The organism is Stenotrophomonas sp. SMYL89 (genome assembly GCF_036319985.1).
Taxonomy (GTDB): Bacteria; Pseudomonadota; Gammaproteobacteria; order Xanthomonadales; family Xanthomonadaceae; genus Stenotrophomonas; species Stenotrophomonas maltophilia_Q.
In genome coordinates, this window is record NZ_JAWIRW010000010.1 from 40,000 (window position 1) to 97,670 (window position 57,671).

The window sequence follows — 57,671 nt, forward strand, 5'->3', positions numbered from 1 at the left end:
CCCCCCCCCCCCCCCCCCCCCCCCCCCCCCCCCCCCCCCCCCCCCCCCCCCCCCCCCCCCCCCCCCCCCCCCCCCCCCCCCCCCCCCCCCCCCCCCCCCACCCCGGACAGATCGCGCGCGTGCCAGCCGCGAAGGGGATACGGGGTAGAGCAGAAGCAAGCGCAAAAGCATCCACGCATGTAGTGGATCCACGGGATGCAGTTGTTGCCTTTGACGTTGAGTCCGCCTTCAAGCGAGCCGAGCACCGCAGGTCCGGCGAGGGCGAAGAGGGGCGGGTGTCTGAGCGCAGCGAGTTCCCGCGCCGTCCCTCGACGGGCCGAGGAGCGCAGGGAACCGGTGCGTAGCACCGGCTCGCGGCCGGCGGAGCGTTTCTTTTGGTTACTTTTCTTTCCGCGGAAAGAAAAGTAACGCCCGACCAAGAGTCAGTTGTACGCCAGGCCAGCCGCAAGGCAGAGATCAACCCAGCATCTCCAGCCCACGCACTTCGGTGATGCCCAACCCCGGCACGTCGCTGATGCTGATCTCCGATTCGTTGAAATGCACGCCCCCGCTGACCGGGTCGAACTGGCCCAGCGACGGGCCGTCCAGGTCGACCTTGGTGATCACATCGCTCTTGGCCACCGCCAGGTGCACGGCGGCGGCAACGCTGATGCTGGATTCGATCATGCAGCCGATCATGCACGGCACACCGTAGATGCCGGCGATGTCGGCGATGCGGATCGCGTTGGACAAGCCGCCGGTCTTCATCAGCTTGATGTTGATGATGTCGGCCGCGCGCTGCTGGATCAGGTCCATCACCTGGCTCGGGCTGAACACGCTCTCGTCGGCCATCACCGGCGTGTTGACGCGGTCGGTGACGTACTTCAGACCGCTGATGTCGGCCGCCTTTACCGGTTGCTCCAGCAGCTCCAGCACCACGCCGGCCTCTTCCAGCGTGCGCATCGCATGCACCGCCTGCTTGGCGGTCCAGCCCTGGTTGGCGTCCAGGCGCAGCAGGGCGCGGCCTTCCACCGCCGCATGGATCGCCTTGACCCGCTCGATGTCCAGGCCGATGTCCTTGCCGACCTTGATCTTCAGCGACTCGAAGCCGCGGTCGATCGCCGACAGTGAATCGGCCACCATCTTGTCGATGTAGTCCACGCTGATGGTGATGTCGGTGGTGATCACCGGGTCGCCGCCACCGAGCATCTGGTACAGCGGCGCACCGTGCAGCTGCGCCCACAGGTCGTACAGCGCGATCTCCACCGCGGCCTTGGCACTGGTGTTGCGCTCCATCGCGGTCTGCACCAGCCCGCACAGACGATTGAGGTTGACCACGTCCTGGCCGATCAGGCGCGGCGCGATGAAGTGGCGGATCGCTTCGATGATCGAGCCGTGCGTATCACCGGTGATCACTGCGGTGGCGGGGGCTTCGCCGTAGCCGGTGTGGCCGGTGTCGGTGCGGATCAGTACGACCACGTCTTCCACGGTCTCCACCGTGCGCAGGGCGGTCTTGAACGGCGTCTTCAGCGGCACGCGCAGCATGCCCAGTTCGATGGCAGTGATCTTCATTCAGGAGTCTTGGCGCGCAGGCGCTGGATGTTGGTGATGCGGTCGATGTAGCGGACGGTATCGCTGGCCATCATCGGCTCCAGCGGCGTGACCGAAACACCATTGAGGTGGGCCTGTACGCGCTTGCCGTCAGCACCGAACCAACTGCCGCCCGCGGTATCGTGGATGACCCAGGTGCGGCCGTCGACGTGGCCGATAGCCATCATCACGTGCCCAGGGATATAGACCAGGTCGCCCACCTGCAGATCGGTGACCGCACGTTCGCGCGCGGCCTTGCCGACTCTGTCGGTGAAGGGCAGGCGGTCCAGCGCAGGGCTGATCGCCTGTGCGCTGGTATTGCGCGGCAGCAGCACGCCGAAGCTGCGGTAGATCTCGGAAACGAAGCCGCTGCAGTCGCGCGTGTCGTAGTCGTGGCCCCAACCGTAGCGCTCGCCCAGGAACTTGAAGGCCTGCTGCAGCAGCAGGCGCGGAGTCAGTGGCAGGTAGTCGGCGGCGGTGTCCTGCGAGCGCGGCAGCAGCGCCGGCACCAGTTTCAGGCGGCCATCGGTTTCGCGCACCGGCAGCTGCACAACCCACGAGGCATGCGCCTGCTGGCCGTTCACCGGTTCGGCGGCGGGCCAGTCGGCCAGCACCGGCAGGCGCACGCCCATGTCCAGCTGCAGGCGCGAGACGCGCGGTTCCTCCGGGGTGTAGGCGGTCTGTGCGGTGGCGCCGGTGACGATGCGATACGGGCCCTTCGTGCCGTAGCCGAGCACCGTGCCCTTGTCGCCGCTGGCGATGGCGTCGGCTTCGATCCACGCGCTGTAGCGCTCGCTGTGCACGAACAGCCAGCGGCCATCGGCGCTGCGATGGACCACGGCAACCTTGTCACCGGGGAACAGTGCCGATTCCTGGAAGCGGTCGATGTCGGTGTCACCGGCAGTGCTGAAGACGCGCTCGCGGGTGGGGAAGGTGCGCAGCGCGGCACGCTTCACCACCAGCCCGTAGGCCGGTGTCACCTGCGCGGGAATCGCATCGAGGCCGAGGTTGGCCTGGATGCCGCTGCGTAGCGCCGGGGCGATGGCCTTGCCCTTCTCGTTGAACAGTGCACGCTCGGGCCAGCGTGACAATGCGCTGATGCTGGCGCGTACCTGCGCGGCATCGAGCTGTGCGGGCAGCGAAGCGATGTCCTGGATGTGGCTGTCCTGCGCCCGCATCCGCGCGTTCTGCGCGTCGATCTGCGCGCGGTCCAGGATCGGCGCATCGGCATTGTCCAGGCGTGCGGCCCAGTACTGCGGTGTCAGGTAGGCCTCGTGCAGGCCAACCACATAGGGCAGCGGCGCGCCGGGGTCAGGTGGCGGTGCAGCCTGTGCGAAGGCCGGTGCGGCCAGCAGGCACAGGGCCAGGGTCAACCGGCGCGACCACTGCCGGTCCGGTGCGCGGGAAGCCAGGATCATGCGCTGCATACCCTCCTCGAATGCCAGTTGGAATATTTATTCCTTTCTCTGGCGAAAGCAAGAATAAATTATTGACCGGTGTTCCGGCCCGTGTTACACAGCCATTACCACCCGCGCTGGGGAAGTGTCGCTGTGGATCCTGCCGTTCGCAAACCGCGTCTGCCTGCTGCTGCCGGCCTGTGTGCCGCGCTGCTGCTGTGGGCGTCGGCCGCGCAGGCGGCGGATGCGCGCAGCAGCCAGCAGCGGGCGCGCCAGACGCAGGTGATCGACCTGATCGACAGCGGTCGTTTCAGCGATGCCGAAGCGCTGCTGGCAACGGCAGGCAATACTGCCGAAGGCGCCTTCCAGCGCGAGCGCATGCGCCGTATCCGCCTGGATTTCAGCCTTGACCAGCAGGCCGCGAAGGCCGCCGTGCGCCGCTGGATCCCCGACCTGAGCGACGAGGAATTCGCGCGCTGGGACCAGCTCGGCCTGATCGAACACCTCGATATCGATGGCACGCGCCGGTACTTCAAGCGTGCACCGTCGAACCTGTTCCTGCTCAGCGACGAAGCGCGTGCACGTCGCCGCGCAGATGCGCCTATGCCGGCGCCAGGCCCGAACGAAGTGCTCAACGCAAACCACGCGCGCGTGGTTGCCGCCGCCGAACAGAGCGGCCAGGCCTGGGTGCTGCCACAGCGCATCGAATTCACCCAGACGCTGACGGTGAAGGCCGATGCCGTGCCGGCCGGCGAAACCGTGCGCGCATGGATTCCCTATCCGCGCGAGATCCCGGGGCAGCAGGAGCAGGTGCAGTGGCTGGGCAGCGCCCCGGGCAAGGCGCGGGTGGCACCGGCCAGTACCCTGCAGCGCACCGCCTACCTGGAAGCCAAAGCCGTAGCCGGCAAGCCGACCCGGTTCGAGATCCGCTACGCGGCGACGATCTTCGCGCGGCACACCGCGATCGATCCGGCGAAGGTGCAGGCCACGCCGAATGATCCTGCGTTGAAGCCCTACCTGGCCCAACAGCTGCCGCATGTGCGCTTCACCCCGGCGCTGAAGCTGTTCTCCGACCAGGTGCTGCAGGGCGAAACACGCCCCCATGAAGTGGTGCGCAGGCTGTTCGCTGCTGTCGACCGTATTCCGTGGGCCGGTGCACGCGAATACTCCACGCTCAGCAACATCAGCGATTACGCCTTGCGCACTGGCCATGCCGACTGCGGGCAGCAGACCCTGCTGCTGATCGCGCTGATGCGCATGAACGGCATTCCCGCGCGCTGGCAGTCGGGCATGGTGTTCTCCGGCGATGGCAGTGGTTACAACAATCTGCACGACTGGGGGCAGGTCTACCTGGCGCCGTACGGCTGGCTGCCAATGGACGTGACCACCGGCGCGCTGGCCAGCGATGTAACGGCATTGCGCGACTTCTACCTGGGTGGCCTCGATGGTTACCGCATCGCCTTCAACGACGATTTCGGCCAGCCCTTGGTGCCGGCCAAGCAGCACTTCCGCTCGGAAACGGTCGACTCGCAGCGCGGCGAGGCCGAGTGGGCAGGCGGCAACCTGTACTTCGACCAATGGAGCTACGACTTCCAGTGGCGGGTACTGCCAGCCGGGCAACGCTAGCGCGACACATCGCATTCCACACCATTCAATTCTTGCAGGAGAGAGCAGGGGATGAAGGCTTACAGCATCAAGCGGGCGGCATTGTGCGTCGCCCTCGGGGCGTGTCTGGGCGTAGTGCTGCCCGGCATCGCGATGGCACAGAACGTAAGCGGCGCGGTCGCCGGCCGTGCAACCGCCGGTGACCAGGTCACCGTGGTCAGCAGCAGCACTGGCCTGACCCGTACCGTCACCGTTGGCGCCGATGGCAGCTACCGCCTCGGCCAGCTGCCGGTGGGTGACTACCAGCTGCAGCTCAGCCGCGATGGCCAGAAGCTGGGCGATCAGGTATCGGTAAGCGTTGCCGTCGGCGGTACAACCACGGTCAACCTGGCCAGCGGCGGCGGTGTCACCAACCTGGATGCACTGCAGGTGGTTGGCACGCGCGTGATCAACCGCGTGGATGTCTACTCCACCGAAACCTCGTTCAACATCAACCGCCAGGAGATCTCGCGGCTGCCGGTGGCGCAGGACCTGTCTGCGGTCGCGCTGATGGCGCCGGGCGTGGTCGGCGGCAACTCCTCATTCGGTGGCCTGTCGTTCGCCGGTTCATCGGTGGCCGAGAATGCGGTCTTCATCAACGGCCTTAATGTCACCGACATGTATACCCGTCGTGGCTTCAGCACCGCGCCGTTCGCGTTCTTCAATGAATTCCAGGTCAAGACCGGCGGTTACTCGGTGGAGTTCGGCCGCTCCACCGGTGGCGTGATCAACGCCGTGACCCGCTCGGGCAGCAATGAATTCGAGGGCGGTGTTGAAGTCACCGCCGAGCCGAGTGCGTGGCGCGCCAGTGGCGGCGATCATTTCCACCGCGACGGCACTCCGCATTCCTACGGCAGCCGCGACAACAATTCCTTCCTGAAGACCAACGTCTGGGGCTCGGGACCCATCATCAAGGACAAGCTGTTCCTGTTCGCGATGTACGAGGACCGCAGCGACAAGGGCCACAACACCTCGTCCGATGGCAGTACCTGGTTCAAGAACGATTCCGGCAACGGCTTCTGGGGCACCAAGCTGGACTGGAACATCAACGACAACCACAGCCTGGCGCTGCTGGCGTTCTCCGACGAGGGCGATGTCACCAATGCGTCGTACGGCTACAACTGGAAGGCCGACCAGCTCGGTGCGTGGGGTGGCGACTCGGTCACCGAGACCGGCGGCCGCAACTGGTCGGCCACCTACACCGGCCACTTCGGCCAGAACTTCACCGCGCGTGCCATGGTCGGCCAGAACAAGCAGCGCGCCTTCACCAACTCGTCGCTGGACCAGGCCTGCAGCCCCGTGTTCACCGACAGCACCTACGGCCCGCGGCTGGGCAAGCTGCAGGGGCTGCGCGCCGGTTGCCACCCGACCGGCGCGGCCGTGGCCGAGCGCGATGACACCCGCGATGTCGCGCGCCTGGACTTCGAATGGCAGCTCGGCGACCACCTGCTGCGCTTCGGTGTCGACCGCGAACTGATGACCACCAAGCAGTCCACCCGTTATCCAGGGCCGACCGAGCTGAGCTACACCGCCTACGTGGCGCGGCCCGGCGATGAAGTGTGGGATGGCGCCAACGCCTACGTACCGGCCGGCGTCACCGAGATGCTGCGTGCTCGCAACCGCCGCTCGGGCGGCACCTTCGAGACCGAGGCCAATGCCTTCTATCTGGAAGACATCTGGAACATCACCCCGAACCTGATGCTGAACCTTGGCGTGCGCTGGGACCGCTTCGAGAACCGCACCGCTGCAGGCAAGGCGTTCATCAAGATGGACGACCTGATCGCGCCACGCGTCGGCTTCTCCTGGGACATGCGCGGCGATGGCAGCACCAAGCTGTTCGGCAACGCCGGCCGCTACTACCTGCCGGTCACCAACAACATCAACGTGAACTTCGCCGGTGGCCTGACCGACGAATACAGCTATTACGTGCTGAACGGCTGGGAACGGAAAACCTCGCCGACCGGTTCGCCGTACATGGCACCCATCGTCGGCCAGCAGATCGGGCCGACCGACACCCGCATGAACACCGGCGGCGCCGACCTGCGCCAGAGCGTGGACCGTGACCTGAAGGCGGTTTACCAGGACGAGTACATCCTGGGCTTCCAGAACATGATCAACCAGGCCTGGTCGTGGGGCGTCAATGCCACCTACCGGCGCATGACCCGCGCGCTGGATGACATCCGCATCAACTACACCCCATGCGGCCCGACCCCCAGCACGCTGTGGCCGATCGCCAACCCGGGCGAGAGCCTGACGATCTGGGGCGACAAGAGCATCGGTTGCGCCAACGAAGGCTGGATCACCATCGATACCGCCAACAGCGGCTACCGCAAGGGCGGCAGCGGCGAGGTGATCGGCTACTCCAAGCCCAAGCGCACCTACAAGGCGCTGGAGTTCCAGATCGACCGTGCCTGGGACGAGAAGTGGATGTTCAACGCGTCCTACCTGTGGTCGAAGAGCGAAGGCAACTTCGAAGGCCCGGTGAACTCCGATACCAATTACGGTGATACCGGCATGGTGCAGTTCTGGGACCACCCGGCCACCAATGAACGTTATGGCGTGCTGTTCAACGACTTCCGTCATCAGTTCAAGCTGCGTGCCGCGTATGCGCTGAACAAGCAGTGGTCGTTCGGCACCACGCTGCAGGTGCAGTCCGGTGGCCCGATCACCGCCTACGGCGTGATGTGGCCGAACGACTCCATCGCCGGTGGCAGCACCTCCAGCGAGGGCAGTGGCGGTGGCACCGGCTGGCTGTGCGTGGCCAACTGTGCGGGTCCCTACAACCAACGGCAGTTCGAATACAGCCCACGCGGTGCGTTTGGCCGCCTGCCGTGGACCTGGACCATGGGGGCCAATGTGACCTGGCGGTTGCCGGTGGAGGGCATCGACCTCAGCGCCCGCTTGTCGGTGTACAACCTCACCAACAACCAGAAGACCATCAACGTGCACCAGCGCTATGAAGCACAACCCGGCCAGTACCGTGAGGCGACATTTGCGACCGGCACGCGCTGGCAGGCCCCGCGTTATACCCAGCTGGTGGTGACCTGGAACTTCTGAGGCCACGATCCGCGCCGTCCACCGTGACGGCGCAGGCAATGGAGGGACTGCCCGCATGCACCACCTGCTGATCCTCGCGGCGGCACTGGCTGCACCGTCCGCGTCGTCGGCCGACAGCGCCGCAATCGAGGCCGACATCGCGGCCGTGGTCCAGGCCGAGCATCTGCCCGGGCTGGCGCTGGCGGTGGTCGAGGAGGGGCGGGTGGTCCATCGCCATGCAGGGGGCGCGCGCGGCGATGGCGGCCGCATCGACGAGGACACGCTGTTCAAGATCGCGTCCAACAGCAAGGCGATGACCGCTGCGCTGCTGGCGCGGTTGGTGCAGCAGGGCAGGCTGCACTGGGATGATCCGGTGCAGCGGCATCTGCCGGGCTTCCGCATGCACGATGCGTGGGTGGGCCAGCAGATGCAGGTGCGCGACCTGTTGATCCACAACAGCGGCCTCGGCCTGGGCGCCGGTGATCTGATGCTGTGGCCGGAGCCGAACGCCTTCACCCGTGCCGACATCATCGCCGGGCTGGCGCACCTGAAGCCGGTCAGCAGCTTCCGCAGCCGCTATGCGTACGACAACCTGATGTACGTGGTGGCCGGCGAAGTGGCGGCGGCGGCGGGTGGCAAGCCGTACGACCAGTTGATGCGCGAGCAGGTGTTCGAACCACTGGGCATGACGCGCTGCCAGGTGGGGGCGTGGTCGGTGAAGCGCGTGGGCAACGTGGCACAGCCGCATGCCTGGCGTGGTGAACGCAACGAGGTGGTGAACGCCGATGCTGCGATCAGCCCGGACCTGCCCTCGATGGCGGCGGGTGGCATCCGTTGTTCGCTGCGCGACATGACACGCTGGATGCAGGTGCTGCTCGATCCCGCCCTGGTACCTGACTGGCTGGACAGCACGCAACGCCGCACGCTGTGGACCCTGCACATGCCGATGCCACTGGGCGAGCGCCAGCGGCGCTGGGACAACGCGCATTTCTACGGTTATGGGTATGGCTGGCGGGTGTCGGACATGGACGGGCAGTGGAAGGTGGCGCATACCGGCACGCTGTCAGGCATGTATTCATCGCTGGCGCTGCTGCCCGACCGCAGGGTGGGCGTGGTGATGCTGATCAACGGCGAAGGCGAGGACGCACGCACGGCGCTGATGCAGGCGATGCTGAAGCGCTTCACCGCACCAGACGATACGCGCCCGGCGATGGAGTACCTGGCCGAACTGAAGGCTGACCGAGCGGCGCAGGCAGCGTCTGGCCACCAACGGCCGGCGACCGCAGCCGCGCAGCCGGCACGCGGCGATGACCTGCCGCGTTGGCAGGGTCGCTACAGCGATCCCTGGCTGGGGCCCGCATCGTTGTGCCCGGACAGGGACGGCCTGCGCTTCAGCGTGGACAGATCGCCACGGCTGCAGGGTGCCGTGCTGCAACTACAGGAGCGTTGGCTGCTGCGCTGGGATACGCTGGGCGAAGACGCGCAGGCGTGGCTGCAGCCAGGCGAAGGCCCGGCACCGACACTGGACCTGCGTGCCATCGATCCGGACATCGACTTCAGCTATGACTTCCAGGACCTGCATTTCACTCGTACTGGCGACTGCCCTGGCAGCGACCGCCAACGCCGCTGAACCACCGCGTGTTTCACCCGCCACCGGCGCGGCCGACGCCGGGCTGGTGGAGATCCGGTCGGTGGCGCCACGTATCGACATGGATATCCGCTACGCCGGTGCCAACAACTTCACCGGCGCGCGTGTTCCGGGCTACGAGGCTCCTTCCTGTTACCTGCTGGCCCCGGTGGCGAAAGCGCTGGCGCGGGTGGAACAGGATCTGCGTGCGCAGGGTTTTGGCCTGCGCCTCTACGACTGCTACCGGCCAGTACGCTCGGTGCAGGCCTTCATGGCCTGGGTGAACGACCCGGGCGAACTCTCGCGCAAGGCGTTGCAGTACCCGGACCTGGACAAGCCGCGCCTGCTGGCCGATGGCTACATCGCAGAGCGTTCTGGCCACAGCCGTGGCGCCACGGTGGATCTTGGGTTGCTGGATTGCAGCAGCGGCAGCTGCACGCCGTTGGACATGGGTACCGACTTCGACTTCTTCGGGCCACGTGCGCACACGCAGGCGAGCGGACTGAGCGAGGTGCAGCAGGCAAACCGCCAGCAGTTGGTACGGGCAATGGCGCGCCGCGGCTTCGTGAATTACCCCCAGGAGTGGTGGCACTACACCCTGCAACCCGAACCGGATCCGGGCACCGCGTACGACGTCCCGGTACGGTAGGGGTATCGGCAGGGCTGCGCCCTGCACCCGCTACAAGCCAGAGCAACAGCAACAGCACGCATTCCGTGGGATGGCGGGGTGGGTCGCTGCTGTTGGTAGGTGTCGACCTTGGTCGACACGGTAGATCCACGCCATGCGTGGATGCTCTTCGTTCAATTCTCGAAATATTCGATTTCGATTGAGATTCATCCACGCATGGCGTGGATCTACCACCAACCGTCATCAGGAATCTGTCGGAGGTGGGGCGGTGTGGGTGGGCAGGACCGTTGGCGCCATGGATGGCGCCATCGAGCCCCCAGGGATGGGTTTACGGCGTGTCCTGCCCACCCACATCGTCCCGCCAAACCATCAACAGTCCAGAGCCGCTTTGGCTTTGGCCGTTGCCTGAAGCCTCTGCGGGTGCAGGGTGCAACCCTGCCGATACCCTTACACTGACCGCCTTCCCACCGTTGCCCACCCGATGAACCTTCCCCTGCACTTCGGCCTGCTCGGCACCCTGGAAGCCGGCGCCATCGCCCTGCTGGTCGGCCTGCAGGTGTACTTCCTGTGGTCGCGGTTGTGCCGGCTGCTGCACTGGTCGATGGGTCATGCCATCGGCTGGGCCTGTGTCATCTCGGTGGTGGCCTCCGCCGGCATCGATGCGTGGAAGCTGTTCTACATGGGCATCGTGCGGCTGGAGTCACCGCTGTACGCGCGCATCTTCCTGTCCACCATCCATGATCCGAACGAACTTGGCAGCCGCGTGGTGCTGGAAATCGCCGGCGCGCTCGCCGGTGTTGCGCTGGGATGGGTGATGTTCAGTTCGCGGTCATCGGCCCAGACCGCGAATTGACGCAGGTTTTTCGTTCGCTGCCGGTTAAATCCTGGCGCGCTGAATGCGCAGCTTATGAGCCACTCACTTCGCGCTAACCACCGTACTAAAGCATGTGCGGTGGCGAGTGGTTAATCGCGTGTGTTGATGCCGGTCGCAGCGCAAAATCGATTCAGAAAGGCGGTGGCAGGGTAGGTGCCGTGCGGAGACAAGACGCCGCGCAACACCACCCAATCGGTAGGAGACACCCCTGATGACTATTCGCAACCGCAAGCCCCTGATCGCCCTGATCGTCGCCGCCGGCAGCGTGCTGGCCATTCCGGCGATGGCGCAGTCGGCCAAGCAGCAGGCGGCGCATGCGCAGAACGAGGCCGCGCAGGCCCAGCAGGCGGCTGCACAGGCCGGCCAGGCCGCTGACCAGGCGACCAATGCGGCCGCAGCGGCATCGGCACAGGCCAATGGCGGTGGCCAGACCTGGGCCAGCATCGATACCGATGGCAACGGCACCATCAGCAAATCCGAGGCGCAGGTGAACGCGGGCCTGGCCCAGGTGTTCGACCAGGCCGATACCAACAAGGACGGCGAGCTGAGCGCCGATGAGTACAAGGCCTACGTGGCCGCCCAGCAGGCCGGTGCCGGTGGCGCAGCGCAGGGTGCACAGGGCAAGTAAGACCTGCATCGGGGCGTATGGGAACCCGGGCGGCTTCGGCCGCCCGGGTTTTTTCGTCACCATGGCCCCTGTATCCTTGCGCGATGAACACCCCCACGCCTGCGCCGTCGCGCGCCATCGGCCTGGTCGGTTTTGACGGTGACGATACGCTGTGGAAGAGCGAGGACTACTACCGCAAGGCCGAGCAGGATTACCTTGACCTGCTGTCGCGCTACGTCGACGTGCATGACACCCATACCGCGCGCCACCTGCTGGAAGTGCAGCAGCGCCACCTGGGCACCTTCGGCTACGGCGTGAAGAGCATGACGCTGTCGATGATCGAAGCGGCCATCGACATCACCGGCCAGCGCATTGACGCGAAGGACATCCAGCGCATCCTGGACATCGGCCACGACACCCTGCGCCACCCGGTCGAACTGATCGACGGTGTGCGCGAAGCGGTGGCGGCCATCGCCGAGCACTACCCGGTGGTGCTGATCACCAAGGGCGACCTGTTCCACCAGGAAGCGAAGATCAAGGTCGCCAACCTGGCCGAGCTGTTCCCGCGCATCGAGATCGTCTCGGAGAAAGATCCGGAAACCTATGCCCGCGTGCTGGCCGAATTCGATCTGCCGATGCAGCGCTTCGTGATGGTCGGCAACTCGCTGCGTTCGGACATCGAGCCGGTGGTCACCCTCGGTGGCTGGGGCGTGCATACCCCGTATGCAGTGACCTGGGCACACGAGACCCAGCACGGTGTGGCCGACGACGAACCGCGCATGGTGACCGCCGACACCGCCCACGATTGGCCGGCTGCACTGGCGGCGATCGAGGCCAAGGCCGCCGCGGCGGCCTGACAGGGCCCGGCGGCTGCGGCAGAATCGGGCCATGAACCTCCGACTGCGCGTGTTGCTGTTGTCCCTGCTGCTGGCGCCGGCCACCGTGCTGGCCCAGCAGACCGCCGAGCGTTCGGCAGCCTACGAGGTGGAGACCGGTGACAGCTGGGTCGATGCCCAGCTGCAGGACATCAACCACTACGCCGAGCGCTACCCCGACGCCTTCCTCGACGAAGTGTCGCGCTATGCCGACGTGCCGCGCGGCTACATCAGCGCGCTGTTCACCACCCATGGATGGCAGGCCGGGGACATCTATTTCGCCTGCTTCTGGGCCAAGGCCAGCGGCCAGACCTGCCGCGACAGCGTGCGCGCCTTCAGCCAGGACCCGGAGGGCGGCTGGGAAGCCGTGGTGAAGCGGATGCCCGCCAAGCCCGACAACCTGCATTACCGCGCCGTGCGCCATGCCATCGTGGCCAGCTACCAGCACTGGGACCGGCCGATCACCCTGGATGCCACCCTCAAGCGCCAGTTGAAGCGGTAGCGCCGGCCGCTGGCTGATTCTGGTGGGTGCGAACCTTGGTTCGCACGCCTTTTGCTCCGTCGCCCCCCCCATCAGGGCGCACCCAGGGTGCCCCCCCCCCAAGCCCCCCCCCCCCCCCCCGCCCCGCCCCCCCCCGCCCCCCCCCCCACCAGACCTGCCCGGGCCCGGCGCCATGTTGCTCTGCATATCGCCGCCGCCACGCACTCCGGCGACAATACGGGTCCGAGCTGTTCCCCGTTCCCGTAATCGAGTGACTGATGAGCGCCTCTTTCGTTTCGCCTGATGTGATCCGCCGCCTGTTCGCGCAGGCCATGTCCCGCATGTACCGCACCGAAGTGCCGCTGTACGGCACGCTGGTGGAACTGGTGGAGCGGATCAACGCGCAGGTGCTTGCCCAGGATCCGGCGCTGGCCGCGCAGCTGCAGCGCAACGACGAGCGTGCACGCCTGGATGAAGAGCGCCATGGCGCGATCCGCGTCGGCACCGTGCAGGAGCTGGCCACGCTGCGCCGCCTGTTCGCGGTGATGGGCATGTACCCGGTGGGCTACTACGACCTGTCGGTGGCTGGCGTGCCGGTGCACTCCACCGCGTTCCGCCCGCTCACTGGCACCGCGCTGGCGCAGAACCCGTTCCGCGTGTTCACCTCGCTGCTGCGCCTGGAGCTGATCGAAGACGAAGCGCTGCGTGCCGAATCGGCGAAGATCCTTGCGCGACGCCGTATCTTCACCGACGGCGCGCTGGCGCTGATCGACCAGGCCGAGCGTGACGGCGGCCTGTCGCAGGCCGATGCAGAGCGCTTCGTCGACGAGGCGCTGGAAACCTTCCGCTGGCACGGCGATGCCACCGTCGACCTGCCGACTTACCACGCGCTGCACAACGCGCATCGCCTGGTGGCCGACGTGGTCAGCTTCCGTGGCCCGCACATCAACCACCTGACCCCACGCACGCTGGACATCGATGCCGCGCAGGCGGCGATGATCGAGCACGGCATGGCGGCCAAGGCGGTGATCGAAGGCCCGCCGCGCCGCGCCTGCCCGATCCTGCTGCGCCAGACCAGCTTCAAGGCACTGGAAGAGGCCGTGCATTTCCCGGGCGGCGAAGGCGGGGATGCCGGCACCCATACCGCGCGCTTCGGCGAGATCGAACAGCGCGGCCTTGCGCTCACCCCGAAGGGCCGCGCGCTGTACGACCAGCTGCTGTCGCAGGCACGCGATGCCGGTGGCGAAGGCAGCACTGGCGGCGACTACGGCCAGCGCCTGCAGGCGGTGTTCGCCAGCTTCCCGGATGACCATGACACGCTGCGCCAGGAAGGCCTGGGCTATTACCGCTACCAGCTGACCGACGCCGGCCGCGCCGCGCCCGAGCGCGTGGCCGATCTGCCGGCTGAAGTGCTGGTGGCCGCCGGACTGGCCACGGCCGATCCGATCGTCTACGAGGATTTCCTGCCGGTCAGTGCCGCAGGCATCTTCCAGTCGAACCTGGGCGGTGAAGAACAGCGCGCCTATGCCGCACACGCCAACCGCGAGGCCTTCGAGCAGGCGCTGGGCGTGGCGGTGAATGACGAGTTCGAGATCTACGAGCGGCTGCAGGCCGAATCGTTGGCGGCGCTGCGCGGGTAAACGACTTGCCGTGGAGCCGAGCGTGGGCTCGGCTCTACAGGGATTCTGTGGAGCGGGCCCTTGTAGAGCCGAGCCATGCTCGGCTGCACAGGGAAGGAGAGTCGAGCATGGCTCGACTCTACAGCCGCGGGCGTCAGCCCTTCATCGTGCCGGTATCCAGCCAGCGCTGGTGCCACGACAGCGCTTCCGGCAGCAGGTGCGGGGTGTGCTTGCCGTAGCTTTCGCGGCTGGCACGGTCGAAGTAATCCTGCAGCTGCGGGCGGAAATCCGGGTGCGCGCAGTTGTCGATCAGCACCTGCGCGCGCTTGCGCGGGGTCAGGCCACGCAGATCGGCCAGGCCCTGTTCGGTCACGATCACCGACACGTCGTGCTCGGTATGGTCCACATGGCTGGCCATCGGCACGATCGCCGAGATGGTGCCGTTCTTGGCGGTGGACGGGCTCAGGAACGCCGACAGGAAACCGTTGCGGGCAAAGTCCCCCGAACCGCCGATGCCATTCATGATCCGCGTGCCCATCACGTGCGTCGAATTGACGTTGCCGTAGATGTCCACTTCGATCATGCCGTTCATGCCGATGCAGCCCAGGCGACGCACCAGTTCCGGGTGGTTGGAGATTTCCTGCGTGCGCATGATGATGCGTTCGCGGTAGAAATCGATGTTCTCCTTGAACGTCTCGTTGGCCTGCGGGCTCAGCGCGAAGCCGGTGCACGAGGCATAGCTCAGCACGCCGTCGCGCAGCAGGTCGAGCATGCCGTCCTGGATCACTTCGGTGAACGCGGCCAGGTCGCGGAAACCGCTCTTGGCCAGGCCGGCCAACACCGCATTCGGAATGTTGCCCACGCCCGACTGCAGCGGCAGCAGGTTCGGCGGCAGGCGGCCCTTCTTCACCTCGTGCTTGAGGAACTCGATCAGGTGCGAGGCGATCTGCTCGCTGGTCGCATCGATCGGGCTGAACGGGCTGTTGCGGTCCGGGCCGTTGGTGCGCACCACCGCCACGATCTTGTCCGGGTCGCAGCGCAGCGCGGTGTCGCCAATGCGGTCGTTGGCGTTCACCAGCGGAATCGGCTTGCGGTGCGGCGGCAGCGCGGTGCCGTAGTAGATGTCGTGCATGCCGTCGACGCCGGCCGGCTGCCATTCGTTGACCTCGACGATCACCTTCTTGGCCAGGTCCAGCCAGGTCTTGTTGTTGCCGACCGAGGTGGACGGCACCAGCGAACCGTCCTCGCGGATGGCCGAGACTTCGATCACGGCGGTATCGATCTCGCCGTAGAAGCCGAACCACACGTGCTGGGCCACGTGGCTGAGGTGGATGTCGATGTAATCCAGTTTGCCCTCGTTGATGCGGTTGCGCGCATCCGGGTCGCTCTGGAACGGCATGCGCATGGCGATGCCATCGGCCTTGGCCAGCGCGCCATCAAGCTCCGGAGCGGTGGAGGCGCCTGTCATCAGCTTGATCTGGAAGGGGTTGCCCTGGGCATGCACCGCTTCGATGCGGCGGGCCAGTTCGACGGGAACGGCCTTGGGATACCCGGAGCCGGTAAAGCCGCTCATGGCCACGGTTTCACCGGGCTGGATCAGCGAGGCTGCGGCCTCGGCGGAGACCACGCGGTCACGGAGACGCGCGTTGGCGATGCGATCAACAGACATGACGACACGTGTTGCTGGGGGGAATCCCGATTATCGGCCATCCTCATCCGTACGGGGGGTTCTACCTTCGTGGAATGGCTTTTCCCCGGAGGGCTCACCCATACCCGCCGGTTTTGTTTTGCAGTGCAGCGTGCAAAGTGCTTTCGCAGCCCGCACGATGGCCCTGCATCCCGACGTGGGGGAGGGAGCAGAGCCCGCTGGCAGTTCGCTGCAAGCGGGCTTTTTTATTGCCTGTCGTCCAGTATGAATACGCGGCACCCCTTCGGGGTCGGATCCTTTTGCCAAGGGCAAAAGGCTCTGACCCCACCAGCGGCATCAACCGGCGGCATCTCGGGGGCAGAGCCCTTCGCCGTTGGCAAAGGGATCCGACCCCGCGAGAATCACGGCATGACCCTTGCCCCTGCCGAACTGTCCGCCGCCCTCCAGCCCGTTGTCGACCGCGCCTTGTCGCGATTGGCCCAGGCGCTGCCCGAGCCCTCCCCGGCCGACCTGCTGCCGCTGCTGACCCGGCTGGCGGTGGCCAGCGACTTCGCCCTGGATACCCTGGTGCGGCAACCGGCGCTGCTGGCGCAGCTGGCCGCCCCGGGTTGCCCGCCGATCCCGGCGCCGGTGCTTGACCCGCTGCAGCCCAGTGATTGGCCGGCACAGCTGCGGCGCTGGCGTGCGGCGATGTCCACGCGGCTGATCTGGCGCGACCTGGCTGGGCTGGACGACGTGGCGCAGACCCTGGCCGGCGCCACCACCCTGGCCGAGGACTGCCTGCGGCTGGCGCTGGACGCGCTGCAGCAGGAGTTCGCCCAGCGCCACGGTGTGGTTCGCGATGGCGAAGGCGCCCCGCAGCAGCTGGTGGTGTTCGGCCTCGGCAAGCTCGGTGGCGGCGAGCTCAACTTCAGTTCCGATATCGACCTGGTCTACGCCTACCCGCACGGCGGCGAATCCGATGGCCCACGCGCGCTGGCCGCCGAAGAGTATTTCGCCCGCCTCGGCCAGCGCCTGGCCAAGCTGCTGGACGAAACCACGGTCGATGGCTTCAGCCACCGGGTGGACCTGCGGTTGCGCCCGTTCGGCAGCGCCGGCCGCGTCGCGCTGTCGTTCGCGGCAATGGACCAGTACTTCCAGCGTGAGGGCCGCGACTGGGAGCGCTACGCATGGCTGAAGGCGCGCGCGGTAGCCGGCGACATCGCCGCCGGTGAGGCGTGGCTGCAGACGCTGCGCCCGTTCGTCTACCGCCGCTACCTCGATTTCACCGCACTTGATGGCCTGCGCGAGATGAAGGCGGCGATCACCGCCGAAGTCGCGCGCCGCGAGCTGCACGAAGACATCAAGCGCGGCGCCGGTGGCATCCGCGAGATCGAGTTCCTGTGCCAGGCGCTGCAGCTGATCCGCGGTGGTCGCGAACCGGCCCTGCGCGAACGCCGACTGCTGGTGGCACTGGATGCGCTGGTCGCCGCCGGTCAGATCGCGCCGGAGGATGGCGCGGCGCTGCGCGAGGCCTACCTGTTCCTGCGCCGGCTGGAAAACCGCCTGCAGATGCTGCGCGACGCACAGACCCACGTGCTGCCCAGCGATGCATTGGACCGTGAGCGCATCGCCGTCGGCCTCGGCTATCCGGACTGGGACGTACTGCGCGCGGCACTGGCCGTGCAGCAGGCGCGGGTCAGTACCGAATTCGCCGCGCTGCTGGCGCCGCGCAAAGGCCAGGCCGCACCCGACGCACTGGCCAACTACTGGCGCAGCTTGCCCGACGGCAGCAACGCACCGCTGCTGGCCGAAGCCGGCTTCCTCGATGCCAACGGCGCCGACCAGTCATTGCGTGATTTCGCCCAGGGCACCGGCGTGAAGTCCTTGTCCGATGCCGCGCGCGCACGCCTGGACCGTGTGCTGCCGGCGCTGCTGCATGCCGCCACGCGTTCACCGCAACCGGATGCCGCGCTCAAGCGCGTGCTTGGCCTGCTGCAGGCGGTGCTGCGCCGGACCAGTTATCTCGCGCTGCTGGACGAACAACCGAGTGCATTGGCGCGCCTGGTCGATGTGCTGGCGCGCAGTGCGCTGCTTGCCGAACGCTTGGCCGCGTATCCATTGCTGTTGGACGAACTGCTGGACGTGCGCGTGTCCGGGCCGATGCCGGATGCCGCCGGCATGCTGGCCGAGTGCCAGCAGGTGCTGGCGGTGGAGGATCCCGAATCCGCACTGCGCTGGCTCAACGAGACGCGGTTGGCGCTGAGCTTCCGCATGGCGATGGCCACATTGGACGGGCGCCAGGGGGCGGTGGACAGCACGCGGCAACTGGCCGAGCTGGCACAGGCGGTGGTGGTCACCGTGCTGGCGATGGCCGAAGCGGACATGCGTGCCGCACACGGCGAGATTCCCGGTGGCCGCTTCGCGATCATCGGCTACGGCAGCCTGGGTGGGCTGGAGCTGGGTTTCGGTTCCGACTTGGACCTGGTGTTCCTGCACGACAACCCGGCCGGCGTGGACGCCAGCGATGGTGCGCGGCCGTTGGAGCCGGGTCGCTGGTATGCGCGCCTGGCGCAGAAGGTGATGGCGCTACTCGGTGCGGTCACTGCTGCGGGCCGCTTGTACGACATCGACGTGCGCCTGCGCCCGGACGGTGGCAAGGGTTCGCTGGTGTCTTCGTTGGCCAGCTACACCGAGTACCAGCGCGAACGCGCATGGACCTGGGAACACCAGGCCTTGGTGCGCGCACGCGGCGTGGCCGGTGATGCCAGCCTGCTGGCCGACTTCGAACAGGTGCGTGCGCAGACGCTGGGTCGTGAGCGCGATCCGGCGACGCTGTATGCCGATGTGCTGAAGATGCGCGGCCGCATGCGCACCGAACTGGACCGCAGCGATGCCGCGCGGCTGGACCTGAAGCAGGGTGCCGGCGGCGTAGTGGACCTCGAGTTCCTGCTGCAGACCGGCGTGCTGGCGCGCAGCGCGCAGCATGCGGCGCTGTTGGAACCGCGCGATACACCGTCGTTGATCGATGCGCTGGCGGTTGCCGGCTTCCTGCCCGATGCCACCGCGCAGGGGCTGCATGGCGCGCATGCCACGCTGCTGGACGTAGGCCTGGCCTGCACGCTGGATCGGCGCCCGCGATTGGCACCGACCACGCCTGCGATTGAAGACGCGTGCGCAGTGATTACGGCAGCGTGCAGAGCCGCGGCGTTGCCGTTCGGGTGATGCACGGTCGTGCGGGAATGCGCTCTTGGTAGGTGCCAACCTTGGTTGGCACAACCCATCAGCGTTCATGACCCCGGCAACAGCGTGCCAACCAAGGTTGGCACCTACCAAGGCATGTGGGGGTCAGCTGGTGGCGCGCAGCGGTGCCATCTTCCACAGCAGCGCGCGGAACGGCGCCAGCAGGCACACGCCGATGGCCAGCTTCACGGCCAGGTCACCCGCCGCCCAGCTCACCCACGGCAACGCCGAACCGGCAAACGCGATCGACCAGAAAATGGTGGTATCCACCGTCGCGCTGCAGGTGGTGGCCACCATCGGTGCGCGCCACCAGCTGCCACGGCGCAGGCGGTCGAACACGGTGATATCCAGCAGCTGCGCCACGATGAAGGCCGAGCACGAGGCAATGGCGATACGCGGCGTGGCCACCCAGATCGACAGCAGCACCGCCACCAGGAAGCCGATCCACGCCACGCGGCGCGCCGGGCCCGGGCCGAAGCGGCGGTTGATCAGGTTGCTGACCAGGAACGCCACCGGATAGCTGAAGGCACCCCAGGTCAGCCAATCGTTGATCGGGTACTGCACCAGTACGTTGGACAGCAGCACCACCGCGCCCATCGCCAGTACCGCCAGCACCAGGGCGCGCGGGGTCAGCGGGGCAAACAGAGGGGCAGGACGCACGGACATGGCGAGCCAGGGGGACAAAGGGAATCACCCATTATCCGCCCGGCCCGCGCCAAATCCAAAAACGCTCGTTCAGCTTTACAGCGCTTCGCTCATCACATCGCCAGCGGCATAGGCGGTGGGCACATAGGCCAACGCCTGGCCCTGGGCGCTCTTTACGGTCCAACCCGCACCGGCCTCGGTGGGGTCGAAATGCACCTGCTGGCCGACCACAAAGACTGCCGTCTGGTCCTCGTGCACGCGCGCCGGCCAGCGCAGCGTGGCGGTCTGGTCGGCCTTGTCGGGCACCTGCAGCTGTACCTGGCGTTCGCCCGCCGGCGTGGTCTCCACCTTCTTCACTTCCATCGGCGGCAGCGGCACCGCCTTGGTGCGGGCGGCCCGGTTGCTGCGTTCGCTGGCCTTGAACGGCGCCTTGGACAGTTCGGACAGGCCCGCCGATGCGGCAAGGGGCACCGAGACCACGATCACCGAAGTGATCAGCACGCTGGCCTCGCTGCTGTTCAACTGCGGTGCGGCGCCGGCATGGACGGTGGGCACCAGCAGTGCGGAGAGCAGCAGGACGGAAGCAGGAACGCGCAGGCAACGGAACATGGAGACCTCCTGGTCAGAGTGGAGACGGCGGCTCAGCGCCGGGTATCGAAAATGTCGCGCGGGCCGGTGGCCTCGGGCAGGTATTCCAGCGGGCGGCCCTGGTTGTCCTTCACCTGCCAGCCCTGGTCGGTCCCGGTCGGCTCGAAGTTCACGGTCTGGCCTACGGTGAACTGCACGGCGGGATCGCCGGGGCGCTTCGGCCACTGCATCGACGCGGTGTTCTGCGGGTTGTTGGCATCACGCAGCAGCACCTCGCGGCGGCCGTCGACGGTGGTGGCGATGGCGCTCACCTGCATCTGCGGCAGCTTCACCGATGCGCCATGGCCGGGCGGCAGCCCGGCATCCTGGGCTTCCCTGGCAGCGGCGGCGCGCGCTGAAGCAACCAGGGGGGCGGACATTTCCAGGCTCGGCCCCTGCGGACCCGGGTCCTGCAGGATGATGATGCGGCGTTCGGCATGGGCAGTGTTCGCGCCGAGCAGGCCGGCAACCATCACCATCGACATCAGGGAAACAAGCAGCGGACGCATGTCGTTCTCCTCGCGGGATTCAGGGCGTGGCGGCAGCAGCACCGGCCACCGGCACATGGGGGATCACCAGTTCCTGCTGCAGCTGGCTGCGCTGGTGCAGGAAGTCGAACACCGATTCCACCGTCACCACCGAATAGTTGCCGGAGATGCGTTCGCCGGCCGGATGGTCGGTGGTGGTGGCGTTGGCCACGAACAGGCGCGCACCCACGCGCTTGCCCAGGCCGATATGCAGCACGCTGGGCTGGTACTTCTGCTGGCGCAGCCACTGCTGTGCCTGCTCGCGTTTGACGATGGCCGGCGCGCCATCGGCCTGCGCCATCGCTGCAGCCAGCACTTCCAGCACCCACTGGTTGGAGTTCTGGTAGTCGGTGGCGAACGGGTAGGCGACCACGTTGTACCTGGTCTCGTGCAGCGCCTTGGGCTGGATCGACGGCGACACCAGCATCGCCTTCAATGCAGCACGCAACGGCGCCGAAGGCACACCAATGCGCAGGTCGGTATGCCCGCCGCTCTCGCCGACGAAGTTGCCGAGGCCTTCGTGGTACAGCTGCGAGCTGTCGGTCTTGCAGCGGTTGAGCAGGTGCATCGCACGCCAGCGGCCATCGTCTTCGCGCAGCAGGAAGGCCAGGTGGCTGTGGCGCAGGCCGTAGCGGCTCAGGTCCTGGCCACCGCGTGCGGCGACCACCACATCCACATCGGGCAGGGCGTCCAGGCGTTCGGCGGTGGTCCAGGCCACGTCCAGCATCGCCGCCTGCGAGGCGACGCTGGGGTAGCGTTCGCGGCATTCGGTGCTGTTGGCCCATGCGGGCGCGGTCGCCAGCAGGCTGGCGATCAGCAGGGCGGCGCGGGGCAGGCGGGAGAAACGATCCATGTTGGTACCTTCAACGGCGGGCAGGCCCGCGCGCCGATCATACGCCGCTCAGCGCAGCGGGCGGTCCACGCCCTTGCGCTTGAGCTCGCGGTCGCAGGCCTCGCTGATCGGCGCGATCGGCAGCGGTGGGCGCTCGCCAGTCTTAGGATCGCGCAGCGCTGGCTGTTCGCGGTAGGCGTCCAGCTGCTGCTGGCACTGGTAGGAAATCGGGTCCAGCTCGGTGGGCGCGGTGGAGCAGGCAGCGAGCAGGGCCAGCGGCAGCAGGAGCAGGGTACGCATGAAGGCATTCGGTCCGATGGGGGACACCGGACTCTAACGGTATGGGCAGATTGAAATGTTCAGAAATCGCTGTGCATCCGGGTAACGGAGGGCTGGACCATGTCGGGGGGCTTGGGCCACGACGGGCGTTGGGCCACGGGGGGGGCCTGGGCTGCGGCGGGGTAGAGTCGACTCTTAGTCGACTACCGCGCGCAGCGCGGGGTTTCCAGCGGTATCGCAAACAGCAGTCGACTAACAGTCGACTCTACCCAGTCGACTTCCTGCCCGGGTCATCGCGCAAGCCCCAGCCGCGCTTTCACTTCCGCCGCCACGCGCGCGGTTTCGCGCAATGGCTCGATGCGGTCGTACTGCCAGTCCAGCCAGTGCGCCTGCAGCCGCCCGCGTTCGCGCAGCTGCTGCTGGAAGCGCGCCAGGCGGCCCTGCGCGGTATCGGCCAGCGCCACCATCACCGGCATGCGCGTGGCACAGGCTTCAGAGAGCAGGTTCACCGAATCGGGCGACACCACCACGCGGTTGGCCCAGCCGAGCAGGCCGCCATAAGGGTTCACCCCGTCGCCGCCGTCGCCCCAGATCACATGCGGCAGGTCTGCGAACGTCGCGCGCAGGATCTCGGCCAAGGCCGGCGGCGTGCGGCGCGAGGTGGTAGCCAGCAGGCTGCCACCCTCGCTGCGGATCTGGTCGGCCAGCGCACGGAAGACAGCGACCATCGCCGCCTCGTCCCACGGCGCCAGCGGGGTTGGCCCGCCCACCAGCAGCGCGGTGCGCGGGCCGGGCAGAGTACTGAAGCCGGCGAACGCGGCGCGGCCCCACGCAAGCCAGTCATCGTCCACCGGGTTTAGGCTGCCGAGCAGCGTCAACACATTGCTGCCGCGCAGGGCGTCGTGCTCGGGCACTACCACCACATCCCAGTGGCGTGCGCCGATGCGCGGGTCCAGGATCTGCACCACCTGGCTGCCACGGGCACGCAGCACGCGCAGCGCGCCGGCGGCCTGGCGGCCACAGCCGATCGCCAGCGCCGGGGATTCGGCGGCCAGTGTCGCGAAGGCCTCGCCGTAGCCGTTCACATCGCCTGGCAGACGCCGTGGTGAGACCCAGCGCCAGGGGGCGCGCGGCTGCAGCACCAGCGGCCGATGGGTGCCCTGGCGCAGCGCCGAGGCCAGCGCGACCGCCTGGCGGACATTGCCCGCGCGGCCGTCAGTGACCGTCCAGGGCGCACTCGATCGTTTCACCATTGGCATTAATTCGTTTCAGCCCTGCTGGGTGTTGCAACAGTCGCGACACTCTACACTGCGGCTCGTCGATTCGCCCCGCGCCGCCCGCGGGCACTGACTTCCCTTCGCCGCCCTGGAGATCCACCGATGTCCCACGCGCTCGACGCTGCTGCCCTCGATCAGCTGTTCCGTACTGCCCGCACCCAGAATGCTTTCCTGGACAAGCCGGTTCCTGAGAGCCTGTTGAAGGAACTGTACGACCTGGTGAAGTGGGGCCCGACCGCCGCCAACACCACGCCGGCCCGCTTCGTCTTCGTCACCTCGAAGGAAGCCAAGGAAAAGCTGGCCCCGGCCCTGTCCGAAGGCAACCTGGCCAAGACCATGGCCGCCCCGGTCACCGTCATCATCGGCTTCGATCTGGACTTCCACGAGAAGCTGCCCTACCTGTTCCCGCACACCGATGCCAAGGCCTGGTTCGACGGCCCGCAGGAAGGCCGCCACGAAGCCGCCATCCGCAACGGCAGCCTGCAGGGCGCCTACCTGATCCTGGCCGCACGCGCGCTGGGCCTGGATGCCGGCCCGATGTCGGGCTTCGATCCGGGCAAGGTGGACGAAGCGTTCTTCGCCGGTACCTCCATCAAGTCGAATTTCCTGGTCAACCTGGGTTACGGTGACCCGGCGGGCCTGTTCCCGCGTCTGCCGCGCCTGTCGTTCGACGAAGCGGCGCGCATCGCGTAAGTCGTTGTATCGGTTTCGGGCCCGTCGTCCCGCGGCGGGCTCTTGCTGCACTGTGTACCCACCCTACGATCCGGAGAGTTCCTGAGATGAGCGCCACCCGTAAACTGCTGCTGCCGCTGGCCCTGACCCTGGCCATCGCCGCCTGCTCCAAGCCGGCCGACACCGCTGCCCCGGCCGCCGATGCCGCCGCCCCGGCCACCACCGAGCAGGCCGCCACCCCGGCTGCCGATGCCGCTGCTGCCGCCCCGGCCGCCGAAGCGATCAAGATCGCCTCGGGCACCTACAAGCTGGACCCGACCCACACCGACGTGCTGGCCCAGTGGAGCCACTTCGGCTTCTCCAACCCCAGCGCGCACTTCGGCAATGTTGAAGGCACCCTGGTGTACAACGCCGAAGACGTGACCAAGTCCACCGTGGAAGTGAAGCTGCCGCTGAGCGGCCTGAACAGCTTTACCGCCAAGTTCGACGAGCACCTGAAGAGCGCCGACTTCTTCGACGCTGCCAAGTTCGCCGATGCCACCTTCAAGAGCACCAAGGTGGAAGCGGCCGGCACCAACAAGCTGACCGTCACCGGCGAGCTGACCATCAAGGGCATCACCAAGCCGGTCACCCTGGACGTCACCGTGAACGGCGGCGGCGAGCACCCGATGGCCAAGGTTCCGGCCGCCGGCTTCGATGCCACCACCACCCTGAAGCGCAGCGATTTCGGCGTCGGCGCGTATGCCCCGAACGTCAGCGATGAAGTGAAGATCCGCATCACCACCGAAGCCACCGGCGAAAAGCCGGCCGCTTGATGCACCCCGCTCACTCGTCGTGAGAAGGCAGAAGGCCCGCTGAAAAGCGGGCCTTCTTTTTTGGGGGATGCGATCCGCGTCGATGGCGCGTGGAAACTCCGCACTGCGTGGGAAACCTGCACTGCGCGGAAAACCTGCTTTGGTAGAGTCGACTGTTAGTCGACTGCTCTTCGCGGGATGCCAAAACCCCGCGCTGCGCGCGCGAGTCGACTAACAGTCGACTCTACCGCGGGTCGGTTGCATCACACGCTGGCCGGTTCCGTCACATCGTGGGCGGCGCTGTCAGCGCAGCGCGCCCAACCATGCCACGCACGCTTCGCTCGGGCTCTGCTTGGCCTTCACCGCCAGCCCGCTCACGCGCACGAAGGTCTGCGCCGCCTGCGCCACCACCTGGCGGGCGATCAACGCGGCCTGCTTGGTCGCAGCCTGCTGCTTGCGCAGCTGCACGATGTGCACCGACGGGCGGCCCACCGGCGCGTACTTCTGGTCGCGACGTAGTACATCGGCCACCTGCGCCACTTCGAACTCGGCCTGCAGGTAGCGGTGCTGCGCTTCCACTAGCTCGCGCAGCGGCGTACGCAGTGCGGCGGTGTCGGCGAAGGCGGCCAGTGCCGCATCGCAGGCGGCGTCATCGGCGAAGCGGGTACGCAGCGCGTCCACGCTGGCCAGGGTCAGTTTGGCCATGTGGGCCTCGTTGCTGCAGGAAAGGAGCGCGATTGTCGCATTGCTTGGCGTGCTCCGGGCCGTGAGGCTTCCGCTTTGGTAGAGTCGACTGTTAGTCGACTGCTCTTGGCGCGATGCCGGAAACCCCCGCGCTGCGCGCGTTAGTCGACTAACAGTCGACTCTACCTGGCTGGCATTTCAGGCGCAGCCGCACCCACGGAAGGAAGACCCATGCAGGACGCGCAGTACTGGTTGAACGAATTCTGGTCGGGCCTGAGCGTGCTCGATCTGCTGGGCGGCAGTCTGCTCGGCACGCTGCTCGGCCTGGTGCTGGGCATCCTCGGCTGGCGCTGGCTGCATCGTCGTGGTTGGTTGCAGCGGCGCAAGCGCTGGCATCACTGGCTGCTGGCCAGCTACGTGGTGCTGCTGCCGCTGGCCACCGCCTTCTTCGGCCTGCAGCTGGGGTTCACTGCCGGTGCGCATCGCGCGCTGTTCAAGCAGCTGGATCACTTCCAGCCGCACCTGCAGACGCTGGTGGAAGGCTGGAGCGAAGGCTTCACCGACTCACTGGACGACCCACGCATGCGCGATGCATTGCGCAGCCAGGGCACGGTGGGCGATGTGGCCGACTCGATCGCCTCGGCCTATCTGAGCGAGCACCCGCTACCCGGCCTCGACCGTCTTGGCAACGGCCCGTTGGCACGCGGCACCGGCTGGGTGATCGGCAAGGTACGCGAGGGCCTGTTACGCGGCATGGTGGAAGACACGCTGGTGGAACGGGCCGGTACCCTCGGCCTGGAACCCAAGGTGGTGCGCGAGGCGCTGACCATGCACGTGGATGAGCTGCTGCACACCCGTGGCGTGCTGCGGCTGGTGAAGGCGCAGATCAACGGCATGATGCCCGGCGTGTACTTCGGGCTGCTGCTGCCGTTGTTGATCATCGCGCTGCTGGTGGCGCTGGAGATCTGGGCCGCGCAGCGGTTCGGGTGGACGCGGCAGGGGGCGCCCCGTGCTCCTGTAGAGCCGAGCCCATGCTCGGCTCATCGCGCGTAGCGCGAGGGTGGATCGAAAAGCAGCCGAGCGTGGGCTCGGCTCTACATGGTCAAAGGCGTGCGGACCAACGGTCCGCACCCACCAGGGAAGATGCATGGCCGCCGATGACCCCTGTAGAGTCGAGCCATGCTCGACTCATCGCGCGTAGCGCGAGGGCGGATCGAAAAGCAGCCGAGCGTGGGCTCGGCTCTACATAGTCAAAGGCGTGCGGACCAACGGTCCGCACCCACCAGGGAAGATGCATGGCCGCCGATGACCCCTGTAGAGCCGAGCCCATGCTCGGCTCATCGCGCGTAGCGCGGGGGCGGATCGAACAGCAGCCGAGCGTGGGCTCGGCTCTACAAGGTCAAAGGCGTGCGGACCAACGGTCCGCACCCACCGGTTGCACGGTCAATCGCCGTCGGTTTCGTCGGGGTGGGCCTTCCAGTAGCCGGTGGAACGGATCCAGTCGCGCGGCACGCCCAGGTGGCCTTCGATGAACTTGCGCATCATCCGCGCACGGCGTGATTCGGTGGCGATCCAGTAGAAGACATCACCTTCCGGCGCCTCGAAGTCGGTCAGCATGTCTTCCAGCAGCGTACTGCTGGCCGCAGGGAAGCCGTTGCGCTCCAGCCAGTGGATGCGCACGTTCTCGTACTGCGGCAGGTCCTGGCGCTCGGCCTCGTCGCGCACTTCGATGAAGGCCTGCACCTCGGCACCGTCCGGCAGCACGTCCAGCCAGCGGGCGATCGCTGGCAACGCAGTCTCATCGCCGATCAGCACATAGGCGTCGTAGCTGTCGGCTACGACGAACGAACCGCGCGGGCCGCCGATCACCAGCGTGTCGCCCGGCTGGGCGCGTTCGGCCCACGGCCCGGCAATACCCTGGTCGTGCAGCACGAAGTCGATGGCCAGCTCGCCGGTTTCGTGGTCCCACCAGCGCGGGGTGTAGTCGCGGGCCGGCGAATGCTCCTTGCCTTCCGGGTAGCGCGGGCCCTCGGCGGTCATGGTCGGCAGCACCATCTCGCCCGCAGCGTTGGGGAAGAACAGCTTGATGTGGTCGTCGGCGCCGGGCGAATCGAAGCCGGCCAGTTCGTCGCCGCCCAGCACGATGCGGCGCATGTGCGGGGTGACTTCTTCGGTGCGCAGCACGGTCAGTTCACGGAAGCGCACATCCAGGCGCAGGCGCGTGTTGTTGTGTTCGGTCATGGGGATACCTGTAAAGGTGTCGCGCGGGAGCGCGCGGCGTAGGGGAGGACCTGGCGGGCGTCAGTCTGGCTGGGTCGTTGAAATCGGTGGTTGCTCGCTACCGGCCGTACCGTTGAGCAGGGCCGAGGCCCGCGTCAGCAGTGCCGCCACTTCGTCCGCCTCACCCTCGGCCCAGCGGCCGTGGTGATGCACCAGCGCCCGCTTGAACTCGTGCAGGGCGCCGGCCAGCGGCGCCGGCAGCGAGGCCTTGGTGATCTCGCGGGCACGGTCGAAGGCGCGTCGCTGCGCCAGCCGCACCTGGGTGCGCTGCACCTTCAGCTCGAACTCGCCGGCGGCGGTGATGCGGAAGATCCGCTTGCCGTCCACTTCCTCGGCCTCGATCCAGCCGGCCTGCTCGAAGCTGGCCAGCAGCGGGTACATGGTGCCGGCGCTGGGCGTGTAGGCCTGCATGAACTGGTTGCTGATCAGCTGCATCAGCTCGTAGCCATGGCGCGGCTGCTCGCCGATCAGGGCCAGCACCAGCAGGCGCAGGTCGCCGCGGCTGAGCACGCGCGGCTGGCCGTTGCGACGGGGTACCGCCGAATCGGTGGAACGGGCTCTGGGAGAGGGGCTTCGGCTCATTTCGATATATCGGTAAACGAGTGTTAAAACGATATATCGATACGTCGAAAGCGACAACACCCGATCCGGCCACAAGCAGGTCCAATTTGGGCCACGGCCAGCCCCACTCACAGCAAAAGGGGCGCCCCTTGCGAGGCGCCCCGGCGATGCTGTGGAAGGGAGCAGGGCCATCGGGCCCATCACTCGCGACCCACCCTGGGCCCGCGGCCGGCATCGATCCAGAGGCAGATGCGACACGTTGTCGCCGGTTCAGAACCGCCGCCCGGCGCCCACCTACGGCGGTGCCGGAGTTGCCCTACAACCGTCATCGGCAGCGGTAACACTGCGTCCTGCACATGGGCGCAGCAGCCCGCAAGCGACAGCCCGCGCAGCTGCCAAGGCCCGCCGCAGGGCCATCAGTGGGCCCGGCAAGCCCCTTGCGGACACTGGCCGGTTGCATCCATACGCCTGCGTAGCCAAGTGACGAAAGCCCTTGGTGCGCTACACTTTGCGGTCTAGAAATCTATACAACAGTCGCGCGCGTGCGTGCGGTTATGGGAGCGCTAATGAACTGGTTGAACGAGGTGCTGAACAACGACCCGAATCCTGTGGAAACCCAGGAGTGGATCGAGTCGTTGAAGGCCGTTATTGATGTCGAGGGCTCCGAGCGCGCGCATCAGCTGCTGGAAGGCATGGTGGAACTGACCCGTCGTTCGGGCGCCTACCTGCCGTTCTCTCCCACCACCGAGTACGTCAACACCATCGAGCCGCAGCTCGAGGCCAAGAGCCCGGGCAATGCCGAGCTGGAATGGCGCATCCGTTCGATCATCCGCTGGAACGCGATGGCCACCGTGGTGCGCGCCAACCGCAAGCCGGGTGACCTGGGCGGCCACATCGCCTCGTTCGCCTCCGGTGCGACCCTGTACGACGTGGGCTTCAACCACTTCTGGCGCGCCCCGAGCGAAAACCACCCGGGCGACCTGCTGTTCATCCAGGGCCACAGCGCCCCGGGCATCTACGCACGTTCCTTCCTGGAAGGCCGTATCAGCGAAGAGCAGCTGGACAAGTTCCGCATGGAAGTGGACGGCGGTGGCCTGTCCTCGTACCCGCACCCGTGGCTGATGCCGGACTACTGGCAGACCCCGACCGTGTCGATGGGCCTGGGCCCGCTGGCCGCCATCTACCAGGCGCAGTTCATGCGCTACCTGGAAAACCGTGGCCTGATCGAGAAGTCCGACCGCAAGGTGTGGTGCTTCATCGGCGACGGCGAGAGCGACGAGCCGGAAACCCTGGGTGCCATCGCCCTGGCCGGCCGTGAAGGCCTGGACAACCTGATCTTCGTGGTGAACTGCAACCTGCAGCGCCTGGACGGCCCGGTGCGCGGCAACGGCAAGATCATCCAGGAACTGGAAGGCGTGTTCCGTGGCGGCGGCTGGAACGTGATCAAGCTGCTGTGGGGCGGTTACTGGGATGCCCTGCTGGCCAAGGACACCAATGGCGTCCTGAAGAAGCTGATGATGGAAACCGTCGACGGCGAATACCAGAACTGCAAGGCCTTCGGTGGCGCGTATACCCGCGAGCATTTCTTCGGCAAGTACCCGGAGACCGCCGCGATGGTCGCCGGCCTTTCCGACGACGACATCTGGCGCCTGAACCGTGGTGGCCACGACCCGCACAAGGTGTACGCCGCCTACCACCAGGCCGTGAACACCAAGGGCATGCCGACCGTCATCCTGGCCAAGACCGTGAAGGGTTACGGCATGGGCAGCGCCGGTGAAGCGCTGAACCCGACCCACCAGACCAAGAAGCTGGACGACGAAGCGGTGCGCCACTTCCGCGACCGCTTCAACATTCCGGTGACCGACGCGCAGCTGGCCGACGGCCAGGTGCCGTTCTACCACCCGGGCCCGGATTCGCCGGAAGTGCAGTACCTGCAGGAACGCCGTGCCGCGCTGGGCGGTTACCTGCCGCAGCGCCGCCGCAAGGCTGACAAGACCTTCGTGGCACCGAAGCTGGAGGCCTACGACCGCCTGCTGAAGAGCAGCGGCGAGCGCAGCTACTCCACCACCATGGCCTTCGTGCAGAGCCTGAACATCACCCTGCGCGACAAGGAACTGGGCCCGCACATCGTGCCGATCGTGGCCGACGAAGCCCGTACCTTCGGTATGGAAGGCCTGTTCCGCCAGATCGGCATCTACGCGCCGTTCGGCCAGAAGTACAAGCCGGTCGATGCCGACCAGCTGATGTTCTACCGCGAAGACCAGAGCGGCCAGGTGCTGCAGCAGGGCATCAGCGAGCCGGGCGCGATCAGCTCGTGGATGGCCGCCGGTACCAGCTACTCGGTCAGCAACGTGCCGATGCTGCCGTTCTACATCTACTACTCGATGTTCGGCTTCCAGCGCGTGGGCGACATCGCCTGGCAGGCAGCGGACATGCGTACCCGCGGCTTCCTGCTCGGTGGCACCGCCGGCCGCACCACGCTGAACGGTGAAGGCCTGCAGCACGAAGATGGCTTCAGCCATCTGGTGGCCGGTGGCATCCCGAACGTGCGCAGCTACGACCCGACCTTCGGCTTCGAAGTGACGGTGGTTCTGCAGCACGGCACCAAGCGCATGATGGAAGACCAGGTGGACGAGTATTACTACGTCACCCTGATGAACGAGAACTACACCCACCCGGAAATGCCGGAAGGCGCGGCCGAAGGCATCGTCAAGGGCATGTACCTGCTGACCGACGCCGGCAAGCCGAAGAAGGGCGAGCTGCGCGTGCAGCTGCTGGGCTCGGGCACCATCCTGCGCGAAGCCATTGCCGCGGCCGAGCTGCTGGACAAGGACTTCGGCGTGACCGCCGACATCTGGAGCTGCCCGAGCTTCAACGAACTGCGCCGCGATGGTTTCGACGTGGAACGTGCCAACCGCCTGCATCCGGAAGGTGAGCAGCGCAAGGCCTACGTGACCGAGCTGCTGGAAGGCCGCCAGGGCCCGGCGATTGCCGCCACCGACTACGTGCGTGCGTATGCGGACCAGATCCGTGCGTTCGTGCCGATGAGCTACACGGTGCTGGGTACGGATGGTTTCGGCCGTTCGGATACGCGTGCGAACCTGCGCCGGTTCTTTGAGGTTGACCGGTACTACATCGCGCATGCCGCGATTGCGGCGCTGGCGAAGGAAGGGAAGATGACCGCGAAGGATGTGGCCCGGGCGATCAAGCAGTACAAGATTGATCCGGAGAAGGCTAATCCTGTTGGGGTTTGATTACGCGGGGCCCCCTCTTTGAGGGGGCCTTTTTTTTGCCTGGCAGAAGGGAATTGCATGGCTAAGAAGGTGACACTTGACGCGATGATTCAGCGCGAAGATTTTGCTGTATCAGACGAAAACTTTGAACTGGAACTAATTAGAGATTTTCCGATCTCCAACCTTGCTCCGGGTTCTCACATTCTAAAAATGCTAAGGAAGCCGGATTTTCAGAGAGAAACCAATCAGTGGACTCCCGAGCAGCTGGTCACTTTCATCGCGAGTTTTTTGGATAACGAAGTTATTCCATCGATAATTCTTTGGAAATCACCAAGCTATATATTTGTTATCGATGGTGGTCACAGGCTTAGTGCCCTTCGAGCATGGATGGAGGATGACTACGGCGATAGGGCGATATCGACCGACTTCTACAAAGGCGAAATCTCTGATGAGCAGAAGGCTACGGCAAAAAGGGTCCGCCAGCTTGTCGAGCAGCGGGTTGGTCGATATACAACGTTGGCGGGATTGGTGGGAAGCAAGGATAATGCTGATTCAGTCTCAATCGTCCGCGCTGGAAGGCTCGCAACTCGGCCGCTGAACTTGCAGTGGGTTCAAGGTAGTGCTGCAACTGCGGAAACATCATTCTTTAAGATCAATTCTCAGGGAACACCTCTAGATGACGTTGAGGAGCTACTTATCCGTCATCGCAGGAAGCCAATAGCAATTGGTGCTCGCGCGATTCTCAGGGCGGGAACAGGGCACCAGTATTGGTCCGCATTTTCAGAGAAGGTGCGTAAGCAAATTGAAGTCGCAGCCGAAGAGCTCAACGTTCTACTTTTCCAGCCAGAGGCAAGTCCTCCCCTGCGGACACTAGACGTTCCACTCGGAGGCGCTGTATCCCCTGTTGATGCGCACGCGCTTCTTATCGAATATCTTTCGATTACTGGCAGCTCCTCATCGAATCCAGAGTCTTTGGAGTCTCAGGATGATGATGAAAAGGGTGAGAAAGTCGTAGTTCTTCTGCGGCGTGCTCGCGAGGTGACAAGTCGGATCACAGGAAATAGCGCAGGAAGCTTGGGGCTCCATCCGGCAGTCTATTTCTATAATGAAAGAGGAAAGTACAATAGATTCCTTTTCTTGGGCTTGGCATCAGTTTTTGCAGCTGCGATAAGGAATGGGAATTCTGAGCTATTCAGGCGTTTCACAGATGCAAGGTCTGGAATAGAGAAATTTTTGGTCGATAACAAGAATATACTTGGGCTTGCGCTGCAGAATACGAGCAAGGCGCAGCGTGTTCCCAGGATGCAGTCGCTTTTCAGTTTCCTTATTCAAGAGTTCTATCTCCATAAACGGATTCCATCGCTAAATCACGCGCTTTCAGAAGTTGGTTTCCGGGGGAAGTTGCTCGATCTTGGTGAGCAGGTAGCGAATGGCGCATTTTCAGATGATGTGAAGTCGCAGCTCTTTATCTCGGAAGCGCTAAAGTGCTCACTCAAGTGCCCGCTATGTGACGGCTACCTCATCCCGTCAAGGTCGGTGTCGTTCGATCACAAGAAGAGAAAACGAGAGGGAGGGAAAGGGGATCTGAGTAACGCGCAGATGACGCATCCTTTCTGTAATACCGGCTATAAATCGTGATTTATTCTTCTGGGCGCTATTCTGGCGCCCAGAAGAAAAGAGGGCGCTCCGCCGTAAGTGAAGCTACGGGTAATCAACGCCTTCGCTCACCTTATCTCTTGAATGCCATTTTGGAGGGGACTGAGCGTCAACTTTTGCAGTGCGATCCAGCATTCCTCTCGCTTCGCCCACTCGCTGATCATCCTTCCCTTCGCTGATGCATGAAGTGCGGCATTAACCTCTTTGGCCCACAGCCGAATCTGATCCTTAAAGCCCTCCGAGAGGCCCTGTTGCTCCCAGATTCGCATCAAGTCAACCTTTGCGCCGTGCTGCCGGGACAGTAGTGCAACCAGATAAATGGCAACATTGCCCTGGAATGCCGGCAGCAGTGGTCGGACGAGCGATTGAACCTGCTTGAAGAGGATGACTTTGGCAATCATCTGCTTGAATCCAGTTGCATCCGGGACTACCGACTCTCCACGCTCTTCCCGTTCTTTCACATCGTCCATGAATCGGGCGAAGTTCTTCTGACCGCCGAGGCTAGCCTGATCTGGTCGTCCATCCCAAGAATTCAAGAACTTGGCGAGGTCTGTCTTGACCAAGCGACGTGCCGGAGGAATTACTGCGGTCTTGAGGGTGCGATACTTGGCGGGCGTGCTGCCCTCGCGCGACAACTTGGTGTTGTAGCTGCCCGAAGCGCGTTCATAGAACCAGCGGCCGACACCATCTGGGAGGTAGACGGTGTCAGACAGTTTCTCGAGTTCAACGTGGAACGGTGAATTAGCAGACAGATCGGACTGTTTGACAGTATTCTGGCTGTTCGCGAACCGCGAAATGTCGCTGATAAGCGCTTCTTCTGCGGCGGAGTTGTCCGTCTTGAGGATTACGACCTTCGCCGGCACCTGAACCTTGGACAAGTCGGTATCTGCAAACTTCTTCTTGGTGAAGTAGATGGATGCAGTCGTCTGGCCACCGTTGACGATCTGCATGCCCTTCAGCCACGCAATGCCAGGTCCACCATCGCTGGTCTTTCCTAGGCTGACTTCGTCGGCGACCACGACGATGCCATTGTTATAGGCGACAAACTTCTCTGGTTCTGAGCGCAGCGTGGCCTGGATGCCCTTGTTCACCTTTCCTGTTGCACTCAGGAACGAGCGCACATTTGCCTCAAGAAGTCGGGCGCCGTACTTGTCATACAGGTGGCGCAGCACGTCGGCCGGGAAGACGGTCATTGCGTAGTCATAGCTGTCTTCCTCGCCCCGGATATAGACGCACGGGAGCGGGGTGCCTGCCACTTCCTCAAAGTTGACTACGAGCTCATCCCTTGGCCTTCCCTCCGACAGATGACGGTTGAGCCGTTCGATGTCCATCACCTCAAGTCGCACGGTCCGACCGCCGACTTCCTGCGACTTGAAATTCTTGGTCTTTACCTGGCCGTCCGTAAGTACGTAGATACGGATTTCCTCGAATTCCCGATAGCCGCGCTCGATATGCACTGCGAGTTCGTAGGCATCGTTCGACGGATCGAGGGCCTTGGACATTCTGCCCTGAGCGGACTGGGAAAGGAACCGGAAGCAATACTCCGCAGCCTGCTTTGCCTCTGAATCTGGAACGGCCTGGACAGTTTCCGAATTCTTGTAGGAAGTCACGAACAGGTCCAGGCGCTCGCCATCCTCAGAGACGGAGTATCCACTCAGCTTGATGTTTCCCACATGGACGCGAGTATCGACGTGGCAGACCTGTGGCTCATATGTCATGCCAATTTCTTCCATGTGACGCATTGCTATCTCAGTAAATACCAGGTCCGGAAAGGGGTAGGCGGTACCGGAGACGGACATGCGTTCGTCAATATCATCCTGCACTTCTGCGCGGATCTGCGAAAGGAAATCGGTCAATTCCATTGATTCTTTACTCCAAGGCTGTTCGAAATATCGGCGTAGGTGGACGCTACAACGGGGAGGCTATCCAGATCCATCGAATAACGTGCCTCATGAATTGCTGATGGTACGTTTGAGCGAGTGAGGCGAGGCGAGTCAGCGCCTACGATTCGATATGTAAGTTCATTGCACCGGAAACGCCTTGTGTACTCGCTGCGAGTCATGTCCATGTAGCCAGCAGAGACAAGCCGGCTGTTCAGCAAGGCACTTGCACCTGGATCGTGAAGCAGTCCGGCAATCTGGTCGATCAAGTCGGGGAGAGTTGCACCATCACCCAGCTGAGCCAGACGAACCGCCGCAACATAGAGTGGCTGGTGCATGCTGTCATCCAATTGGTCAAGGTTGGCTATCCTCGCCATGAACCCTGCCGGCGCCATGGTTGTCTTTACTTCGATAGCACCATCGCCGAGCATGAAGTCGTGGAGCCCCTCATCAGGTCCGGCCCAGCTGTCTAGGGCGTCGAACTCTGAAACGCCATCGTTCAGGAGGTCTCGAAGAACCAGAAGTTCTCCAAATAGCCCAATCTCTTCCTCCGTTGAAAGGACACCATCGCTATCGCGCTTCATGAAGGCTTGCCAAGCACGGATCCTGGATATCATCGCGCTATGAATTCGCAGACCATCCTGTGCTGACGAGCTCTCCATCAGATTGACCAGATCCACCGCGACCTTCGTAAAGAGCTCAAGCGCCCCTGACTCCTGGCGCACCAAGGCAAACCAGGTATGGTCAGCGGGGTAGCCATGAAGCTCCGTGCTTATGAGACTGAATCCCTGTCCGCGCGGGAGCTGAAATGGCTGGACGGGTAGGTTTCCCCTGATACCGACGAGGACGCTCTCCTCATTCCGCGAGCCACGACGACCTGCCATCACACAGCAGTTGCCGAGACTGAAAAGCTCGATAACTCTCCAACCATCCCGTGCGGCTTGGCCGCTCAGCGCGCGCCAGGCGGCGGCCAGCTCTGTGTCACTGCTGGAACGGAGCATTGATGCTCTCTCCGGCGGTGTTGTTAAGGACGTGATCGGAGAAGTCGGAGTAATCGCTCTCCCAACCGACATTGTTTACTTTGTAGGGGATCTTGATCATTGAACTGCTACCAGGGAAGCTCACAGCAAATGCGAGAACGGGCGGGGCATTCTTGAGGAACTTGGGACGGCCCCAATCCTTGCCTTCCTTTGCTCCGGCTCGCCCTGAGTCAAGTACATACAGGATAAGGAGCCCCTTCTCCGGTTCTCCCTTCACGCCAGTTACTCCTTCACCGCGGACATGCCGGAGTGCAACACCCGTTGGAGATTCTGGCGGGATCGCGCTCTTCTTCTGCTTCTTCTTTTCCCAAGTTGAGACGCTGAGCGCCAGAGCAGCTTTCCACTGCTCCGTGCTCACATCAATAGACTCGTCTGTGGGATCAAGCAGCACGCCAATTGAGTATCTGTCCGTTGGCTCCGTATCGGCCATTCGTCTGGCCATGCCTATGCTGATTCCAGGAGCGAGCTCATGGCGTTCCCCAGATCTGGTTCCTAGGACCGCAACGCTCCATTGCGTAAGTTCATTCCCTTCCGCCATCTTGCGGATGAACTCGGCAAGAACCTTGCTGTTCACGCGGTACGCTGATGCCAAGGTGCTATAGCCATCCAGGAAATCAACAACGGAAGCCACCGGAACGTCCTTCCAAAGATGCCCATGCCATTCCTTGACGCCTCCATCGAACTGGGCCGCTACAGTCTCCCTCTGGCTCGGTTCACCCATCTGCGCCACCAGCCGGCTGGCTGTGTTCAGATTACGGTTCAGGACTGCGGGATCAATTGGGAACGTAACTGTCTGAACAAGTTCTCCGCTATACGAAAGGTGCAGTGTCTTCGCACTTCGCATCTTGATCTGCGATGTGACCATCATCTCGGGATGAGACTGGACCTTGAGGCCAAACTCTCTGGGGGTGGCCCCAGAGTTGGCCATAAGATCGAACTCTTCTCTCAACTCCGCTGATGCATCCGAGATGTGCTTGAACCAGCGGATGAGGTCCGGTGATGTATAGAGGCGGCAGAGGTCAAGATAGCCCGGGCGATATCCGAACCACCGACCCATCTGCATCAACGTGTCGTACATTTTTGATGCACGCAGGAAGTAGCTTGTGCAGAGCCCTTCCAGCGTAAGGCCGCGCGCTAGCTTGTCGCCACCGATGGCGATGACTTTTAGGCCTCGATCCTTGTTCTGCTCGTAATCCAGAGCATCCTTGGCAGTTCCGTTGATCATTCGAACTTCGATGTCATCGAGTACACCAGGAAGCGCGGACATGACGTCTTGCCAAGTGGCATCGGCGCTGGGAACGTCGCCCAAGCCAAGTTCACGAACCGTTGAAGAAGCAGGAAGGAAGTCACGGTTCCACAGGTCCTGCAGGTTCGATAGGGTGTCAGTGTGTTCTATCCCGCGCCCAATCGCTTGCCGCGCATGCTTGACGTAACCGTCAATGTCGGCTTTTACCACCTTCTGGACGTTGTTGAATCGCGTCACGTGAACAAGCATCGAGCTATGCTTCTTTCCTTGTCCCCGGAGCTTCCTGACAGCGCATGCCAGGATAAAGGAGTCGACTGCCTCCCTTAGGCTTGGTGGCAGCGCGTGTTCCTTGCTCCACACCGGGACATGGTCGATCTTGTGGCCCGGAGGCATCCAGCCAGTGGTCTTGTCGTCTGACTGGTAGTCACCCACAGGTCGGGTCAGGGGAAGTTGCCCCTTGCGACCCTCCGGAGAAGATCGCCCGAACATTGCCGTAGGACCAACGTAGTTGTCCGGTGCCGCCAGGTTCTGGATGAAGGCAGAGGGGAACAGGTCGGCCCCTTCGTTCCGTGTCTCACCGCGTTCATGAATGAAGATGTTTGCGAAAGGCGTGGCTGTGTAGCCCACGTACGCTGAGCGCGAGAATGAATTAAGTATGCGTCGGATCAGTTTGTTGATCGTTGTTGGATCATGTTCTTCATCGGCCCTCCCTTCTTCGTCGACCACCATTTCACCTGTGTCAACCGAGGCATTGTCTGCTTCATCATCAATGATGAGCAACGGGAATCTGGTGGCCCTCTTGGCTACAGCGGGGAGATCTTTCTTGTTCGTTGAACTGAATTCCACTCCCTGAATGGGGGCATCCGCAACGTGTGCCTGAATCCACTTGAGAAGTCTGACAAGCACGGACTTGTTCTTCTTTACAACAAACAGCCAAGGTCGCTGTTCGGGGCTGATGGAAAGCTGAGTTGCGGCGCGTCCACCGAAATCCCCATTGTCAGCTCGAGTTGTGGCGCAGTTGGGCTTGATGGAGATGTCACTGTCGATCAATCCGACGCCCGTACGCTTGAGTACATCGTGCGCTGAACTGGTCTCATAACCCAAGAAGCCTTCTTCCAGACGTATCTGGGTCTGGGACCGCAGGTTGTTATGCAGGCCGGCGAGGACGATTATTATCTTGTACTGGGCATCCGCTGCTTTACACACCAAGCCGGTATAACTCGCCGTCTTGCCTGACTGCACGTGACCGACAACCAGTCCTCGGCGGCTCCACTGTCCAGAACGCAGTGGGTCCTCAAGCATGCCAAGGATCTTGTCAGTCGATTTGTCCAGCTTGTCTGCGATGTCCCAGGATAGATCCTTCTCGAGCATCTCCCGATACCGTTGCCAGTAGCGCCAGTCTTCCTTTCTCGAGGAGTCGAGCCAAGGCTCATGGTCAGTGTCATCGGAGAGACTGATGTCATCACCGATCCAAACGCTGAAGCGCCGGATAAGCTCGTCGGTAACTGCATCACGATCAAGATCGACTGCCCACTTCGGATTCAGCATCAGCACCAGGCTGATCTTCTCATCGATCAACGTGGGAGTGATCGGTCCTGGATCCTTCTCGGCAGCCAGAAGTTCTTGGACGATCTTGATAACGCTGCTTTCGCTTGAGTCACTCATGGTTCTCTCTTCAGTCCTTGGAAATGTTGTCCGGCAGATCTTTGATCAGCTCCGGGTGGAGATCGAAAGGCTCGGTTCTTAGAAGCTGGCGCTTTGCCATGCTCGGGGACATGCCCTTCTTCTCCACCAGGCTCTGGTAGATCACGTTGAGAACATCACGAACCGAGTCGTCTGGTTCCCCTGTGAACCCACCTTTTGCATGTTCTCCGCTTTCCGCCGCCTCAAGCCAGATTCTCTGCACAGGAATTGTTTCTTCGAGGATGCGCAGCATCGCTTCGACTTTGACGCCGAATTCGGCATCGTCCAGCAGTTCTTTGACCGCCGTATGTGTGCGGTCGACACGGTACTGTAGCCCCGCAGCCGTCTCTCTCGATTGCCATACGGGCATGACCTCCTCGCGGCGACCAAGCGATGAATTTGAACGGGCACGATGCAGGAATACCTTGCGCGCTCTGTCGCGGGCGTCCTCTGCCAGTCGGTAAAGCTGATCCCGCAGTGCAGCGGGAGGATGGGCAGATGACTTGCGGATGTCGATCTTCCATTGCGCATCGAGGTTATTGGGGAGGTCCAGCCGGATGCGCGCAAGCCTGTGAGCTTCGTCCTTGGACCAGGAGCGTCCACGACCAAGGCCGAGCCAGCTGCCTGCAACCAAGAGTCTCCGGCCACGATAGATGTAGAAGCCCTGCTGGCTTGACCAGCCCTCGATTCCGCCGGCTTCGGCGTAGGTCTTGTCGTTTAGGCGGTCCTTGTGTGGAAGCACGAAAGCCTGGCTGGTGATTCTCAAGCTGCCTTCTCCGACGCTGGACTCGGGTGACCTCCAGGTCGCCGGATTCGAAGAGAGGAACGGATCCCAAGGCGTAATGGGCTTCCCATTGAGCTGCAGACGAATTCGAGGTCCACTGCCATCAAGATAGCGGTGGAAGATCATTGCGAGGTGGCGCTCCACGTCGTCAATGAGGTCAAGAAGATGCCCAGCAGTGAAGCCTTCGGTGACAATGCGATCAAGCCGTTCCCAAAGAACCACGGTGCCTGATGTCTGACCAGTGTGCCGGACGAGACGCGCCTCGGACGATGACTCCGGTCCCTCAAGAAGGTGCCATTCGCCGCTCGGATCTGAGGCCAGTGCGTCCAGATCCCAGCGTAGGCAACTTGATTGGCCATCCTTGGTACTTAGGACGGTCAGTCTTCTGGCTTGAGAGAACGAGGCAGTCTTCAATCCCAAGCCAAAGCGTCCCAAGTCCGAGGCGCCTCGGGTGTCCAATGGGTTGCGGTCGCCCAGGCGCATCGCGCTGAAGAGCTCAGCATCTGTCATCCCTCTGCCATCGTCTGCGATGGAGATCCAGCTGTCAGTCCCCGACCAGTTGAAATCAATCTCCACTTGGCTGGCTCCAGCGGAGATACTGTTGTCCACAAGGTCTGCCAATGCCGTGGCTGTCGTATAGCCCAAGCCTCGCAGCGCCTCAACCATCGCGTCAGCTCTGGGTGGAGCATTCCTGCCCTTTGACCTCTCTTTACTGTTCTGCTGCATCGTCAGTCTCCGACTTGCCATTGACCAACTCATTGAGGCGTCGCGCTGGGTGGCGCATTTGTCTCAGCGCTTTTACCTCAATCTGGCGAATCCGCTCGCGGGTGACACCAAAGATCTGACCGACCTCCTCCAATGTCTTGTCGTTGCCATCGATCAGGCCAAACCGATGTCTGATGACCTCGGCCTCTCTTGAGCCTATTGCGTTGAGACAATCGTTGATCGCACGCCTCCGAAGATGATCATCCGTGACTTCCTCGGGGGATTGACTGCAATCCGGAATAACAAGGGCCAGCTCTCTCGTCGCGTCCTGCTCATCCCAGGAGACCGCATCGTGGGCCACTTTCAATGCTTTGGATACATTCTCAACGGATAGATCGCAGATGTTGGCGATGTCCTGAGCGCGCGCATCATCTAGGGATTCCTCACCGAGTCTCCTGACTGCCTTGGAGATCTTGTTGACCTTTTCCATGACATGGATGGGCAGTCTGATCACGCGCGCTTTGTCACCGATAGCCCGCCCAACGGACTGCTTCAGCCACCACATCGCATAGGTCGAGAACTTGTTGCCCCTACCGTAATCGAATCTGTCGATAGCTTTAAGCAGTCCGACAAGGCACTCCTGAATCCTATCCATGCGGGGTAGGGTGCTCCACCCGTGGTTGTCAGCCACATGCACTGCGAGCCGGATATTGGCGTGGAACATCTCGTGCTCAAGGCGCAATATTCGATGCACCGCTCTACGAAGTGATGCGCTCGCGCACCCTGCCGCCTCGAATTCCTTGTCAAAGCGTCTAACGACCGATGAAGTCAACTTCAGCGCCGATACGGCTGTTACCGCATCTCTATCAAAGCGCTGATCCCCTGGATTCGCCTGAAGTTCGAGGCAACCGGAGCGTGCGCTGTTCAGCATGTCGATCAGGCTCAATCCGGCAACGGATTGTGCCGTTGAAACTTCATTGTCCTCGTCTTCAGCGTCTGAAGTGCCGGGAAGATCGCCAGACTGATCTTCATCCTCGCTGTTGATATGGCTGATTTGACCTGCTGAGACACGTCCTTGCTCAAGGTCTGTAGCGAGGCCCGCTATCGAAGGGGCTGCGTGAGGGGCCTCAGCAATGGCACGATACGCATCTCTGAGAGAGAGCTCCAAAAGGAGCCCAATGCGCTCTTCCCCTGAGCGGTCCAACAGGACGGACGATTGGGCAATCTTTGCGAAGTGGAAGTGAGGATCATTCGTTGTGGAAGAAAGATCCTGCAAGAACTCCTCCAGCTCATCGATGCCACTTTCGGATGCTGGTCGGTTGATATGATATGGATGGAGAGGAGGTAGCCACTCTTCATCCTCTTCTGGCACAGCCTGAATCTGACCCATGAGGACAGAGAGCTGGCGGAATGTATCGCCATCTTCGTGACCTTCGACCTCGCGAGAGATGAGCTTCAGATCCTGAGGGTTGAAGTTTCCTTCCAGTTGAGCACGGATGATCAGTGCTTCGAAGAAGCGATGAGTTGAGCTGTGATTGAGCTCCCGGATCAGTGAGGTCTCAGCGTAACTAGGGAGAAGCCTTGCGAGGTCATTCCAGTCCTCATCCCTGTCGACAATCACGTGCCTGGAGATTACTTCCTGCACCACCTGAATTGTCGACCTAAGCGAAGGGTCCTCCAACGGCACCTCGACCGCTACTTCTTCCTCCCACGTCCCAAAGAACTCTGACTCGAATGCATCCTCTTCGGAAGATGGCGCTAGAGTGGAATCAACAGCCTGTGATGGGGCAGGATCTTCCACTTCCTCGCTGTCTTTCATGCCCCGGAGTTCGCCTAGCGTCGCTACCGGAGTGTCAGCCTTTTGGAGCGCCAGACGCTCGCTCTCCTGAGAATGCTCGGAAATCAGGCGGCAGAGCTCTAGATGTCCTTTGGAGGCGGCAAGCATGTGCAAAGTCCGCCCCTGCTGGTCGCGCGCCCCGGCGTCTCCCCCGAGTTGGAGGTAACGCAACACATGCTCCGCGTCGCCACGAAGTGCGGCGAGTCGAAGGAGCGGCCTCAGTGATGAATGCCGCTCGGCCTCGGTGCTGGCTTCGCTGCCGGACCGGGTATCGGTAGAGCCCAGGGACTCCATTTCCCCTTGATTCATTGCTTCCCCCTGCTAAAACCTTCGCCTAGTTGAGTATCGACCACACAACTCTAGCGATCTGTCTGGCAATCAAGGGCGGAACTGCATTTCCGACCTGGACGAACTGTTGAGTCCTGTTGCCGAGGAACACATAGTCGTCCGGGAATGACTGCAGCCGGGCAGCCTCTCTGACTGTGAGACTTCGGCACTGGCGAGGATCCCAATGGATGAACGCGTGACCGTCCCTCGAAAGGTGACTGGTCACCGTGTTTGAAGGTTTGCCCTTGAGCTGAACCCGGAAACGATCCGAGAACGAGCCGGTCTCCCAGTTCAGGTGGTCAGGGGCGAGCTTCTTTGGGAATTCGCGACTTGTGGGTGACTTTTTGTACACACGCGCGAATGCCGCGCAGAACAGATAGCGGCCCAAGTCGGACTTCATGTGTCCCCTTGTCTCATGGTTGAGCAAATAGTGCTGCGACGCGCTCCTGAGCTTGTTGACGTAGGGATTGCTTCCGGTGCTGTACTTGATGGAACCCCGAGGAAATGCGCTGGAGGGCACGAATGATTCGAGCTTTTCCACCAGCTCAGGATAGGTTTTCCCGAGAACTCGGATCAAGCGGTCCCGCTCCGACTCCATCGCCTTGCGCCACTCTTCAGGATCGTCCTGTTTGCGGCTAATCCCGCTTCTCAGCCTTGGTAACCCGACCAGAGCCGTCTTCACGCTTACATGCTTCTCAACATCCAAGCCTGGCAGGCTCTCAATGCCATCCGGAACTAGGTCTTCCCGGACCCCCATGATGATGACCCGGTGTCTCGCCTGTGGAATTCCGTGGTTCTCACACTTGATGATGAATGCAGACGGATCCTCCGCGACAAGTTCGCTGGTCCGCTTCTGATTCGCCTCAACGTGGATAGGAAGAAGCACATAGCGATACCCGTTCTTTCCCCCCTTCTTTTCCCTTTTCAGAGCTGCAGCAGGGTCGGAGAGATCGCGCATGATTGCAGCGAACATCTCCTTGTTGCCGACCTTGGAAGTCAGGATTCCCTTGACGTTCTCCATGATGAAGACAGCGGGTGAGAACTCGTCAAGAAGACCCAGGTATTGCTTGTAGAGGAAATGCTTCTTGTCGCCCTTTGAGGAGAATCCCTCCACATGCCGCTGGCGAGCCCGGCCTACGACGGAGTAAGCCTGGCACGGGGGGCCTCCGATGAGGATCATCTTCTCGTACTGATCCTTGACCTCGTTGATCCGTGAATAGAGGGCCTGATTGTCCCGCTCTTCTCCTAGGGTGAGGTTGAGCGCTTCTCGCTCGGCTTCAGCCCACAGGTCGCTCCATCGACTGTTTCCGAAGTGTGTTGCGGGAGGAAGGGCGTCGCCCTTCGCAATTTCATCCAGATAGTCGTAGTACTCTTGCGGGACTTGGCCTTCCTGCCGGATGAGAAGGCGATAGAAGGCCCTGAGACGGAGAGTCGAATGTGCAGACTTCTCCATTTCAGCGGATACCGCGAGTTCGAAGGGGTACTTGGCACCTTCTTCGGGCTTGAAGCTGCTGAACCCTTCGCCCAGGCCACCGGGGCCGGCAAAGATATCAATTACACCGATGGGCTTACGTACTGCGGTCAAGACGGAGTCTCTGCTAGATGGTTGATGTGATGAGCCCGGCTGTTCGATCAGCACTGATGTCAAGAATCAAGGCCAGGAACACTAAGCCGGAGGTCACTGTCCGAAGGCATCTCTGGGCGCGCGGCTTCCGCTTTCGACTTCATACGAAGGGCCTCGCAGGAAAGCCTGACCTTGTGCTTCCGAAATGGAAGGCTGCGGTGTTCGTACACGGGTGCTTCTGGCATCGCCATGAGGATTGCCCTCTTTTCAGACTGCCGAAGACACGAGCAGCCTTCTGGGATGCAAAACTCTCCGCCAATCGACAGCGCGACCTGGCGGTAGTCAGGTCGCTTCTGGACATGAGCTGGCGCGTGGCAGTTGTATGGGAATGCGCTATCCGACTCGACTCGAGTGTCGCGAGTGATCGCCTTTCGGAGTGGATATCCAGTGATCGCAAGGGAATAGAGATCCTGGCCAGTGACGGCACAGTAATCTGCGGAGACTTGGATAGCGGTCAACCGTGAAAAATCCATCTGCCTACGACCACTCCCTTGTTCATTTTCGCGTTCAGAAAGGGTGGTCGCTCTTGATCCAGGATGCCGGCCCCAATCTGTCTGCGTCAGGGTTCAGGGCTCCACTCTGAATGCCTGAGCCGCGCCCCCCGACGCCTGACGGAATCATACCAGGGTGGAAGCCCCTATCGCTGATTCTTTAGTGGCGCCTGATGGCGATAGGGGCGATTGCCGAATGCCTGAGTCGCAGGAGTCAGCCTCTGGGACACCATGCTCGATTGTTTTGGGCCACAGAACGCAAGCTGGGCAGGCGGCCGCCAGAGCCTTGATGGAGCTTGGTCGGCCCAGACTTCATCAACCCCGTGAGCAGGAAGATGAGCGTGAAGATGGGCGGGGTTGGGGACATCTCACTCGCCCGGAAGGCCAGGTCACTGGCGTCGTGGGTGTTCATGGGAGTGAGGCCGGACGGGAGCTCGTCCAGCATGCTCACGCACTCAGGACTAGTGGCCACTACTCCGCCACAATCCGCCCACTCCAATGCGATAGCAGCGGCACAACGCACGGAACATCAATCTGCCTATTCGCATACAGCACGATTAAAAGCTGCTCCAATGAGTTATCCACCAGCATCACGGGTGTGCCGTCACAGCTGACCTCGAAGTATCGGTCTCCCGCGTACCGGGCGCGCTGTACCAGGCCCTCGCGCACCAGTCGAACGGCTTCCTCGCGCATCACAGCAAATTCAGCGTCGGACACCTTCCGAAACGTCCGCAGTTCCAAGTCGGCCTTGGGTACATGCCGGCTGGCGATCGCCGCAGACAGCGCCGCCAGCAGCGCCGCGCCATAGATCAGAAGCTTCATTCGACGCTCTGCTAACAGGGGATGGACTAGAAGGCGAACGGTCAGCCGATAGCGTGCGGGTGGCCAGCAGCCACGCGACAGACGGCCAGGTCCAACTGGGCTACTCCCGCACCTGCAACCGCTCAGTCACCTGCGCAGTCAACGCCACACATGCCATCTTCAACCCTTCCATCACCCTATCCCCAAGGTACTCCTCGGGCGCGCCGTTCTGCCGAGTCCGCTCCGCAGCCAACATCAGCTCCGCCACCACACGCAGCCCCGCCAGCGCGCAATCCGCATCCGCCAGCTGAAGACACCGCCCAGGCAGTTGATGCCGCTCCGGCCAAGGCTGGCCATCCGCAGCCGCACCGGTGCCGATGCGGTGCAGCGTGGCTACGAAGGCGTTGGGATCGACGGACGGTTCGCGCTCGGCTTCGGCGTTGTCCGGATCGTACTGCGCGTGCAGGGAACGGAAGTCCGATGTGTTCATGGCAATGCTCCGTACAGGACAGATAGCAGCGCCACCAATGAAGGTGGCGGACGGTGCGTGGTTCGAAAGCCGGACAGTAACCAAGCCGGTGGGTCCGAAGACCCCCACGCACCGCCCGCCATGGAACGCGAACGGATTGCCAGCCGGCGCCACGTAAGGTGACGCCGGCTGGCAAGCGCAAAGCACAAGGCTACTGAACGGGCTTTCGAACCCCGCGCCACCCTTTTCCGGTGGCACGCCAAGAGATACCCGTGCAGCAACCAAATGCCAAGAAATCACAGGACTGATGATTGCCAGTCCTGACGCTTTCGGCATTGTCGCACACGGTGTTAAGCCAGCAAGCGATTGCGCTGCAACGCTCTTGAAGAGCTTGGCGCTATTGGCCCCAAGCGCAGGAATGCCCCCAGTCAGGGCCATGGCGCAGGGCCAATCGCGACAGATTGAACCAGCGGTTCAGCCGGGCGGCGCCTCGGCCGGAGGCACGAAGCTCAAACGCACCCGAACCCGCGCTTGCCGCGCGACGCCCTCAACCACGACCGGATCAAAGCGCCACTGGTCCACTGCGGTAAAGGCCGCACGATCAAGCTCCCGCAGTCCGCTGGACCGCACCACCATCACGTTGGAAACGTGACCCAGCTCATCCAGCTGAGCAACCAACAACACCGCCATGGGAACCTGCAGCAAGGTATCGGGCGGCGTGGCAGGGTCCGTTGAATACACAACGGCAGGCGCCTGCCGCAGCTCGAAGGTGGGGTTGTCGCCGCGCTCCACGAACACTTCAGTGGAAACCTGCGGGTCTACCGCCATGGCCATGGCAGGTGTAGCGCCCAGCAGCATCAGAACGAGGTTCAGTGCCAGGGCGGTGTTCAAACGGGGCATACGTGGCTTCCATTCCGGTGCGCTGCCAGCATAGCGGTCATCCCCTGGCATCGCTTGCCTTGAATGCCGGCGTGCCGGACTGCTGCACCGCTCACACAGGTACGCCCGGCCGTGGCCACAGTGCATCGTCGCGCTCCAGGTCGTAGTCGCTGCCGAATGCCAGGGCAGCCTCGCGCGGTGGGAGGTCTGCGTAGCAGCCCAGCAGGTACTCGTCCATACCGGCGTCGCGGTGGTCGATGGCGAACAGGTGGAGGAGCTCGTTGTCGAAGGCTTCCAGCCATGTGGGGTCGATCTTGGTCACAGTCGTCCTCCAGAGGGGGAGCTGAGTTTGGCCGCGGTAGATCTCACACAATGAGATAGAAGCTCGACAATCATTTGATTTCATTCTGGTCCGATTGCCGGCCCACGCAAGTCAGGGTAGAAAAGGGCTGCGGCTTGTCCGAGTGAACATTCACCGATCGCCTTCACATGATCGGGAATAGGTGGAGAACTTCGCTCCGGCGTCGGGGCGACAATAAGATGGAGGCAGCGCATGGATTCGGTTTCAACCCGCCATCCTCGAAAAGGGGAGTTCTTTCTCCTTGAGCCAGGGGCGATAAGCGGCCCTGCCTGCGGGGTCGTCTTCGAGAATCTGGATCGCCTGCTGTCTCCTCCTCGCATGATCTTGCTGCCGGAGGATGGCGGCGTCGCCTCGCTTCGCGAGCCGCCGCGCCTGGTACTTAGATTGAGCGAAGGACCGCCGCCTCGGGATCTGGAGTCGGGGTTCAGCGGCTACTGGCTGGTCTCTGAGCGGCTGCATGACGTGATGGTCTCTGTCGATCCCCACGCCTTCGCCTTTGCGGAAGCCGACTATCGCCTGGAAGACGGCAGCCCAGGCGATCGCCACTTCCTGTGCACCGTGGTCCAGGTCATTGACGCGTTGGACGAAGGTGCGTCCAAGCTCTTCATCGACACCACCGAGGAATTCATAAACGGGAAGTTCTACGACTTGGGCGGCGGCGCGAGTGTGACGTTCGACCGGGAGAGGCTGGGGCAGGTCCACGTCTTCAGGACTCCATTCTCCGGCTCCGTGTTCTGTGACCGCGTGTTTAGGGATGCAATGGCTGCAGCCGGTATAGACACTGACAGCGATGCGGACGGCGTGTGGTTGACGGATGCCGCGGACATTTAGGGTGTGGCCCAAGCCGGCAGAGAATTCATGAGTGGCTGGTCTTCACATAACTGACAGCCGATGCCTTCCCGAAGCCCGGCTATGTCTCTACGTTGGAGTGCAAACATCTGGAAGATAGGAAAAAGCATGGAACCGTCAAAGCCGCCCCATGCTGTGCCTGGCGAATTCTTCCTCCTGATGCCTGATACCACGCGCGGGGGAAAGGGGCACGGCGTTGTGTTCGAGAACGCGAAGCGGCTGCGCATCCCGCCTCGCCTGATCCTGCGGCCAGAAGAAGGGGGATTTCCGCCCATGGCGGAGAAGCCGCTGCTGGTCTACTCAGCAAAGAATGGGAGCCTCCCAGAGGATCTGGAGGGGGGGCTGAGCGGCTACTGGATGGTCACCGAGAGATTACGCGACGCTCTAGTCTCTGTGGACCCGGCTGGCTTTGAGTTTGTAGAGTGTGACTACCGCTTTGCCGATGGATCCAAGGGGCCGCGGTACTTCCTGTGCGATGTAACCCGTGAGCTCGATGCGGTGGACGAAGAAGCCTCGAAACTTCGGATCATCACTGACGCAGGCTATCGAGGTGGAAAGTTCTACGACCTAAGGGGCGGAGCCAGTCTGGCGTTCCGCAAGCAGGTCATCGGTCAAGCCAGAATATTCCGGACGCCTTTCTCGGGAAACCTCGTCTTCTGCGACAGAGAGCTCCGCGACGCTGTGTGGAACGCTGGAATCGGTGGGCCGCGTGCATCGCGAGGCCTCTGGTTCACTGACGCGGCCAGCATCTAAGTCAGAGTTCTGAAGGCCGGACTTTTGGGCGCCTTTCAGATTCGCTTCAAGTGCTTATGAGCGCCTTCGATTCACATCAACAACGTGGGATGAAAAGCATGCGATCGGACTCCACCCATCAGCCGCGCAAGGGCGAGTTCTTCAAACTGCGACCGGATGCTACCCGTAGAGGGAAGGGTCACGGGGTGGTCTTTGATAACGAGGACGCGTTGCTTGTGACTCCCCGGCTGATCCTTTTGCCCGAAGCCCGTGGCTTCCCTCTACTGCGTGAAACCCCGCGCCTGGTCTATCGGGAGCGGCAGGGTGTCCCTCCACAGGACCTGGAAGGCGGGTTGAGCGGCTATTGGCTGATCTCCGAGCGATTGCGCCAGGTCATGGAAGAGATAGACCCTGACGCGTTCGTTTTCGCTGATACCGACTATCGCTTGGAAGACGGTTCAAAGGGACCAGCCTACTTCCTTTGCGACGTGGTCCGCACGCTGGACGCCTTGGATGAAGAAGCCTCCCAGCTCAACATCGTGATCAGCGATGAGTACGAGGCAGGGAAATACTACCGCCTAACTGGTGATGTCCGGTTGGCGTTCAAACGCGAAGTGCTGGGTTCGGCTCACGTGTTCAGATTGCCGTTCCATGGCGGGGTGTTCTGCGACCGAACGTTCAAGGATGCGGTGGAAGCTGCCGGCATCTTCACAGCCAAGAGATCCAATGGGCTCTGGTTTGAAGATGTGGTCAATTGCTGAGTCTGTCCCATCGGCACCAAGTTCGTGACCGATACTGCAAGTATGCGGAGTGCGGTACATGCCTTAAATTCGGAAGGGAACAAGCACATGCCCACGTTGGAACGTAATCAGCCTGCTCCTGGCGAGTTCTATCTGCTGATGCCTGACACGACCCGAAGGGGAAGAGGGCATGGTGTTGAGATCGAGAATGAGGACGCACTGCTGATGCCTCCCAGGCTGATCATTCGCCCCGAAGAAGGCGGTTTTCCTCATCTGGCGCAGAGACCGCGTCTGGTGCTCGATCCAAGGCTGGGGGATCCACCGCAGGACCTCGAAGGAGGAATGAGTGGCTACTGGTTGGTATCAGAGCGCCTCAAGATGGCCTTCACCGAAATAGATCCCGTTGCCTTTGAGTTCGTGGAGTGTGATTACGTGCTTCCGGACGGCACAGAGGGCCCAACGTACTACCTGTGCGAGGTTGCTCGCGAACTGGATGCCGTCGATGAGGAAGCATCGAAGTTCCGGGTCATCGTCGATGAGGGCTATCCGGGCGGGAAGTTCTACGACCTTCGTGGCGGAGCAAGCTTGGCATTCAAGAGGGACGTAATTGGGGACAGTCATGTCTTCAGGAGCCCGTACTCCGGCGATCTTGTCTACTGCGATCGCATGTTCCGGGATGCCATACGCGCTGCGGGAATTGGAAGCGAGTGTGAAATGCGTGGCCTGAGGTTCAAGGACGCAGCCAATGTCTGATATGGCGCGCGTCATTCTAAGCATAATCCGCATGTAAAAATTGAAGACGGCTGCGGCGCGTCTCATGGAACGGGATCGGTAGTCGAACTTAAGATCGATTTCATTTTTGTCCGATTGCTTGCCGGTGCAGAACGGTTTAAAAAGCAGTCATGCCTATTCAGTGCTTGAGTTGAAGGCAGAGCGGTAAGAGGCAGGTCGCATCGGTACTTCAGAGCGGCCAGAGGAATTGGAGAGAAGCAGTAGTGCGCTATGTCGGTGGAGGGGGCTTCAGGCTGTGAGCGCGCGGGCATGACTCGAGGAGGGCATGGAAGGTTGGCACCCTCTGATAAGCTCTTGGCACGCTTATTTAGATCGATTCTGAGGTGAGGCAAACAATGACTTCGAATCTGCCAAAGAAGGGCGAGTTCTTCGAGTTGCGCCCAGATGCCCGACGGCGCGGCAAAGGGCATGGCGTCGTTTTTGAGAACGAGTCTTCTCTGAAGACCCCTCCAAATTTCCTCTTGCGTCCCGATCAGGGGGGCTTCCCGCCTCTGCGCGAGACCCCGCGCTTAGTGTATTACCCAAGCGAAGGGTGGCCACCGGAGGATCTTGAAGCTGGGATGAGCGGCTATTGGCTCGTTTCCGGGCGTCTCCGCGAGGTGATGGCGGCCGTGGACCCAGGAGCTTTTGCGTTCAGGGAGACTGACTATCGACTCGCTGATGGAGCAATGGGTGGCCCTTATTTCCTTTGCGATGTCATCAGAACCATTGATGCCTTGGATGAGGCAGCATCCCAGCTGAAGATCATCGTGAGTGACGACTATGAAGAGGGGAAATACTACGATCTGACTGGCGACGTCCGCTTGGCGTTCAAGCGGGAGGTCATCGGCGATGCTCACGTATTCCGGCTCCCTTACTACGAAGGTGTCTTCTGCGACCGCACTTTCAAGGAGGCGGTCGAAGCCGCGGGACTGATCGCCAGCGGTACGTCCAACGGTCTGTGGTTCTATGACGCGGTGAACTGCTGAGACCAGGCGATGCTGGAGTCAAGGAGGATTTGTGGCTGGACATTCCACTCATTTGCAGGACCATCACGCGATTGAGCAGCAGACGCTGAGGCACAGCCCGTTGCTCGCAAAGCTGCAGGAGGCCGGGCGATTCAACATTCACGCCCAAGAGAACCGGCTGTTCCTCCCCGCAAACCCTGCCTATGCAGATGCGATGGGCATTACGCCGCACAGTGGCGGACCGTTGGGTGAATACCAGAACGGAATGATTCGGCGATTGAACGAGATTCAGAGAACGCGAGACGGTAAGGCCGCGCTGCTGAATGACTCTGACGCCCTCGATAGAGTGATGGCACGTGTAGAAGCATTGCGAGACACCGTCAAGGTCGGGTTGATCAACGGCGATCTCAACACGAATACTCCGCTGGGAAGCACGCCTGCGATCACGAACAAACGAATCCGGGATTTTTTTGACGGAGTTCCTGAGTACCACCAAACGCATATCGCTCAGATCCAAGCCTTGAAAGGTTTCACCGGGGTCGACCTTGGCTGGGTGGCTGTCACTCATTCCGAAAGTGGTATCGTGACTACGCTCAATAGAATCGAGTATGACGCCAAGCCACTGACTCGCGGTGGAAACATTGAGTTGCAGCGAAGCGGCCTGTCGCTTGCCATTTCCAATGCCCACCACGGTGGCCGAGTTGTTCTGACAGAGCCGGGTATCCAGACGGTCGAGCGCGTGCTCGGCGAGGAAGCCGGGCATCGTATTCGCAGCCCGCGATCGCAGCAAGGCGGTGCGACATTGGATCTCCTCCTCGGCGAAGCCTCCACCAGCCAACTGATCCGCTCCGGTGGCCTGCTAGCCTCCGGCGCCGATGCCGTCATCACCGCCCGCCGCACCTCACAGCTGCTGGAAGAAGGCAACGGCACCGCCGCCCAGTCCGAGCTCACCCACGCTCTGGCGCGCAACGGCGGTGGCTGGGTCGGTGGCATGGCTACCGCGTCGGTGATCGGCACGTCCAGCTTCGTCCCTGCGGCCATCGTCGCGGGCGATGCGCTGCTGATGAGCAAGGCGTTCGACAAGGGCGCCGATCTGCTCGACAACCGCGCCGTCTACCGGCAGACCGACAAGGCCGATGTCACATGGCAGTTCGATGGCCGCAACTGGCAGCGCCAGGCGGTTATGGACAGCACAGGCGACGGCCTGGGCAATCCGGCTGAGCGCAGTGTGGGTGCCAGTTACGAGAAGGCCCGCGAGCTGGGCGCATACGCCCACGTAAAAGCGGTAGAGCTGGCGCTGGGCAAGGCGCCGCCGCCGCAGGATCCTTTCAGCATCCCGGCGCGGGACGGCGAGGGGCGTCTCGACAATCCCAACTGGCACCGCGATGCGCAGACCGAGCAGTGGACGCGGCAGGTCAAGATTGGCGTGTCCGGTGCCAACGACCGGGGTGTGTATGAGACGCAGACCGCCAGCCCCGAACGCGCCAACGAGTTGAATCGTGAGGCGGTGCAGCGCATCGAGAACAACATCGCCAACGGCAAGGCCGCGATTGCCGCCAGCTACCTGGAGACCCGTGCTGCTACCCGCGCCAGCGACTTCGTGCCGCTGGTACCGGAAGCGGTGGAGCAGGCCCGTACCAAGCCGGACGCCATCCGGGGCTCGGACAACCAGCTTTACCAGCGCGATGAAGCAGGACAATGGCACCACGCTGGCCAAATCGCGCAGGGCAACATGGCGCTGGAGTTGGAGCTGACCCGCACCATCCAGCAGCCATCGCTCGATCAGTTCAACCAGACCATTGCCGCATTGGACGCGCGACCGTTGCCGTCTGCGGCGGAAGTGAACCAGAACGAGCTTCGCCACAGCTACTACGCTGCGGGCGTTGCGCTGACCCCGGCATGGGAGCAGGCCATTGCCCTGGCCACGGCGCGCACGCGCGAGCAGCACGGCATTACGGGTCCCACGCTGCAGGAACTGGGGCCTGTCGCCGAGGGCAACGCGGGCGCGTCCCGGCCCATCACCCATTACCAGGTGGGTCAGGATGGCGTGGCGCGCGCCGTCGCGACCACCAGCACGCAGGAGCTGCAGGCCGCATGGAATGAGGTGCGCGCGCGTGCCAATGAGCAGGCGCCGTTGCCCGACTCGCCCGAGCTGCGCATTGCTGCGCTGTCGGCGGGTGAGCAGGAGGCGTACCGGCAGGCACTGCAGGAAGCCAATCGGCTGGGTGCTGCGCAGGTAGATGCAGGACAGGCTGCACGAGCAGCCGCTCAGGTGGCACATGGCGACAAGCCATCGGAGCAGGGCGGGAGCGTGGAAGTGCGGCCGGAAGAGCCGGCGACTGCGCAAACCATCGCGCCTGCGGCGGTTGCGGCAGCGCCGCCCGCGGTAGCGGTCACGCCACCACCTACGCCCGCGGCACAGGACAAGCCCGCGCCTCAACGGCACGCCGAGCAGCGCGATCCGCCGCGGCGTGAGGCGGAGCCGCAACCTCAGCCCCATCCAAACAGCGAGGCGCCCACCGAAAACCGTACCGCCTCACAGACGCCGGAGCCCGCTGGGCCGATGCAGGCGCACCCGGTCGAATCCGAGCGTGCGACGCCACACTCTGCCGCGCCTCTGGCAGCGGCAACGCAGACGGTGCCCACGCAGCGCACAGAGCAGGCAGCGGAGCCGGAGCGGATGGCCCCGGTGCCTGCGGTTGCCCCCACTCCAAAGCAGGACATGGCAGTGCAGGAGGTGGAACCGGTGCCGTTCAAGGAGCCGCTGCCTGCTGAGCCTTCGCGCGATCCATGGCCTTTGGAGCAGGAAACGGCACAACACGTGCCAGAGCCCGAACCGGCTCCATCGGATGACCTCCGGCCCGTCACTGCGGCTGTCACTGTTCCTGCCGCGCCCACGATAGTGCCAAGCCCCGAGCCAGCCGCGCCCGCACCGGATGAGGCATCGGGCTCGAACCGGGCGCTGCAGGACCCTACGCAGCCCGGCCACCCCGATCACGCGCTGTATCAGCAGATCCGCGAGGGCGTGGAAGCGCTGGACGCCAAGCACGGTCGCAGTTTCGATGAAGTCAGCGAACGCATGACCGCCAGCCTTCTGGTACTGGCCAAGGACAACGACCTGGAACGGGTGGACCATGTACTAGTGAGCAATGCTACGCATCAACACCCGGCCGGGCACACGCTGTTCGTGGTCCAGGGCGAACCGAGCAATCCGGCGCATCAGCGCGCTGCGATGCCGACCGAGCTGGCGGCGCAGACAGCAGTTGAAGAGTCACTGCAACAGTTCGATGCGGTCAGCCGTGAAGCGAATCAGCGTGCGCTTGCGAATCAAATGGATCAGCAGCTGGAAGATCAGCGGGTGCAGCACGACATCCAGATTCGTGCGGCCAGCGGGGGATGATCAACGTGTGAGCTGCACTGGGCGACCTGCGAAAAGGACCGAAGATGAAGCCACAAGGAAAGCGCCGAATATGCATGCTCGCGGGACTACTCGTTCTTCTGGCTACCGCGTGCCGGCCCGATGCGGCTCGCGACGCAGGATCGATAGCAGAGGCCCATCGTCCGGATCTGGTGCCGCTTGTGCGCGCCATGCCCACCTCGTCAATGGATGAACCATTGGCAGTGGAATTCGATGTGGATGTTCCCAGCAGGAATTCCTCTCCAACGCTCATGATCGGCATTCGGGTCAATCGTACGGACGACGTCCCGGCACTGGAGGCACTGGTCGATGTTCAGGCATCCGGGCTCCAGGCCAACGTCTCCATGGCGCGCCTGGAATCGGGTGGATGGAAGGACGTGCCGTTGCTCCGGCTGGAGTCGATCATCGGGGAACCTGCCCGGACGATCCCCATCCCCGCCGATGGTCGAATAACCAGCGCGTGGCTGGACGATGCTGACGTACTGGCACTGCAGAATGCTGGGCTGGAACGACCCGGTGATACCTACGCACAGCTGGCCTTCGCATGGGCACGCAATCCCTCGCCGGGCCGATACCGGGTTGAAGTGCAACTGCATTCGCCTCTGACGCAGCTTGATCCGTATCACCCCGAACTGCTGATTGCCTACCTGCGCAGGCCCAAGTAGCGAAGCAGTCAGCTTCTTGGATTGCTGGCTGGTTCACACATTCAGCATGCCAGTCGTGGCCCCAACTTTGTCCTCCACCTACCCCCATCCCACCTATGCCATCATCCGGCCAGGACCGCAGCACCCATCAAGGCTGAACAGGCATGGAGCAGGCAACACGCTACACCGCAACACTGTACCTGGCCGCCCCCGGCACCCCGCTGAAAAGTGGTGGCATCTCGCCGCGCGGCCATATGTACCTGCAGGTGGCCGCGGGCGACGAGGCCCACAGCTACGGCTTCGCGCCACCGCGCCACGCGCCGGGCGAAGCCCGCACCGGCGTGCAGTACGCGCAGGTGCGCCACGATGATGCCGACGAACATCTGGACCCGTACTACAGCCGCACCCTGGAAATCTCCGAGGAGCACTACGGCTGCCTGCGTGATTTCGCCGAGGAACCGGCCGAGTTCGAATTCGACGTGGATCGCCCGGCCACCATCAACCGCTGCAGCGATTTCGTCTGGGCGGCGCTGCACTACGCCGGCCTGCATCCGCTGCCGGCGCCGCTGGATGGCGGCAGCAACCTGGGCGAGTTCGCGGTGCTGTTCAACCTGCCGGAAATCCAGTGCATTGCCGCGCCGTTCCCGGGCAGCGATCTGAATGCCGAAACCCACCACGCGATGCCCGAGCGCGAGGCCGAACATCATCGCCAGGGCGACCGCGCGATCGATGAACCGCCACCGACGCCGATTGAAGTGGCCGGCACGCTGCTGGACCCCTCACATCCGGACCATCGCCTGTTCTCGCAGCTGATCCAGAAAGTGGCCGAACTGGATGCCGCGCACGGCCGCCCGTTCGATGCGGCCAGCCAGCGCATCAGCGCCAGCCTGCTGGTGCTGGCCAAGCAGAACAATCTCTCGCGCGTGGACCACGTGCTTCTCAGCAGGCCGACCCAAAGCAGCCATGCGGCGGAGAGCATCTTCATCGTGCAGGGGGACCGCAACGACCCGGGGCACCGCCGCGCCAGCATCGCCACCGAGGTGGCGGCCAAGACCGATGTGGCCGATTCGCTGCGGTTGAAGGAGCAGTAATCCGCGCGCCTGCCATACGCGCGCCGGCGCACGCCACGCTTCCCACCTGCTACCATTCCCCCGCAACCCCAGCCAGCCCACCCCGCGCAGACAGATGCGGGGCGGGCCGTCGCAGTACGGCCCAGCGAGCCAGGACACCTTCCCGTGCCCATTCAAGGACGCTCGCATGTTCCGTAATCCTCTCTTCCGCTCGGCCGCGCTGGCCGTTGCCGTTTCGCTCAGCCTCGGCGTGCCGTCGGCCTTCGCCGACAACGCTCCCGCTGCCAGTGCCACCGCCGCCGTACAGCGCCAGGCCGTGGCCAAGGGCCTGTACGAGCTGGCCTACAGCCCGAAGCAGAACGCCGTGTTCGTGGCCTCATCCGGTGGCTTCGGTGATGACGCCGGCCCGGCCCAGGTGCTGCGCCTGAATCCGACTACGCTGGCCGTGGAAACCCGTATCCCGCTGGAGCGCAAGGCGTTCGGCGTGGTGCTGGATGACGCCCACAACCGCCTGTACGTGGGCAACACCGTGGACCTGTCGGTGACCGTGGTCGACACCGCGCAGAACAAGGCCGTCGGCACCATCCAGCTGATGGAGAAGAAGACCGGCAAGGACGGCCAGGCCGCCTACACCCACGACCTGCGCGAACTGGTGGTCGACAGCGCGGGCAACCGCCTGTACGTGACCGGCCACAGCAGCCAGCCGGACGTGAGCAGCGTGCTGTTCGTGATCGATACGAACACGCTGAAGGTGATCAACACCATCGACGGCCTGGGCAATGCCAAGGCACCGGGCCTGGCGCTGGATGTGGCCAACAAGCGCGTCTATACCAGCAACCTGCTGGCCGAGCTGGTGGTGGTGGGCACCGATTCGAACAAGGTCGTGGCGCAGCACAAGATTGCCGCCGAGCAGCCGATGAACATCGCGCTGGACCCGTCCGGCAAGCGCCTGTTCGTCACCGACCAGGGCTCGGAGATGCTGCGTGGCTACCAGGCCAAGAGCAGTGGCCTGGTCAGCAAGCATCCGGGCCAGCGCGTGCTGGTGCTCGACCGCAGCA

The 57,671-nt window shown here is 63.2% G+C and carries 47 protein-coding genes (1 of these 47 running past the window's edge); 25 read left to right on the forward strand and 22 right to left on the reverse strand.

Annotated elements, in window-relative coordinates; translation table 11 throughout:
* Nucleotides 1-456 precede the first annotated feature (456 nt).
* Both V3B41_RS13815 and V3B41_RS13820 read right to left on the reverse strand, forming a co-directional pair.
* Nucleotides 457-1,551, reverse strand: a complete 1,095-nt coding sequence (locus tag V3B41_RS13815; protein WP_049432862.1) for a dipeptide epimerase — start codon at nucleotides 1,549-1,551, stop codon at nucleotides 457-459.
* A complete protein-coding gene (locus V3B41_RS13820) occupies nucleotides 1,548-2,987 on the reverse strand; it encodes an SH3 domain-containing protein (RefSeq protein ID WP_049432911.1) in 1,440 nt (479 codons plus the stop codon). Before V3B41_RS13820 ends, V3B41_RS13815 begins: the two co-directional genes overlap by 4 nt.
* 132 nt (nucleotides 2,988-3,119) lie before the next feature.
* On the opposite strand from V3B41_RS13820, the gene V3B41_RS13825 reads away from it, so the two are divergent.
* The 9 genes from V3B41_RS13825 to V3B41_RS13865 all read left to right on the forward strand — a co-directional run bounded on the left by V3B41_RS13825 (nucleotide 3,120) and on the right by V3B41_RS13865 (nucleotide 14,378).
* Nucleotides 3,120-4,592 (forward strand): transglutaminase domain-containing protein, encoded by a 1,473-nt coding sequence (locus V3B41_RS13825; protein WP_329861417.1) that lies wholly within the window; start codon nucleotides 3,120-3,122, stop codon nucleotides 4,590-4,592.
* 51 nt (nucleotides 4,593-4,643) lie between these two features.
* Complete coding sequence (locus V3B41_RS13830; protein WP_049432869.1) at nucleotides 4,644-7,667, forward strand: TonB-dependent receptor; 3,024 nt, start codon at nucleotides 4,644-4,646, stop codon at nucleotides 7,665-7,667.
* A 55-nt stretch (nucleotides 7,668-7,722) separates the two neighbouring features.
* Entirely contained in the window at nucleotides 7,723-9,276 is a 1,554-nt protein-coding gene (locus tag V3B41_RS13835; RefSeq protein ID WP_100443751.1) for a serine hydrolase, read from the forward strand.
* On the forward strand, nucleotides 9,209-9,922 hold the full coding sequence (locus tag V3B41_RS13840) for a M15 family metallopeptidase (RefSeq protein ID WP_049432877.1): 714 nt from the start codon (nucleotides 9,209-9,211) through the stop codon (nucleotides 9,920-9,922). Before V3B41_RS13835 ends, V3B41_RS13840 begins: the two co-directional genes overlap by 68 nt.
* Before the next feature lie 460 nt (nucleotides 9,923-10,382).
* Nucleotides 10,383-10,754, forward strand: a complete 372-nt coding sequence (locus V3B41_RS13845; protein ID WP_329861421.1) for a hypothetical protein — start codon at nucleotides 10,383-10,385, stop codon at nucleotides 10,752-10,754.
* Nucleotides 10,755-10,986: 232 nt separating this feature from the next.
* Nucleotides 10,987-11,403: an EF-hand domain-containing protein gene (locus V3B41_RS13850; RefSeq protein ID WP_049432882.1), complete on the forward strand. Its 417-nt coding sequence runs from the start codon at nucleotides 10,987-10,989 to the stop codon at nucleotides 11,401-11,403.
* An 83-nt stretch (nucleotides 11,404-11,486) separates the two neighbouring features.
* Nucleotides 11,487-12,239 carry an HAD family hydrolase gene (locus V3B41_RS13855; RefSeq protein ID WP_049432885.1) on the forward strand — a complete coding sequence of 251 codons (753 nt, stop codon included), beginning with the start codon at nucleotides 11,487-11,489 and terminating at the stop codon, nucleotides 12,237-12,239.
* A gap of 31 nt (nucleotides 12,240-12,270) precedes the next feature.
* The gene (locus V3B41_RS13860; RefSeq protein ID WP_049432888.1) at nucleotides 12,271-12,759 is read left to right on the forward strand and encodes a hypothetical protein; all 489 of its coding nucleotides are present in this window, start codon (nucleotides 12,271-12,273) and stop codon (nucleotides 12,757-12,759) included.
* Nucleotides 12,760-13,016: 257 nt separating this feature from the next.
* Complete coding sequence (locus V3B41_RS13865) at nucleotides 13,017-14,378, forward strand: VOC family protein (protein WP_049432890.1); 1,362 nt, start codon at nucleotides 13,017-13,019, stop codon at nucleotides 14,376-14,378.
* A gap of 133 nt (nucleotides 14,379-14,511) precedes the next feature.
* Here the strand turns inward: V3B41_RS13865 and V3B41_RS13870 are convergent, their stop codons facing one another.
* Nucleotides 14,512-16,026: an acetyl-CoA hydrolase/transferase family protein gene (locus V3B41_RS13870; protein WP_329861425.1), complete on the reverse strand. Its 1,515-nt coding sequence runs from the start codon at nucleotides 16,024-16,026 to the stop codon at nucleotides 14,512-14,514.
* A 387-nt stretch (nucleotides 16,027-16,413) separates the two neighbouring features.
* On the opposite strand from V3B41_RS13870, the gene glnE reads away from it, so the two are divergent.
* Nucleotides 16,414-19,209 carry a bifunctional [glutamate--ammonia ligase]-adenylyl-L-tyrosine phosphorylase/[glutamate--ammonia-ligase] adenylyltransferase gene (glnE, locus tag V3B41_RS13875; protein WP_329861427.1) on the forward strand — a complete coding sequence of 932 codons (2,796 nt, stop codon included), beginning with the start codon at nucleotides 16,414-16,416 and terminating at the stop codon, nucleotides 19,207-19,209.
* Between the two features lie 123 nt (nucleotides 19,210-19,332).
* Here glnE and V3B41_RS13880 read toward each other — a convergent pair whose 3' ends face one another.
* From V3B41_RS13880 to V3B41_RS13905, 6 genes are all read right to left on the reverse strand, one after another.
* Nucleotides 19,333-19,893: a queuosine precursor transporter gene (locus V3B41_RS13880; RefSeq protein ID WP_049480270.1), complete on the reverse strand. Its 561-nt coding sequence runs from the start codon at nucleotides 19,891-19,893 to the stop codon at nucleotides 19,333-19,335.
* Between the two features lie 75 nt (nucleotides 19,894-19,968).
* Nucleotides 19,969-20,481 (reverse strand): hypothetical protein, encoded by a 513-nt coding sequence (locus tag V3B41_RS13885; protein WP_329861430.1) that lies wholly within the window; start codon nucleotides 20,479-20,481, stop codon nucleotides 19,969-19,971.
* 32 nt (nucleotides 20,482-20,513) lie between these two features.
* A complete protein-coding gene (locus tag V3B41_RS13890; protein ID WP_049432914.1) occupies nucleotides 20,514-21,008 on the reverse strand; it encodes a hypothetical protein in 495 nt (164 codons plus the stop codon).
* Between the two features lie 19 nt (nucleotides 21,009-21,027).
* Entirely contained in the window at nucleotides 21,028-21,879 is an 852-nt protein-coding gene (locus V3B41_RS13895; protein WP_100443752.1) for a DUF2145 domain-containing protein, read from the reverse strand.
* A 48-nt stretch (nucleotides 21,880-21,927) separates the two neighbouring features.
* Complete coding sequence (locus V3B41_RS13900; RefSeq protein WP_164138501.1) at nucleotides 21,928-22,158, reverse strand: hypothetical protein; 231 nt, start codon at nucleotides 22,156-22,158, stop codon at nucleotides 21,928-21,930.
* A 269-nt stretch (nucleotides 22,159-22,427) separates the two neighbouring features.
* Nucleotides 22,428-23,390, reverse strand: coding sequence for a mitochondrial fission ELM1 family protein (locus V3B41_RS13905; RefSeq protein ID WP_329861435.1), 963 nt, complete (start codon nucleotides 23,388-23,390; stop codon nucleotides 22,428-22,430).
* Nucleotides 23,391-23,516: 126 nt separating this feature from the next.
* Between V3B41_RS13905 and V3B41_RS13910 the strand changes: the two genes are divergently transcribed.
* Both V3B41_RS13910 and V3B41_RS13915 read left to right on the forward strand, forming a co-directional pair.
* Nucleotides 23,517-24,107 (forward strand): malonic semialdehyde reductase, encoded by a 591-nt coding sequence (locus V3B41_RS13910; RefSeq protein ID WP_329861437.1) that lies wholly within the window; start codon nucleotides 23,517-23,519, stop codon nucleotides 24,105-24,107.
* An 86-nt stretch (nucleotides 24,108-24,193) separates the two neighbouring features.
* Nucleotides 24,194-24,901 (forward strand): YceI family protein, encoded by a 708-nt coding sequence (locus V3B41_RS13915; protein WP_329861439.1) that lies wholly within the window; start codon nucleotides 24,194-24,196, stop codon nucleotides 24,899-24,901.
* 282 nt (nucleotides 24,902-25,183) lie between these two features.
* Here the strand turns inward: V3B41_RS13915 and V3B41_RS13920 are convergent, their stop codons facing one another.
* Nucleotides 25,184-25,585, reverse strand: a complete 402-nt coding sequence (locus V3B41_RS13920) for a hypothetical protein (protein WP_049397243.1) — start codon at nucleotides 25,583-25,585, stop codon at nucleotides 25,184-25,186.
* Nucleotides 25,586-25,795: 210 nt separating this feature from the next.
* Between V3B41_RS13920 and V3B41_RS13925 the strand changes: the two genes are divergently transcribed.
* Nucleotides 25,796-26,617, forward strand: coding sequence for a hypothetical protein (locus V3B41_RS13925; RefSeq protein WP_329861442.1), 822 nt, complete (start codon nucleotides 25,796-25,798; stop codon nucleotides 26,615-26,617).
* Between the two features lie 390 nt (nucleotides 26,618-27,007).
* On the opposite strand, the gene V3B41_RS13930 is transcribed toward V3B41_RS13925, so the two are convergent.
* Both V3B41_RS13930 and V3B41_RS13935 read right to left on the reverse strand, forming a co-directional pair.
* The gene (locus V3B41_RS13930) at nucleotides 27,008-27,805 is read right to left on the reverse strand and encodes a siderophore-interacting protein (protein ID WP_049428600.1); all 798 of its coding nucleotides are present in this window, start codon (nucleotides 27,803-27,805) and stop codon (nucleotides 27,008-27,010) included.
* 60 nt (nucleotides 27,806-27,865) lie between these two features.
* Nucleotides 27,866-28,426 (reverse strand): PadR family transcriptional regulator, encoded by a 561-nt coding sequence (locus tag V3B41_RS13935; RefSeq protein WP_049428602.1) that lies wholly within the window; start codon nucleotides 28,424-28,426, stop codon nucleotides 27,866-27,868.
* Nucleotides 28,427-28,971: 545 nt separating this feature from the next.
* Here V3B41_RS13935 and aceE point away from each other — a divergent pair.
* Both aceE and V3B41_RS13945 read left to right on the forward strand, forming a co-directional pair.
* Entirely contained in the window at nucleotides 28,972-31,659 is a 2,688-nt protein-coding gene (gene aceE, locus V3B41_RS13940; protein WP_257471905.1) for a pyruvate dehydrogenase (acetyl-transferring), homodimeric type, read from the forward strand.
* A 57-nt stretch (nucleotides 31,660-31,716) separates the two neighbouring features.
* Nucleotides 31,717-33,276, forward strand: a complete 1,560-nt coding sequence (locus V3B41_RS13945) for a DUF262 domain-containing protein (RefSeq protein ID WP_329861445.1) — start codon at nucleotides 31,717-31,719, stop codon at nucleotides 33,274-33,276.
* Nucleotides 33,277-33,362: 86 nt separating this feature from the next.
* On the opposite strand, the gene V3B41_RS13950 is transcribed toward V3B41_RS13945, so the two are convergent.
* The 6 genes from V3B41_RS13950 to dcm form a co-directional block, all read right to left on the reverse strand.
* On the reverse strand, nucleotides 33,363-35,156 hold the full coding sequence (locus tag V3B41_RS13950) for an AIPR family protein (protein WP_125430010.1): 1,794 nt from the start codon (nucleotides 35,154-35,156) through the stop codon (nucleotides 33,363-33,365).
* Complete coding sequence (locus tag V3B41_RS13955; RefSeq protein ID WP_185752913.1) at nucleotides 35,147-36,175, reverse strand: PD-(D/E)XK motif protein; 1,029 nt, start codon at nucleotides 36,173-36,175, stop codon at nucleotides 35,147-35,149. Before V3B41_RS13955 ends, V3B41_RS13950 begins: the two co-directional genes overlap by 10 nt.
* Nucleotides 36,156-39,125 (reverse strand): Z1 domain-containing protein, encoded by a 2,970-nt coding sequence (locus V3B41_RS13960; protein ID WP_329861450.1) that lies wholly within the window; start codon nucleotides 39,123-39,125, stop codon nucleotides 36,156-36,158. The genes V3B41_RS13955 and V3B41_RS13960 overlap by 20 nt, the downstream gene beginning before the upstream one ends.
* Before the next feature lie 10 nt (nucleotides 39,126-39,135).
* Nucleotides 39,136-40,653, reverse strand: a complete 1,518-nt coding sequence (locus V3B41_RS13965) for an ATP-binding protein (protein WP_329861452.1) — start codon at nucleotides 40,651-40,653, stop codon at nucleotides 39,136-39,138.
* Nucleotides 40,637-42,577 carry an RNA polymerase sigma factor RpoD/SigA gene (locus V3B41_RS13970; RefSeq protein ID WP_329861454.1) on the reverse strand — a complete coding sequence of 647 codons (1,941 nt, stop codon included), beginning with the start codon at nucleotides 42,575-42,577 and terminating at the stop codon, nucleotides 40,637-40,639. The genes V3B41_RS13965 and V3B41_RS13970 overlap by 17 nt, the downstream gene beginning before the upstream one ends.
* 226 nt (nucleotides 42,578-42,803) lie before the next feature.
* Complete coding sequence (gene dcm / locus V3B41_RS13975; RefSeq protein ID WP_329861456.1) at nucleotides 42,804-44,381, reverse strand: DNA (cytosine-5-)-methyltransferase; 1,578 nt, start codon at nucleotides 44,379-44,381, stop codon at nucleotides 42,804-42,806.
* A 29-nt stretch (nucleotides 44,382-44,410) separates the two neighbouring features.
* On the opposite strand from dcm, the gene V3B41_RS13980 reads away from it, so the two are divergent.
* A complete protein-coding gene (locus tag V3B41_RS13980; RefSeq protein WP_260465463.1) occupies nucleotides 44,411-44,884 on the forward strand; it encodes a very short patch repair endonuclease in 474 nt (157 codons plus the stop codon).
* A 498-nt stretch (nucleotides 44,885-45,382) separates the two neighbouring features.
* Here V3B41_RS13980 and V3B41_RS13985 read toward each other — a convergent pair whose 3' ends face one another.
* From V3B41_RS13985 to V3B41_RS14000, 4 genes are all read right to left on the reverse strand, one after another.
* Nucleotides 45,383-45,733, reverse strand: a complete 351-nt coding sequence (locus tag V3B41_RS13985; RefSeq protein WP_329861458.1) for a hypothetical protein — start codon at nucleotides 45,731-45,733, stop codon at nucleotides 45,383-45,385.
* 100 nt (nucleotides 45,734-45,833) lie between these two features.
* Nucleotides 45,834-46,202 (reverse strand): hypothetical protein, encoded by a 369-nt coding sequence (locus V3B41_RS13990; protein ID WP_329861460.1) that lies wholly within the window; start codon nucleotides 46,200-46,202, stop codon nucleotides 45,834-45,836.
* Between the two features lie 453 nt (nucleotides 46,203-46,655).
* Nucleotides 46,656-47,081, reverse strand: a complete 426-nt coding sequence (locus V3B41_RS13995; RefSeq protein WP_049428631.1) for a TonB family protein — start codon at nucleotides 47,079-47,081, stop codon at nucleotides 46,656-46,658.
* A gap of 91 nt (nucleotides 47,082-47,172) precedes the next feature.
* Nucleotides 47,173-47,382, reverse strand: coding sequence for a hypothetical protein (locus V3B41_RS14000; protein ID WP_049428634.1), 210 nt, complete (start codon nucleotides 47,380-47,382; stop codon nucleotides 47,173-47,175).
* Nucleotides 47,383-47,613: 231 nt separating this feature from the next.
* On the opposite strand from V3B41_RS14000, the gene V3B41_RS14005 reads away from it, so the two are divergent.
* From V3B41_RS14005 to V3B41_RS14045, 9 genes are all read left to right on the forward strand, one after another.
* Entirely contained in the window at nucleotides 47,614-48,252 is a 639-nt protein-coding gene (locus V3B41_RS14005; protein ID WP_049428636.1) for a DUF1629 domain-containing protein, read from the forward strand.
* A 126-nt stretch (nucleotides 48,253-48,378) separates the two neighbouring features.
* A complete protein-coding gene (locus V3B41_RS14010) occupies nucleotides 48,379-49,023 on the forward strand; it encodes a DUF1629 domain-containing protein (protein ID WP_329861463.1) in 645 nt (214 codons plus the stop codon).
* Between the two features lie 98 nt (nucleotides 49,024-49,121).
* Entirely contained in the window at nucleotides 49,122-49,763 is a 642-nt protein-coding gene (locus V3B41_RS14015; RefSeq protein ID WP_049428681.1) for a DUF1629 domain-containing protein, read from the forward strand.
* 87 nt (nucleotides 49,764-49,850) lie between these two features.
* Nucleotides 49,851-50,495 (forward strand): DUF1629 domain-containing protein, encoded by a 645-nt coding sequence (locus V3B41_RS14020; protein ID WP_049428641.1) that lies wholly within the window; start codon nucleotides 49,851-49,853, stop codon nucleotides 50,493-50,495.
* 350 nt (nucleotides 50,496-50,845) lie between these two features.
* A complete protein-coding gene (locus V3B41_RS14025; protein WP_069118063.1) occupies nucleotides 50,846-51,502 on the forward strand; it encodes a DUF1629 domain-containing protein in 657 nt (218 codons plus the stop codon).
* A 31-nt stretch (nucleotides 51,503-51,533) separates the two neighbouring features.
* Nucleotides 51,534-54,881, forward strand: coding sequence for an XVIPCD domain-containing protein (locus tag V3B41_RS14030; RefSeq protein WP_329861465.1), 3,348 nt, complete (start codon nucleotides 51,534-51,536; stop codon nucleotides 54,879-54,881).
* A 44-nt stretch (nucleotides 54,882-54,925) separates the two neighbouring features.
* On the forward strand, nucleotides 54,926-55,564 hold the full coding sequence (locus V3B41_RS14035) for a hypothetical protein (protein ID WP_152906564.1): 639 nt from the start codon (nucleotides 54,926-54,928) through the stop codon (nucleotides 55,562-55,564).
* A 143-nt stretch (nucleotides 55,565-55,707) separates the two neighbouring features.
* Nucleotides 55,708-56,634, forward strand: a complete 927-nt coding sequence (locus V3B41_RS14040; protein ID WP_197650748.1) for an XVIPCD domain-containing protein — start codon at nucleotides 55,708-55,710, stop codon at nucleotides 56,632-56,634.
* 166 nt (nucleotides 56,635-56,800) lie between these two features.
* Nucleotides 56,801-57,671 carry the 5' portion of a YncE family protein gene (locus V3B41_RS14045; RefSeq protein ID WP_329861468.1) on the forward strand. Its footprint extends 275 nt past the window's final position, so 871 of the gene's 1,146 nt are visible here — the first part of the coding sequence; its start codon is at nucleotides 56,801-56,803; its stop codon lies beyond the right edge, outside the window.

What these genes read in the sequence shown, in the direction of transcription:
- V3B41_RS13865 (WP_049432890.1), top strand. Translation starts at nt 13,017, where the DNA reads ATGAGCGCCTCTTTCGTTTCGCCTGATGTGATCCGCCGCCTGTTCGCG.
- V3B41_RS13870 (WP_329861425.1), bottom strand. Translation starts at nt 16,026, where the DNA reads ATGTCTGTTGATCGCATCGCCAACGCGCGTCTCCGTGACCGCGTGGTC.
- V3B41_RS13935 (WP_049428602.1), bottom strand. Translation starts at nt 28,426, where the DNA reads ATGAGCCGAAGCCCCTCTCCCAGAGCCCGTTCCACCGATTCGGCGGTA.
- aceE (WP_257471905.1), top strand. Translation starts at nt 28,972, where the DNA reads ATGAACTGGTTGAACGAGGTGCTGAACAACGACCCGAATCCTGTGGAA.
- V3B41_RS13905 (WP_329861435.1), bottom strand. Translation starts at nt 23,390, where the DNA reads ATGGTGAAACGATCGAGTGCGCCCTGGACGGTCACTGACGGCCGCGCG.
- V3B41_RS13930 (WP_049428600.1), bottom strand. Translation starts at nt 27,805, where the DNA reads ATGACCGAACACAACAACACGCGCCTGCGCCTGGATGTGCGCTTCCGT.
- V3B41_RS13920 (WP_049397243.1), bottom strand. Translation starts at nt 25,585, where the DNA reads ATGGCCAAACTGACCCTGGCCAGCGTGGACGCGCTGCGTACCCGCTTC.
- V3B41_RS14015 (WP_049428681.1), top strand. Translation starts at nt 49,122, where the DNA reads ATGCGATCGGACTCCACCCATCAGCCGCGCAAGGGCGAGTTCTTCAAA.
- V3B41_RS13980 (WP_260465463.1), top strand. Translation starts at nt 44,411, where the DNA reads ATGAGCCCGGCTGTTCGATCAGCACTGATGTCAAGAATCAAGGCCAGG.
- V3B41_RS13925 (WP_329861442.1), top strand. Translation starts at nt 25,796, where the DNA reads ATGCAGGACGCGCAGTACTGGTTGAACGAATTCTGGTCGGGCCTGAGC.
- V3B41_RS14035 (WP_152906564.1), top strand. Translation starts at nt 54,926, where the DNA reads ATGAAGCCACAAGGAAAGCGCCGAATATGCATGCTCGCGGGACTACTC.
- V3B41_RS13880 (WP_049480270.1), bottom strand. Translation starts at nt 19,893, where the DNA reads ATGTCCGTGCGTCCTGCCCCTCTGTTTGCCCCGCTGACCCCGCGCGCC.
- V3B41_RS13955 (WP_185752913.1), bottom strand. Translation starts at nt 36,175, where the DNA reads ATGCTCCGTTCCAGCAGTGACACAGAGCTGGCCGCCGCCTGGCGCGCG.
- V3B41_RS13845 (WP_329861421.1), top strand. Translation starts at nt 10,383, where the DNA reads ATGAACCTTCCCCTGCACTTCGGCCTGCTCGGCACCCTGGAAGCCGGC.
- V3B41_RS13910 (WP_329861437.1), top strand. Translation starts at nt 23,517, where the DNA reads ATGTCCCACGCGCTCGACGCTGCTGCCCTCGATCAGCTGTTCCGTACT.
- V3B41_RS13835 (WP_100443751.1), top strand. Translation starts at nt 7,723, where the DNA reads ATGCACCACCTGCTGATCCTCGCGGCGGCACTGGCTGCACCGTCCGCG.
- V3B41_RS13820 (WP_049432911.1), bottom strand. Translation starts at nt 2,987, where the DNA reads ATGATCCTGGCTTCCCGCGCACCGGACCGGCAGTGGTCGCGCCGGTTG.
- V3B41_RS13970 (WP_329861454.1), bottom strand. Translation starts at nt 42,577, where the DNA reads ATGCTTGCCGCCTCCAAAGGACATCTAGAGCTCTGCCGCCTGATTTCC.
- V3B41_RS14010 (WP_329861463.1), top strand. Translation starts at nt 48,379, where the DNA reads ATGGAACCGTCAAAGCCGCCCCATGCTGTGCCTGGCGAATTCTTCCTC.
- V3B41_RS13855 (WP_049432885.1), top strand. Translation starts at nt 11,487, where the DNA reads ATGAACACCCCCACGCCTGCGCCGTCGCGCGCCATCGGCCTGGTCGGT.
- V3B41_RS13915 (WP_329861439.1), top strand. Translation starts at nt 24,194, where the DNA reads ATGAGCGCCACCCGTAAACTGCTGCTGCCGCTGGCCCTGACCCTGGCC.
- V3B41_RS13950 (WP_125430010.1), bottom strand. Translation starts at nt 35,156, where the DNA reads ATGGAATTGACCGATTTCCTTTCGCAGATCCGCGCAGAAGTGCAGGAT.
- V3B41_RS13885 (WP_329861430.1), bottom strand. Translation starts at nt 20,481, where the DNA reads ATGTTCCGTTGCCTGCGCGTTCCTGCTTCCGTCCTGCTGCTCTCCGCA.
- V3B41_RS13815 (WP_049432862.1), bottom strand. Translation starts at nt 1,551, where the DNA reads ATGAAGATCACTGCCATCGAACTGGGCATGCTGCGCGTGCCGCTGAAG.
- V3B41_RS13850 (WP_049432882.1), top strand. Translation starts at nt 10,987, where the DNA reads ATGACTATTCGCAACCGCAAGCCCCTGATCGCCCTGATCGTCGCCGCC.
- V3B41_RS13945 (WP_329861445.1), top strand. Translation starts at nt 31,717, where the DNA reads ATGGCTAAGAAGGTGACACTTGACGCGATGATTCAGCGCGAAGATTTT.
- V3B41_RS13830 (WP_049432869.1), top strand. Translation starts at nt 4,644, where the DNA reads ATGAAGGCTTACAGCATCAAGCGGGCGGCATTGTGCGTCGCCCTCGGG.
- V3B41_RS14040 (WP_197650748.1), top strand. Translation starts at nt 55,708, where the DNA reads ATGGAGCAGGCAACACGCTACACCGCAACACTGTACCTGGCCGCCCCC.
- V3B41_RS13985 (WP_329861458.1), bottom strand. Translation starts at nt 45,733, where the DNA reads ATGAAGCTTCTGATCTATGGCGCGGCGCTGCTGGCGGCGCTGTCTGCG.
- V3B41_RS13890 (WP_049432914.1), bottom strand. Translation starts at nt 21,008, where the DNA reads ATGCGTCCGCTGCTTGTTTCCCTGATGTCGATGGTGATGGTTGCCGGC.
- glnE (WP_329861427.1), top strand. Translation starts at nt 16,414, where the DNA reads ATGACCCTTGCCCCTGCCGAACTGTCCGCCGCCCTCCAGCCCGTTGTC.
- V3B41_RS14005 (WP_049428636.1), top strand. Translation starts at nt 47,614, where the DNA reads ATGGATTCGGTTTCAACCCGCCATCCTCGAAAAGGGGAGTTCTTTCTC.
- V3B41_RS13990 (WP_329861460.1), bottom strand. Translation starts at nt 46,202, where the DNA reads ATGAACACATCGGACTTCCGTTCCCTGCACGCGCAGTACGATCCGGAC.
- V3B41_RS13995 (WP_049428631.1), bottom strand. Translation starts at nt 47,081, where the DNA reads ATGCCCCGTTTGAACACCGCCCTGGCACTGAACCTCGTTCTGATGCTG.
- V3B41_RS13960 (WP_329861450.1), bottom strand. Translation starts at nt 39,125, where the DNA reads ATGAGTGACTCAAGCGAAAGCAGCGTTATCAAGATCGTCCAAGAACTT.
- V3B41_RS13840 (WP_049432877.1), top strand. Translation starts at nt 9,209, where the DNA reads ATGACTTCCAGGACCTGCATTTCACTCGTACTGGCGACTGCCCTGGCA.
- V3B41_RS13900 (WP_164138501.1), bottom strand. Translation starts at nt 22,158, where the DNA reads ATGCGTACCCTGCTCCTGCTGCCGCTGGCCCTGCTCGCTGCCTGCTCC.
- V3B41_RS13965 (WP_329861452.1), bottom strand. Translation starts at nt 40,653, where the DNA reads ATGCAGCAGAACAGTAAAGAGAGGTCAAAGGGCAGGAATGCTCCACCC.
- V3B41_RS13895 (WP_100443752.1), bottom strand. Translation starts at nt 21,879, where the DNA reads ATGGATCGTTTCTCCCGCCTGCCCCGCGCCGCCCTGCTGATCGCCAGC.
- V3B41_RS14020 (WP_049428641.1), top strand. Translation starts at nt 49,851, where the DNA reads ATGCCCACGTTGGAACGTAATCAGCCTGCTCCTGGCGAGTTCTATCTG.
- V3B41_RS13860 (WP_049432888.1), top strand. Translation starts at nt 12,271, where the DNA reads ATGAACCTCCGACTGCGCGTGTTGCTGTTGTCCCTGCTGCTGGCGCCG.